Here is a 57,671-nt window from a genome sequence, read left to right as displayed (position 1 = left end):
ACGAGGTGGCGGAGCTTCCCGGCTCGGCGCGGGCCGAGGGGGGCTTCGGGTCCACCGGCGGTCATGCCGCCGTGGACGGCACAACGGGTGGGAATCGATACGCTTCGGTCGTATCCGACCGGGAAGGACAGTGACGTGTTCGGACGTCGCAAGAAGAGCGGTGCCGCAGAGGACGCGGCGGGCGAGGCCGAGCAGGTCGTCGACGCGGTGGACGGCGAGGACGCGGACGACGCGGCCCCGCGCCGTGTGAACCTTCCGCCGGCGCCCCGGCCCGACGGACCCTGGGACATCTCCGAGGTCACCAAGCCCGAAGACGGCCGTGTCGACCTGGGCGGCGTGTTCGTCCCCGGTGTCGAGGGCATGGAGCTGCGGGTGGAGGTGGCGGGCGACGCGATCGTCGCGGCCACCGTCGTCCTGCGCGACAGCGCCGTGCAGCTGCAGGCCTTCGCCGCGCCCAAGAACGAGGGCATCTGGGGTGAGGTCCGCGACGAGATCGCCACGGGCATCACCCAGCAGGGTGGGGTCATCGACGAGGTCGAGGGCCCGCTGGGCTGGGAGCTGCGGGCGCAGGTCCCCGTACAGCTGCCGGACGGCAACCGCGGTGTGCAACTGGTCCGCTTCGTGGGTGTCGACGGACCTCGCTGGTTCCTGCGCGGAGTGATCTCCGGGCAGGGCGCGGTCCAGCCCGAGGCGGCCGGTCTCCTGGAGCAGATCGTCCGGGACACCGTGGTCGTCCGCGGCGAGGGCCCGATGGCCCCGCGCGACCCGATCGTCCTCAAGCTGCCGAACGACGCGCAGATGGTGCCGGACGGCGTGCAGCAGGAGGAGCAGGAGAACTCCCGCTTCTCCGGCGGCATGGGCCAGCTCCAGCGCGGTCCGGAGATCTCCGAGATCCGCTGACCGATCGCCTGAACCGATGGGCCGCTTTCCGTACCTCTCGTACGGGAAGCGGCCCATCGGCCGTTTTCCACAGGTTCCGACCTCCGGCTCTGGCCCTCGGACCGGGCAGCGGACCATACTGGCGGGCACATGTTCGAGGAGGGGGAGCACAGGGTGAGTGAGAGCAGCACGCGGTCCGCGACGGCCGTCGCCGAGGACCCGGCCGGCCTGCCGATGGTCCGTGTGGAGAACCTGCGCCGTTCGTACGGCACCGGGGAAGCAGCCGTCCACGCCCTGCGCGGGGTCTCCTTCGACATCCCGCGCGGCGAGCTCGTCGCGCTCAAGGGCCGCTCGGGCTCCGGCAAGACGACGCTGCTCAACCTCGTGGGCGGCCTCGACAGCGCCGACGGCGGCTCGATCGTCATCGACGGCACCGACCTCGCCACCCTCGGCGAGAACGGGCTCCTGGAGCTGCGCCGCGACCGGATCGGCTTCATCTTCCAGTCCTTCGGACTGCTCCCGATCCTCTCCGCCGCCGAGAACGTCGGCGTACCCATGCGGCTGCGCAAGGCCGACCCGAAGGAGCGCGAGGAGCGGGTGGCCCTGCTCCTCGGCCTGGTGGGCCTCGCCGACCACGCGAACCAGCGGCCCGGTGAGCTCTCCGGCGGCCAGCAGCAGCGCGTCGCCATCGCCCGCGCCCTCGCCAACAAGCCGGCGCTGCTCATAGCCGACGAGCCCACCGGCCAGCTGGACCAGGAGACCGGGCTCGCCGTCATGCAGCTGCTGCGCGCGGTGGTGCGCAGCGAGGGCTGCACCGCCCTCGTCGCCACCCACGACCCGCAGCTCCTGGGCCTGGCGGACCGGGTCCTGGAGCTGAGCGACGGCGAGATCATCGAGCACTGAGGCGTGGCGTCCCGGGGCTCCGGCCGAGCCCCGGGGCCGCCCCATCAGAAACGCGTCAAGACCGCCGCGGCCCACTCTCCGCGTACGGAATGTCCGATTGGCTGGACGTATGGTCGTCCCATGGGACGCGGCAAGCTTCGGATATACCTCGGCGCTGCGCCGGGCGTCGGCAAGACCTACGCGATGCTCTCCGAGGGGCACCGCCGGGTGGAGCGCGGCACGGACTGCGTCGTGGCGTTCGTGGAGCACCACGGACGGCCGCGCACCGAGGTCATGCTGCACGGCCTGGAGCAGGTGCCGCGCCGCACCCTGGAGTACCGGGGGTCGGCGTTCACCGAGATGGACATCGACGCCGTCCTGGAGCGGCGCCCCGCCGTCGCGCTCGTCGACGAGCTCGCCCACACGAACGTGCCCGGCTCCCGCAACCCCAAGCGGTGGCAGGACGTCGCCGAACTGCTCGCGGCCGGCATCGACGTCGTCTCGACCGTCAACATCCAGCACCTGGAGTCGCTGGGCGACGTGGTCGAGGCGATCACCGGCGTACGGCAGCGGGAGACCGTCCCCGACGAGGTGGTGCGCCGGGCCGACCAGATCGAGCTGGTCGACATGTCCCCGGAGGCCCTGCGCCGCCGGATGGCCCACGGCAACGTCTACACCTCGGACAAGGTCGACGCGGCCCTCTCCAACTACTTCCGCCCCGGCAACCTCACCGCGCTGCGCGAGCTGGCCCTGCTCTGGACCGCCGACCGGGTCGACGAGTACCTCCAGCAGTACCGGGGCGAGCACAACATCCGCTCCACCTGGCAGGCCCGCGAGCGCATCGTCGTCGGTCTGACCGGCGGTCCCGAGGGCCGCACCCTCATACGCCGCGCGACCCGGCTCGCCGAGAAGGGCGCCGGAGGCGAGGTCCTCGCCGTCTACATCGCCCGCAGCGACGGCCTCACCGCGGCCTCGCCCAAGGAGCTGGCCGTCCAGCGCACCCTGGTCGAGGACCTGGGCGGAACGTTCCACCATGTCATCGGCGACGACATCCCCTCGGCACTCCTGGAGTTCGCCCGGGGAGTCAACGCCACCCAGATCGTCCTCGGCTCCAGCCGACGCCGCACCTGGCAGTACATGCTCGGCCCCGGCGTCGGCCAGACCGTGGCCAGGGAATCCGGACCCGACCTCGACGTCCACATCGTCACCCACGGCGAGGTCGCCAAGGGACGCGGACTCCCGGTCGCCCGGGGCGCCCGCCTCGGCCGCTCCCGGATCATCGGCGGCTGGGGCGTCGGCGTCGCCGGCCCCGTCCTCCTCGCCCTGCTCCTCACCCATGTCGACGCCGACCTCGGTCTGGCCAACGACATGCTTCTCTTCCTCGCCCTCACCGTCGCGGCGGCCCTGCTCGGCGGATTCCTGCCGGCGCTCGCCTCCGCCGCGGTCGGCTCCCTCCTCCTCAACTGGTTCTTCACCCCGCCCGTCCACCGGCTCACCATCGCCGACCCCAAGAACATCGTGGCGATCGCCGTCTTCCTCGGCGTCGCCATGTCGGTCGCCTCCGTGGTCGACCTGGCCGCCCGGCGCACCCACCAGGCCGCCCGGCTGCGCGCCGAGTCCGAAGTGCTCTCCTACCTCGCCGGCAGCGTGCTGCGCGGCGAGACCAGCCTCGACGCCCTCCTCGAACGGGTCCGCGAGACCTTCTCCATGGAGTCCGTCGCCCTCCTCGAACGGGTGGACGACGTCGAGCCGTGGACGTGTGCGGCCGGCGTGGGCCCCCACCCGGCGGCCCGGCCCGAGGACGCGGACGTGGACATGCCGGTCGGTGACCATCTGGCCCTCGCCCTGTCCGGCCGGGTGCTGCCCGCCGAGGACCGGCGCGTCCTCGGCGCCTTCGCCGCCCAGGCCGCGGTCGTCCTCGACCGGCAGCGGCTCGTCGGCGAGGCCGAGGAGGCCCGCAAACAGGCCGAGGGCAACAAGATCCGCACCTCCCTGCTCGCCGCCGTCAGCCACGACCTGCGGACCCCGCTCGCGAGCATCAAGGCCTCCGTCTCCTCCCTCCGCTCCGACGACGTCGAATGGTCCGAGCGGGACCGCGCCGAGCTCCTGGAAGGCATCGAGGCCGGCGCCGACCGCCTCGACCACCTCGTCGGCAACCTCCTCGACATGTCCCGCCTCCAGACCGGCACCGTCACCCCGCTGATCCGTTCCGTCGACCTCGACGAGGTCGTCCCCATGGCCCTCGGGGGAGTGCCCGACGGCAGCGCCGAGCTCGACATCCCCGAGACGCTGCCCATGGTCGAGGTCGACAAGGGCCTCCTGGAGCGCGCCGTCGCCAACATCGTCGAGAACGCCGTCAAGTACAGCCCCGAGGGCCTGCCCGTGGCGGTCGCCGCCAGCGCCCTGGGGGACCGCGTCGAGCTCAGGGTCGTGGACCGCGGCCCCGGCGTGCCCGACGAGGCCAAGGAGGGCATCTTCGCGCCCTTCCAGCGCTTCGGCGACGCCCCCCGCGGCGCCGGTGTCGGACTCGGCCTCGCGGTGGCCCGCGGCTTCGTCGAGGCCATGGGCGGGACGCTCGGCGCCGAGGACACCCCGGGCGGCGGTCTGACGATGGTCCTCACCCTGCGTGCCGCCCGGGGCGGGCCTCCGGCACCGGCCCCCGACCTCCCGGCGCACGCCGTGACCTGAACCCGCCGCGACCCGGACCCCCCGGTCCCGGAGCGTGCCACCCGCCTCCGTCCCGAAGCGCGCCTCCGAGGCGCACCGGCCGACTCCGCTCCGAAGCGCACCTGCGAGGCGCACCACCCGCCCCCGTCCGAAGCGCGCCCCGTTCGTTCCCGTACTCCCCGCACCACCCCCTCCGCTCCCGTACTCTCTTGCTCCCGCCCGCACGGGCGACCGAAGAAGGAAGGCCCCCTCCATGACCCGGGTCCTCGTGGTCGACGACGAGCCGCAGATCGTCCGCGCCCTGGTGATCAACCTCAAGGCGCGGAAGTACGAGGTCGACGCCGCGCCCGACGGTGCCACCGCCCTCCGCCTCGCCGCCGAACGCCATCCCGACGTCGTCGTCCTCGACCTCGGCCTGCCCGACATGGACGGCGTCGAGGTCATCAAGGGCCTGCGCGGCTGGACCCGGGTGCCGATCCTGGTCCTCTCGGCCCGGCAGACCTCCGACGAGAAGGTCGAGGCGCTCGACGCCGGCGCCGACGACTACGTCACCAAGCCCTTCGGCATGGACGAGCTGCTCGCCCGGCTGCGCGCGGCCGTCCGCCGCGCCGAGCCGGTCGGCGGCGCCGAGGACGGCGTCGTGGTCGTCGAGACCGCGGGCTTCACCGTCGACCTCGCGGCGAAGAAGGTCCACCGCGACGGTCGGGACGTCCGGCTCACCCCCACCGAGTGGCACCTCCTCGAAGTCCTGGTCCGCAACAGCGGCCGCCTCGTCAGCCAGAAGCAGCTGCTCCAGGAGGTCTGGGGACCCTCGTACGGCACGGAGACCAACTACCTGCGGGTGTACATGGCGCAGCTGCGCCGCAAGCTGGAGAGCGACCCGTCCCACCCCCGCCACTTCGTCACCGAACCGGGCATGGGCTACCGCTTCGAACGCTGAACCAGCACCCGTTCGGGGGCAGGTCCCGGTGACGGCGGTGGCCGGTACGCTTTCTGTATGAGTGCTGCACCACGTACAGAGAAGCCGGCCGGTAGGTTCCGCCGGATGCTCGACCGGCTCTCCTCCTCCCCGGAGGACCTGGAGTCGGAGGAGCTCCAGGAGGACGCCGAAGCGTCGGGGTGCACGCGTATCTGCGACTGCTCCGACCGCCAGATAGTCAAGGTGACTGGTACCTTGCGCACGGTCACGCTGCGTCCCCGGGCCGGTGTGCCCGCGCTGGAGGCCGAGCTCTTCGACGGCACGGCACCGCTCGACGTCGTGTGGCTCGGTCGGCGCTCCATCGTGGGCATCGAGCCGGGCCGCAAGCTGATCGCCTCCGGCCGCATCTCCATGAGCCACGGCCGGCGGGTCCTCTTCAACCCCAAATACGAGCTCCGACCGCTCGGACAGGAGTAGCCGGTGACGTCCCTCGACAAGCCGACCACCACGGACCAGGACGCCCAGGCATCGAAGGAGGTCACCGAGGCCGCGCTGTTCGAGGCCTTCGGCGGCCTGCGGGGCATGGTCGAGACGGTCGTGCCGGGCCTGTTGTTCGTGACGATCTTCACGATCAACAAGAACCTGCAGATCTCGGCGATCGCCGCCCTCGCGGTGTCGCTGGTCCTGGTCGCCGTCCGGCTCATCCGTCGGGACACCGTCAAGCACGCGTTCAGCGGCGTCTTCGGTGTCGCCTTCGGTGTCGTCTTCGCGATGATGACGGGCAACGCCAAGGACTTCTACCTGCCGGGCATGCTGTACACGCTGGGCCTCGCCCTCGCGTACATCGTCACCGCGATCGCCGGAGTCCCGCTGATCGGCCTGATCCTGGGCCCGGTCTTCAAGGAGAACCTCTCCTGGCGGACCCGTAACCCCGGCCGGAAGAAGGCGTACACGAAGGCCAGCTGGGCCTGGGGCCTGATCCTGCTCGGCAAGTGCGCCATCCTCTTCCCGATGTACTGGTGGGCCGACACGACCAAGTTCGGCTGGGTGCTCGTGGCGCTCAAGATCCCGCCGTTCCTGCTCGCGGTCTACCTCACATGGGTGTTCCTCGCGAAGGCTCCGCCGCCGATCGACGTCTTCGCCGAGATGGAGGCCGAGGAGCTCGCCGAGAAGGAGCGCAAGGCGGCCGCCGCCGCGGCGCAGAGCCACCCGGAGGCCTGAGAAGGCACGAGAGAGGGCCCGGACCTGACGAACAGGTCCGGGCCCTTCCTCGTACACCAGGTGCTCAGGACTCCGTCGGCTCCCGGCGGACCTGCAGCAGGTCCTCCAGCTGCTCCTCGCGGGCCTGCGCGGCCACGAACAGCAGCTCGTCGCCCGCCTCCAGGGTCTCCTCGGGGCTCGGCGTCAGCACCCGCGAACCGCGGATGATCGTCACGAGCGAGGTGTCCTGCGGCCAGGCCACGTCCCCGACGGCGGTGCCGGCGACCGCCGACTCCGGCGGCAGCGTCAGCTCGACCAGGTTCGCGTCGCCGTGGCTGAAGCGCAGCAGCCGGACGAGGTCGCCGACGCTCACCGCCTCCTCCACCAGGGCCGACATGAGGCGCGGGGTCGAGACGGCCACGTCCACGCCCCAGGCCTCGTTGAACAGCCACTCGTTCTTCGGGTTGTTCACCCGGGCGACGACCCGCGGCACGCCGTACTCGGTCTTGGCGAGCAGCGAGACGACCAGGTTCACCTTGTCGTCGCCGGTCGCCGCGATCACCACGTTGCAGCGCTGGAGCGCCGCCTCGTCGAGCGAGGTGATCTCACAGGCGTCGGCCAGCAACCACTCCGCCTGCGGCACCCGCTCCACCGAGATGGCGGTGGGCGCCTTGTCGATGAGCAGGACCTCGTGACCGTTCTCCAGGAGCTCGCCCGCGATGGAACGGCCCACCGCACCCGCGCCCGCAATAGCGACACGCATCAGTGACCGCCCTCCTCGGGACCCTCGGCGAAGGCCTCCTCGACCTTCGCGATCTCGTCCGTACGCATCATCACGTGCACCAGATCGCCCTCCTGGAGCACCGTCTGCGAGGTCGGCAGAATCGCTTCGCCCAGCCGCGTGAGGAACGCGACGCGCACGCCGGTCTCCTCCTGGAGCCGGCTCACCTTGTGGCCGATCCAGGCGGGGGAGGTGTGCACCTCCGCGAGCTGCACGCCACCGCTCGGGTCCCGCCACAGCGGCTCCGCGCCCGAGGGCAGCAGCCGGCGCAGCATCTGGTCGGCGGTCCAGCGGACCGTCGCGACCGTCGGGATGCCGAGGCGCTGGTAGACCTCGGCGCGTCGCGGGTCGTAGATCCGCGCCGCCACGTTCTCGATGCCGAACATCTCGCGGGCGACCCGCGCCGCGATGATGTTCGAGTTGTCGCCGCTGCTCACCGCGGCGAAGGCGCCCGCGTCCTCGATGCCGGCCTCACGCAGCGTGTCCTGGTCGAAGCCCACGCCCGTCACACGCCGACCGCCGAAACCCGACCCCAGACGACGGAAAGCCGTCGGGTCCTGGTCCACGACCGCGACGGTGTGCCCCTGCTGCTCCAGGGTCTGCGCGAGAGCGGCTCCCACTCGCCCGCAGCCCATGATGACGATGTGCACGTCCCCTTACCCCGCACTCCTGATCGTCTTACTGACCTGCGAAAACACCCTGCTCACAACTTTCCTCACCCGATGCGCCCGGGTCGGGGCGGGCAACACCCTGCCGGGTCACCCGGTCCGAGCTTAAGCGGCAACGCTGGCGGGGACCGCATCCGAGGTGGTACTCAGGGAGATTCGGTGCCGATCGGGGGTGCCGGTGCGCGTGGCTGTTTTCGAACGCTTACGATCCTCTCCGTGTCCAAACTGACCGACCTTCCCAAACGGATCCTGATCGGGCGGGCCCTGCGCAGCGACAAGCTCGGAGAGACTCTCCTCTCCAAGCGGATCGCGCTCCCCGTCTTCGCCTCCGACCCGCTGTCCTCGGTGGCGTACGCACCGGGCGAGGTGCTCCTCGTTCTGTCCGTGGCCGGTCTGTCGGCCTACCACTTCAGCCCGTGGATCGCCCTCGCGGTCGTCGTCCTGATGTTCACGGTCGTCGCCTCGTACCGGCAGAACGTCCACGCGTACCCGAGCGGCGGCGGCGACTACGAGGTCGCCAACACCAACCTCGGGCCCAAGGCCGGACTGACGGTCGCGAGCGCCCTGCTCGTCGACTACGTCCTGACCGTCGCCGTGTCGATCTCCTCGGGCATCGAGAACCTCGGCTCGGCGATCCCCTTCGTGGTCGAGCACAAGGTGGCCTGCGCGGTCGGCGTGATCGTGCTGCTGACCGTGATGAACCTGCGCGGCGTGAAGGAGTCGGGCTCGCTCTTCGCGATCCCGACGTACGTCTTCGTCGCCGGCGTCTTCATCATGATCGCCTGGGGCGCGTACAAGGGGATCGTCCTCGACGAGACCATGAAGGCGCCCACCGCCGACTTCGAGATCAAGGCCGAGCACGAGGGTCTGGCGGGCTTCGCGCTCGTCTTCCTGCTGCTGCGCGCCTTCTCCTCCGGCTGTGCGGCGCTCACCGGTGTCGAGGCCATCTCCAACGGCGTCCCCGCCTTCCGCAAGCCGAAGTCGAGGAACGCCGCCACCACGCTCGCCCTCATGGGCGGCCTGGCCGTCACCATGTTCTGCGGCATCATCTTCCTCGCCATGGCCACCGACGTACGGATGGCCGAGAAGCCCACCGAGGACCTGCTCGTCAACGGCGTGCCGGTCGGCGAGGGCTACGTCCAGGACCCGGTCATCTCCCAGGTCGCGGCCGCCGTCTTCGGCGACGGAACGTTCTTCTTCATCGTGCTCGCCGCCGCCACCGCGCTCGTCCTCTTCCTGGCCGCCAACACGGCGTACAACGGCTTCCCGCTCCTCGGCTCGATCCTCGCCCAGGACCGTTACCTGCCGCGCCAGCTGCACACCCGCGGCGACCGCCTCACCTTCTCCAACGGCATCGTGCTCCTCGCCGGCGCCGCGGCCCTGCTCGTCTGGGTCTACGGAGCCGACTCGACCAAGCTGATCCAGCTGTACATCGTCGGCGTCTTCGTCTCCTTCACGCTCAGCCAGACCGGCATGGTCCGGCACTGGAACCGGCACCTGAGGACCGAGAGGGACCCGGCCAAGCGCCGCCACATGATCCGCTCCCGCGCGATCAACGCCTTCGGCGCCTTCTTCACCGGCCTCGTCCTCGTCGTCGTCCTCGCCACCAAGTTCACCCACGGCGCCTGGGTCGCCCTGCTCGGCATGGTGATCTTCTACGGGACGATGTCCGCGATCCGCAGGCACTACGACTCGGTCGCGGCCGAGATCGCCGCCGCCGAGGAACGCCCCGACGAGTACGTACGCCCGTCCCGGGTCCGCTCCGTCGTCCTGGTCTCCAAGCTCCACAAGCCCACCCTCCGCGCCCTGGCCTACGCCAAGCTCATGCACGCGCACGAGCTGGAGGCGCTGACCGTCAACGTCGACCCGGTCGAGACGAAGGCGCTCAGGGAGGAGTGGGAGCGGCGCGGCATCAACGTCCCGCTCAAGATCCTCGACTCCCCGTACCGCGAGATCACCCGCCCGGTGATCGAGTACGTCAAGAACATCCGCCGTGAGAGCCCGCGCGACGCCGTCTCCGTCTACATCCCGGAGTACGTCGTCGGGCACTGGTACGAGCACCTGCTCCACAACCAGTCCGCACTCCGCCTCAAGGGCAGGCTGCTCTTCACCCCCGGCGTCATGGTCACCTCGGTCCCGTACCAGCTCCAGTCCTCCGAGGCCGCGAAGAAGCGGGCCCGCAAGCGCCAGGACTGGAACGCGCCCGGCTCGGTCCGCCGCGGCCCGGTGGAGAAGCGCCAGAAGGAACCGACCGCAAAGAGCAACTAGACTGGTGGGCTGCCGTCCGAACGGCAGCCCGCAGTCGCTTCCCCTGTTCCTCCCCCTTGGAGTCTCCCCGCCATGCAGAACACCCCTGTTTCGTCGTTGGTCGGGGAAGAGTACGAGGTCGAGGTCGGTCCGGTGGCCCACGGCGGCCACTGCATCGCCCGCACAGAGGCGGGCCGCGTCCTCTTCGTCCGCCACGCACTGCCCGGCGAGAAGGTCATCGCCCGCGTGACCGAGGGCGAGGAGACCTCCCGCTTCCTGCGCGCGGACGCGGTGTCCGTGCTCGAGGCGTCGAAGGACCGCGTCGAGGCCCCCTGCCCGTTCGCCGGCCCGGGCAAGTGCGGCGGCTGCGACTGGCAGCACGCCAAGCCGGGCGCCCAGCGCCGCCTCAAGGGCGAGGTCATCGCCGAGCAGCTCATGCGGCTCGCCGGCCTCACCCCCGAGGAAGCCGGCTGGGACGGCACCGTCATGCCGGCCGAGGGCGACAAGCTTCCGCAGGGCGAGGTCCCGCAGTGGCGCACCCGCGTCCAGTACACGATCGACGCGGAAGGCCACGCGGGCCTGCGCAAGCACCGCTCGCACGAGGTCGAGGTCGTCGACCACTGCATGATCGCGGCGCAGGGCGTCTCGGAACTCGGCATCGAGAAGCGCACCTGGGAGGGCATGGCCTCGGTCGAGGCCATCGCCGCCTCCGGCTCGGGCGACCGCCAGGTGATCCTGACCCCCAAGCCCGGCGGCCGCCTCCCCCTGGTCGAACTGGACAAGCCGGTCTCCGTCCTCCGCGTCGACGAGAACGACGGCGGCGTCCACCGCGTCCACGGCCGAGCCTTCGTCCGCGAGCGCGCCGACGACCGCACCTACCGCGTCGGCAACGGCGGCTTCTGGCAGGTCCACCCGAAGGCCGCCCAGACCCTCATGCTCGCCGTCATGCAGGGCCTGACCCCCCGCAAGGGCGAAACCGCCCTCGACCTCTACTGCGGCGTCGGCCTCTTCGCGGGCGCCCTCGCCGACCGCGTCGGCGACCAGGGCGCGGTCCTCGGCATCGAGTCCGGCAAGCGCGCCGTCGAAGACGCCCGCCACAACCTGGCCGCCTTCCCGCGCGTCCGCATCGAACAGGGCAAGGTCGAATCGGTCCTCCCGCGCACCGGCATCACCGAAGTGGACCTGATCGTCCTCGACCCCCCGCGCGCCGGCGCCGGCAAGCAAACGGTCAACCACCTCGCCGCCCTCGGCGCCCGCCGCATCGCCTACGTAGCCTGCGACCCGGCAGCCCTGGCCCGAGACATCGCCTACTTCGCGGACCGCGGCTACAAGGTCCGCACGCTGCGGGCGTTCGACCTGTTCCCGATGACGCACCACGTGGAGTGCGTCGCCATCCTGGAGCCGGTGAAGAAGGACGCCTGACCTGCGGATTTGCGGGTGCGCAGTAGGTGCGGTGTGAGCGTTACGGGCGACGTCTTGACGCTGAAATGACGCGCGTGACGCTCACTGACACTCGTTCTGATGGGGCGTCACCTGGCTGATTGTGCAGGTCTGCTGGGTGGGAGGCGCGCTTCCCTAGGGCTGGCTTTCCGGGAACTTGAGGAAAATCATTCGGGTTCCCTCGCCGCTGATTGCTGCGGCAGGCGTGCTGCCGCAGCAATCCGGCGGGCCGAACATCTGGCGCAGTGGGCCCTCACCGGCTCAGCTCCCAGCGGGCTTCCATGCCCCGTCGCGCAGGTGGGCGAGGAAGAGCCCCTTTCTGGTGCTCGCCGGCAGCGGGGTCGCGGTCGTGACGATCGCCTCTCTCCTGGCCGATGCGTGACGCCACTGCCGCAGCATCGCGGACACTGCGGACCCCGCCACTGACAGTCCCCGCTGACCTGCGCGGACGGCGTGCCGTGATCGCTCACCCGCCCGTCAGTCCACCCGCGGCGGGCGTATCACCACCGCACCGGCAGCGTCCGCCTCCCCCGGATCAGCATGCCCGGGAGCCACTCGCCCGGCTCCCCGTCCGCCGCCAGGTCCGGGCAGCGCTCCAGCAGCGTGCGCAGCGCGACCTCGCCCTCCAGGCGGGCGAGAGGGGCGCCCAGGCAGAAGTGGATTCCGTGCCCGAAGGAGAGATTGCTCCGGGCGTCGCTGCGCCGTACGTCGAAGCGTTCCGGGTCGGGGAAGCGCGCCGGGTCGTGGTCCGCGCCGGCCATGGCGATCAGCACGATGGCGCCGCGCGGCACCCGTACACCGCCGATCTCGGTGTCCTCCAGGGCGATGCGCGGCGTGGTGGTCGCCACCGGCCCGTCGTAGCGCAGCGTCTCCTCCACCAGCCCCGCCGCCAGCCCGGCCGGATCGGCCCGTACGGCCGCCAGCTGGTCGGGGTGATCGAAGAGCGCGCGCACCGCGTTGCCGATGGTGTTGACCGTCGTCTCGTGCCCGGCGACGAGCAGCAGGAAGGCCAACGAGATCAGCTCGTCCTCGGTGAGCCGGTCGCCGCCCTCGTCGACCGTGTGGACGAGGGCGCTGAGCAGGTCCTCCCCGGGGCTCTCGCGCTTCGCGGCGATGAGGCCGGCGAGATACGGCATGACATGCTCGTACGCCTCCTTCTCCGCCTCGGGGCTGGTGGGCGCGAGGGTCTCGTTGGACCAGGCGTGGAAGGAGGCGCGGTCCAGGCCCGGGACGCCGAGCAGTTCGGCGATGACGATCATGGGGAGCGGGGAGGCGAAGGCCTCGATGATGTCGGCGCCGCGCGCTCCGTCCGCCGTCATGCCGTCCAGCAGCTCGTCGGTGATCTCCTGGACGCGCTGCCGCATCCCCTCGACCCGCCGGGCCGTGAACTCCTGGGACACCAGCTTCCGTAACCGGGTGTGGTGGGGCGGGTCGCTCATCAGCATGTTGGAGTTGCCGAGCATGTTCAGGGCGTACGGCGGCTCCCAGCCGGGCTGCCGGTAGTCGCGCTGCCAGTCCCGGCTGAGGTGCGGGGAGCCGAAGGCCTCGCGCGCGGCCTCGTACCCGACCACGAGCCATACCACCCCCCTGTCGGGCCCCACCACCTGGTGCACCGGACCGCGCTCGCGCAGCCGGCGGAAGGCGGTGTACGGGTCGGCGGTGAAGTCGGGGCTGAGCGAGGCGAGAACCTCGATCCCGCCGAGGCTGTCGGGCTGGTCTGTTCTGTCGGGTATCGCGGGATCGGCTGCGGATTTCACGGTCTCGGTCACGACGGAATTCCCTTCCCTCAGGCCCGGGTTACCGGCCCCCGCCGGCCACTCCGAGCACGGCCGCTGACTCTAATCCCGCACCTCCACCCACACAACTACCCACTAGCCCCGCATTTACCAAACTGACAAAGAACATCAAAAGAATTCGCTTACCGGAGCCACATATGCGAATGCGTCGGCAACGCGCCTGTGCGGACACGTCAACTCCGTCCCTGTGCTTCGACGTGGGGTTCCGCCGCATCGGCCGCCCTGTCCGCAGGGGGACAGGGCAACTGCGCCGCTCCTGGCCGGATTCAAGCGTCGATAATTTCCTTCTGCACCAATTTTTGCAGACGTGGTCTCGGTTCTGCCGCTGTCAAGGTCATCCATGGGGCTGAACTCTGCCTGGTTTCAAGCCAATTGAAACTCCGTCACACCCTCCGCTCTGAGCGAACGACTTCTCAACTCCCCCTGGATGGGGGCGGAGTGCGTGTTAGCTTCGTTAAGCGGGAGGGGGTGAGTGGAATGCTGCTTCCGGCTCCAATTGGTCGCCGCCGTTGACGAAGGCGTGAGGGCCCTTGCCTGGGATGTGCGGCAGCCGACGGCAGGCGAGGCGGAATGGGCCTTTCCGGCACTGTCCTCGAAGGCTTTGCCGCCGCCGATCCGGCGAACGAAAGCTGGACCGGGCCATTGTCGTGCCAGACGGAAGCCCGTGAGGTCTGACGTCGTCGAGCCCCAGAATGGCGACGTCTATGCCGTCCCGTGTTCGCCGCGTCTCCTCGGGGTCCCAGCGCAACTTGTTCATCATGTCCTGATGCAGTTGCGGGGAAAGTATCCGCAGCCGGTTGCCCGCCCCAGGACCCGGCCCATCTCGTCCAACCGATCGCGGCCGGTGACGAGGTGGAGTCAGGCACCGCTCTCGGTGGCGCTCGACAGCGGGCGCGCGCGGGCACCGGCAGGGCTGGGCGTCGCCGAGGACCCAGGTGCGGCCACGAGTGCCGGGCAGGGCACAGCCGTCGGCGCGGTCAGCGCCGACCGTACCGGCGCTGATCCCCGTTACGCCCATCTGGCGCTCGTTCTGATGGGGAGTCAGGACGGTCGGGGCCATGCGTGCGACACGCGGGAGGGAAGACGCGTCATCGGCGTGCGCGGACGCCCGACGGGCACGGGAGGCGGTAAAGGCTTCTTCCCGCGCCCGTTCACGTCGCCCCTACGGGTTTCAGGACGAATCGGGTGGTCGCATCCCTACGTCGGCCTGAGCGTGCGTGGCAGTCAGGAGTCGAGGGGCGGTGTGAGCCCCGGCTCGAACGTCGAGCGGAGGTAGATGCGCGTCGTGCCCGGGGTGTACTCGTGCGAGAACACCTTCACGCAGTACGCGAGGTGCTCGGTGTCGGGCGAATCCACGTTGTCGGGGCAGAACCCTCCCATCAGCAGCCCGTCGACGAGCGTTTCGGGTTCCGGAAGCTTGAGGTGCGTGAATCCGGCCGCCGGACGGTAGTCCGACGGTTCGGGCTCCAGGTTGCGGATCATGCGGGCACCCTTGGGCGTCAGTGGAGCCAGGTACGCCTTCGCTTCGGGGGTCGGCAGTGTGAAACTGAGCAGCCCCGTGTCGTACCGCTCGCCGACCTTGTATCCGGCCCGCCGGTCCGCGGCGTTGTCGGGGACGCGCAGGCCGATCTGCTCACTCATCCACGCGGGTGTGGCTCCGGTCTCCCAGCAGCACACCTTCTCCTTCCGGGCCGAGTCCGAGTGCCATGCGTCCGCGAGCAGGTAGAACGCGCCGAGTGCCACGACGACGACTCCCACGAGCCCCGCGGCTGCGGCAAGCAGCCGACGCCTCAGGCGTGAGTCACCTGGCCGCATGCTGTTCACGTCACTCACCTGCCCGTACCTGCCCGTCCCTCGCGTGTCTCCCGACCGTTGTCCGTACGGCCTCCCTCGCGGCCCGGCTCGTCGGGTTCTGGCAGCGGACCGTCGTTCGGTGTCGAGGAGCCGAGATCGTAGTGCTTGACGGAGCTGCTTCCTGACATGTCGAACTCCTGCGCGAGGCCTGTTGTGTGCAGTCGTGCCATCTGACCGTCGGGAATGTCCATCACACCGAAGATGTCGACGCCCTTGTTCTCGTCCCAGTTGTAGCGGTCCCAAGCGTTGGCCTGGTAGTCGAGGCCGACCTTGGGGTTGCCGTCGGCATCCGGGACGACCGTGACGACGCCGGTGACGTTCGCCCTCGTGGAGCCGACCGCGTAGAACCAGTTCGGGTTGCTGTCCCGGGTGAAGCTGTAGTCGTTGATGTTGGGCGTCTCCACCGGGATCGACACCGGCTTCCCGCCATTGGCCTTGAACTCGGCGAGAGCCATCTCCCGCCATCCGTCCTGGTACATCCTGATGTGCCCGTCGATGTGCTTCCTGAAGCCGTCGTCGTCGGCCATCATCTTGTCGACGGGCAGGTTCATGGGCGTGCCGTCATTGTCGAGGTAGTGATCCATGTGGCGGCCCGCGTCGACCAAGTCCATCGCGTCCCCGCCTTCCGTGATTCCCCGCATCTTTGCGAGCGTGGCCCACTCCTGGAAGCCCGGCTTCTCCACGTCGTACGGACCCGATCCCTTGTCCGGGGCGATCTGCTTCATGGCCGGGCTGAGCAGCCCGGCCGCAACCAGGTTGTCTTCTTGTTTCGCCCACAGGTCCGCTCTGGCTTCCGGACTCAGGGAACGCCACAGGCGTACCAGCTCAGCACGTTGTTCGTCGTTCGCACCCTTGCCGAGCGACGCGAGCCTGGTCGCGCGGGGCAGCTGGTCCTCGTCGAGCGAGGTGTACTTGGCATGGCCGGCATTGTGCACATCGCCGCCGTGGCTGCGCTTCAGGGCCCGGGTGGCGGCGGCGTCGATCTCAGCGGCATGGGAGAGGAGGCCGGTGAGGGTGTCTGCGTACCACTGCATCAGGTCCTTGGTCCGCTGCGTCGTCCCCTCCGGGGTGCACATCGCCTCCATGACGCGGACGGTGCCGTTGCCGCCGTCCGTCACCAGCAGACCGGGGTCCTTCTCCGAGCCCTTGGCGGCTTCCTCGGTGAGCGCCTTCGCCCGCTTCTGGATGCTGACGAGCTCCGTGTGGGCGTCCGCGAGAACGGCGTGGATGCTGGTGGCCTCGGACTTGAGATCCGTGATCTCCTTCGCGGTACCGGCCACGAACTCCCTGGTGACGTCGGCATCGACGCCTTTCCACCGGGCCTGTTCCGACGTGCGGAGCAAGCCGTCCCTGGCGGCGGTCTCCAGCGCGGCGAGCTTGCCGGCCATGGCCTTCCAGTCACCGACGGCGGTATCGAGCTTGCCGAGGTCCATGCCTATGAGGTCGGTATATGTGAGCGTCATCGGTCCACCGTCCTTCAGCGCACGTACGTGGAGATCTCCGACACCGAGACGGCGGTGCCGTCGCGGTGCCGCAGCGAGTCCTCGATGCGCTTGTCGTTCTCCGCGTACGACCTCTTCGAGTAGTCGAGGTGGTTCGAGATGTGCGCGCACATTTGCAGGACCGTCTTCACCTGTGAATCCCACACGGAGAGTGTGGTCAGCAGCTCATTGCCCATCGTCATGTGCCGCGAGGACAACTCGTCGGCGGCCTGCGCCGTCGCCCCCTCGCCGCTCTTGTCGCCGCCGACGCCCGCGACGTCGGGCTCTTCGCGTAACTGCTCGTGCAACAGATACGCCTCGTGCCCCACGGCGCCCAGGTCGTCCTGTGCGACGACCAGATTCATCGACCCCGAACCCGCACCTCCGGGACCGGCCGAGTTGAGCCGAGTACTCGCCGACTGTCCATCCCGTGACGCGGACACGACCGCGGCCCACTCGTCATCGAATCCCATGACTTCCCCCGCTCTACGTCAATGGAGTGCCGAAAGGCCCATGGTAGGCAGGGTGTTGGCGTCATTGCACATGCTATGAGGTGACCACGCCTGTACGAGGGGGCCCGATGGCCGAATGGGGATGTCGGTTCACATCCGCACAGCACTGGACACCCCTTCCCTTCGGAGTTGTCGTCACCATCCACGCCCGCGCGAAGTCCCGGGCGATGCCGGCCTGCTCGTCCATGAACGCCTTCTTCTGCGCCGCGGTGAGCGAGCGCCACCAGCGGTCGCCCTTCTCGTACGCGTCGCGGACGTGGCGTACGAGGAGAAGAGCAGGACCCTTCGTGGTCCGGAGGCGAGTTCCTCGTCTCCGCCGGATCGGGTGTGCCCTGTCAGACCAGCCCACCATGATGGGTGACGCAAGGGGCATCAAGAGGAGGCCGAGTTGGAGAAGCTGACCGCCACACAGCTCAAGGAGGTGTTCGGGTTGTCGGAGGAGGCTTGGTCGCGTCTCGCGGACGGCATCATCGCGCCCCTCGACGACGGAGCCTTCGCTGATGGCCCGAAGAGATGGTCCGGAGACGCGTTTGCGCGGTGGCTGGCCTCTTCCCACCCTGAACTGGCGGGCTCGGGGCCTCTCCTGCTGCGTCCTGCACCCTTGGTCGAGTCCCGGTATCTGGGGGGCGAGTACCGCGACGCGGACGACGGAACGGACGTCGGTGCCGAGTACTTCGCCGGGCGTTGGGACACCCCGGAGGGTGTCATCGCCATCGTCTTTCCGTGTGACGGCATGCCCGACGCGAGGAGCCTTCTCGACGTGCACACGGACACCGCCGTCCTCGTCGTCGTCGAGCACTTCTACGCCTTCGACGGGCCTCAACTGCAGGCGGTGGACCGAGAGCGGCCCGAGCTCGTGTACCACCCGTGGTGGAGCGACCTGGCCGCGCACGTGGGCGGCCCCGTCCCGTGGTGGCCCAGCGCGTTGCGTCGCCGTGCCCACCTCACCGCATGGGCCCCCGGAGCCGCTCCTGTCCCTGTCGATGTGGCCACCTATCCCTCCTGGGAGCCGCTCTACGAGCTGGCGCGACAGGAACCCGAGGGTTCCCCGGTGCGACGCGCCTGCTTCACGATCGGCCACCGCATCGCGACCAGTGAGGCGGAGCACGCGTCGTGGGAGATGGAGAACCTTCGTTCCTGGTCGCAAGGGCCGGGCGACTCGATGGTGCATCCGGCCGTTCCGAACGTGTCCGACCCCGGAGCCGGAGAACTCACGACGGACGCTGTCGTCGGCGCCGGACTCGCCGAACTCTGCGGGCGCACGGATGACCTGGCCGTGGAGTGCCTGGAGAATGTCAGTGCCTGGAGCAGCGAAGACCTTCCTTACGGTGGCACGTTCCAGGTGACGCGATCGGACGTCACCCGAGTCGCGGCGGAGTGGATCAACCGGCTGCGTGACGTCCCGCCGACCGCTCTGCACCGGGTGTGGGCCGAGACCTACGACACCGTGGGCACCTTCGTCGATCCGGTGACCGGCAGCCCGGTGGTCGCGGTGAAGGGGAGGTTCGCCTTCCGTCGTGTCAGTGAGATCACCTACATAGGCCGGGCGCCCAAGCGCCTGCCCGAGGGGACGGTCCTCAAGGAGGTCATCCTCGACGATCCGATCTGGGTGCGCACCGACGACGGAGTGCTCTACCCGGCTCCTGTCATGGACGCCCCGGGGCTGTCCTGGGGGTACGACGGTTCGGGACCCCTCACGCTCGCCCAGTGCGTAGGGCGGCTCCTCGATGACGGAGGCGCCCACGCGGTCACCTATGGCGACGGTGGGAAGGACGAGCCAGGGCTCGGGGAGTACTTCCGGATCAAGCACAAGCGCGGGACACGTCTGACGCGGCATGACCTCGTCCGTGCCCGCAGCGGCGGATGACCCGGCGCCGCACCCCTTCACGACTTCACGGCTCGTGAGCGCGTCCCGGCCCCCACGCTCCACCCCTTCCGAAAGGCTCTTCGTTCATGTCCCGACGCCGCCCGCGCCCCGCCTGGCAGGTCGCCGACTTCTTCGCTCTGGAGCGGGAGGCGGAGGTGTACCTTGCGGCGATCGATGCCTGCCTGGCCGTGCCGGCCGTCGCACGGCGTCTCGGTGTGCGGCCCCAGGCCACGGCCGAGAACGCCCGTGCGGCCATGCTCACCGAGGCCAACGTCGAACGGGCTGTCGCGCCTTGCCGGGCCACCCAGGAGCGCTTCCGCGTGCTGCTGGAGCGAAGCGAGCGGCAGCGTCGACGGCTCGACTACCTCCGTGACCGCACGCATCCGCTGACTGTGGTCCTCTGCGGAATCACCGTGCTCGCCCTGCTGGTAGTGGTCTTCTCCTCCTGGCCGACAGCCCTCGCCGCAGCGTCGGCTCCGCCGCTGACCGCGGCGGTGATCTGGCGGCACCAGGTGTGGCGCATGCACGTCCTGCTCAACCTGCGGGAGTGGGTTCTGCGTCCGCGCGTCGCCCTGCTGGACAGAAGGACCACGTGGGCGGCAGTCGCCTGGAGCCGGGACCTCCAGGGAAATGGCGTCCGTCCGCTGATCGACCGGGTGGTCGAGGCACTGCTCGGCGAGGACCACGACTCACTGCTCCTCGCGGACAACTTCCACGGCCTGCGCTCGCCGCGCAATCCGCGGTACGTGGTCGAGAGCCTGGCCGCCCGGAGTCTGACCCGCAAGATCGCCCAGCTGGAGAGCGGCGGGACGATCGCGGTCAGCGGCTCCCGGGGCGCGGGCAAGTCGACCCTCCTGGAGACCTGCGCAGGCGAGGCCGGCTTCGCGGTCGTCGTGCAGGCCCCGGCCACCTACTCGCCACACGACTTCCTGCTGTCCCTCTACGTTCGAACCTGCGAGAGCTATCTCGCACACATGGGTCACGAGGCCCCCGCGTTCCTCCGGCTCTCGCCTTTCCGTAGAGCGGCGCGCCGACTGTTGCCGGCCATGTGGAGGGGGCTCACGGTGCTGGCCTTCGGGCTGGCGGCGGGCTCACTTGTCGTGCTTGGTCTGGCCGCAGTCGTGCGTTCCCTCATGGTCCGGCAGTGGCCGACCGTGCGCGCTTGGGCGAGGGACATCTGGAGCCAGGCGCTGGATGTGGTGTTCGACATCTGGGAGGGCGAGCGGATCGGCGCGGCGGTCCTCGTCGTGGTCGCCGGCGTCCTGTTGTGGAGCCTGCGGCGGTGGAAGCGGTGGCGAGCCGTTCGCCGAGGCGCCCGGGTCACCCTCGTCTTCGCGGGGGCGGGGCTGGTCGTCGCCGCCTTCGGCTCGCTGTTCGGCGATGACGACGTGCGCACCCTCCTGGGAGAGGCCGTCGGCAAGGCCGATGGAAGGGGCTTGCTCCTGCTGCTCGTCCCGCTCGTCGGCCTTCTCAACGTTCTCACCGAACGGCCGTGGGAGATCCGTGGGCGCGTCCTCCTCACCCAGCGCCGGCGGCGCCTGGCCGGATGGGCCCTCTTCCTCGCAGGTGTCGCGCTGCTCTTCACCGTGCCCCTGACACAGGCTCTGGCGGCCGACCGCGAGAACCCGCTTCGCCTCGCCGTCGCTCTCACGGGCCTGGTGCTGATCAAGATGGCCACGTGGAGCCCGGCGAGCCCGATCCCGCCGCTCGTCACCGCCTGCCGCGACGAGCTGTATCGGCTGCAGACCGTGCAGACGGCCTCCTCCGCCGTGACGGCCGGACCGCCACAACTGCTCACCGCGCAGACGACGTCGCTGTCGACCATGCCGCCGAACTTCCCGGAGCTGGTCTCCGACTTCCGTGCACTGCTGACGGAGATCGCCGCCGAGCAGCACCGGCTGGAGCAGCGGGTCGTGATCGCGATCGACGAGGTGGACCGCCTGGGCTCCGACACCGCGGCGCTCGCCTTTCTCGGCGAGATCAAGGCCATCCTCGGCGTGCCCCATGTCCACTACCTGATCTCGGTCGCCGAGGACGTCGGCGCGTCCTTCGTGCGTCGTGGGCTACCCCATCGTGGGGTCACCGACAGCTCGCTGGACGACATCGTGCACGTTCTGCCCTGCACGCTGGAGGAGTCCAAGGAGATTCTGGAGCGTCGGGCGTCCGGTCTCTCCGAGCCCTACAAGGCACTCACGCACGCCCTCTCGGGCGGCGTACCCAGGGACCTCATCCGCTACGGCCTGCGTCTGGACGAGATCGAGGCCAAGACACGGTTCGTCGAGCTCACCGACATCGCGGGGCAGTTGATCCTCGAGGAGCTCAGCGACACGCTCGCCGGGTTCCGTACCCTCCTGGGCAAGCAGCGGTGGACGGCGCGGACCGGCACGATCCTCGTCGCCTTCCGGAACGCGATGGACCATCTGCGTCCGGCCTGTCCCTGTGGCTCGGCCGAGCTCCGGTGGGCCCTCGAACACGTGGCCTTCCACGACCTCCGCCGGCATCTGGGCGAGGAGGCGGCCGCAGAGGTCTCGGACGAGGCCCGGGAACTCCTCGACGAAGCGTCGGCCTACGCCTTGTTCTCCCTGACCCTGCTCGACGTCTTCGGCAGGGGGGACTTCGCCCGCCGCCGGGATGAGGCAGCGGCCCGCGGCCCCGCCGGGGCTCTGGAGCTGCTCGGCCGCGCCCGTCAGGAGCTGGAGGTGTCCCCTTACAGCGCACGGCACTTGATCGGATCGATCCGTACGGCGTGGCGGCTGCCGGAGGGGCCGACCGCCGGCCCCTCGGCCACGATTCCGGCGCCCCGCGGCGCCGACTGCCCGCGCCATCCGAGGGTGTCGGCCTGATGCTGTCCGCACAGCGTCGTTCGGCTGCCCGTGTTGCTGGTGGAGAGTCAGGAGAATGTGGCGGATCGGAAGGTGGTGCGGACTTCTGTCAGCGGTTCACGGTCACTGGTGACGACATCGCCTGTCCGCACACGTCGCACTTCACGAGAGACTCGGCGACGAAGCGCGGTTGAGGTCGCGCCAGTCCCGTGGAGTGAGGCCGTACTCCTGCTTGAACACCTTGCTGAAGTGAGTCGCGTCCACGAAGCCCCAACCACGCCCGATCGCGGCGATCGTTCGGTGCCGGGCGTTCGGCGCGGCCAGTTCCCGATGGCAGCCTGCCAGACGCTGGGAGCGGATCCAGTCGCCCAAGGTGATACCCGACCGGGCGAGCAGCGTGTAGAGGTGCCGGACCGAGACGCCGTGGACGGACGCGATGCGCGTAGCCGACAGGTCGCGATCACGTAAGTGCTCCCGCATGTATCTCATGATGCGAAGGTTCAGTGTCGTCTCCATCGATTCCCGGGCCAGCTGCGAGTCGCCGAGCCGGGAGGCGACGGCCGCGCGGATCAGTTCGACGCTCGGCTCAGTGATCACCTGGGCGTGACGTTCGTGGCGGAGTCCGTCCGTGACGGCCAACTGGGAGAAGTACGCGAAGGTAAGGGCGACCACGGGGTTGTCGGCGCCGAACGTGACCGCGGTCATCTCTCGTAGCGACCGCTCGGGTAGCGCGAGCGCGCTGCGGGGAAAGCGCAGAAAGTGATGGTCGACACCGGCCTCGAAGGAGAGCGCGTACGGAACGGATGTGTCGTAGAGGGCGAACTCTCCCGCTCTCAGTACTGCCTGCCGGTCGTTCTGTTGGACCAGACTGGTTCCCGTTGCCTGGAGGCCGAGAAAGACGTACGGCTCGGTGTCCTCGCGCGCCAGCTGTTGCGTCCGCCGTATTGTCAGGCTGGTTGCCTCTCCTGAACAGATGACGATGCAACCGACCGTATTGAGACTGACCTTGACCGAGATATCCTGCGGCGGATGATGGTGGTCGATGTCGATTTTCACGACCGACTCCCAGATGGCATGCCGGACCGCTTCCGCTCGCTCCTGTGGGGAAAGAGGAGCGGTGTCCAGGGTCGCACTCACCTAGCGGACCATCCTCTTCTTCAGCCGGGCTGTGCGCCGCAGGTGGCCGACACCCGCGACCTTCGCCCCGGACCGTGCTGCTCGCCCACCGAGTCATCCTCCCCCGCGTAGCCCTGCGACCAGAGTGCCAGGGCCGGGCAGGGCGGGCAACAGGGCCCGGTGAGGCCAAGTTCCCTGGACCCAGGGCTTGTTGGTCAGGGTGTGGGTGACGGGCGGCGGGGCCTGGTCCCGACGTGGAGCGCCTGTGCACAGCTGACCAACTTCTCTGCAGGCACAGCACAGTCGGCGTGACTCGGGGGACCTAGTTTGAAGAGGAAGCAACCGCGGAGAGCCGCGGAGCCGCTTCTCAAGGAACCGCGTTCGATGTGCACCTCGGCGTGATCCGGAGCGTGATCCACGAAATTCTCCACCAGCACTCGGATGCGCGATCTCGTTCGCCGCTCGGAGTCAGTCCTGAAGGAGAGAGATGAAGAGAAGTATCAAGGCTGTCACCACATCGCTGATCGCAAGCGGTGTGCTGCTGATGGCGCTGCCCGCAGCAGCATCCGCAGCCGAGATCCCGTCGTATCCCGGAAAGGCTCAGGCGGCCGCCGGATACAACGGTGCCTGCGGCAGCGGGTACACGGTGATCGACAGCCTACGGCTGGAGTCGGGCGCCAACGTCTTCCTGACCTATTCGGCCAGTGGCTACAACTGTGTCGTGACAGTCGCCGAATACCCCGGGTCTCCCAGGCCCATGTCAGCGTGGATCCAGCGGACCGACGACGAAGCCTCCCGTGACTCCGACAGTGCCGAATACACCGCCTACGCCGGCCCGGTCTACGTCTACGCCAAGGGAAGCTGTGTCGACTGGGGAGGCTCGTACGCATACGGGAAGTACCAGCAATACGGCGCGCACTGCGATTGATGTCGTACCGCGGCACTTTCCGATTCTCCGTGTCCCCGGGCATTCCGGCCCGGGCCACCCGCCTCACTCGCTCGACCGATCGAACGAAGGAGCCTCTGTGAGGAAGATCCGGTCACTCTGTCTCCGCGCGGGAGTCATCCTGTCCGTAGCGGCGGGCCCGTTCGTCCTTCCGGCCGCGGCCGAAGCTGCCCCGGTCAACGGGACCTACAACGGATCGTGCGGGTCCGGATACGGCGTGGTCGATTCCCTCGACATCAGCGGTTACGGACGCGCGTTTCTGACCTGGAACAAGTCCAATGGCCACAACTGCGTCGTCACGCAGAGGTACGGGGCGAACGACGGTCCCGTCGAGCTCTACTTCATGACGGCCTGGATCCAGCGGACCGCGGACGGCTTCGAGGAGGAGGACAAGGGTCTGTACCGCCACTACGCCGGTCCGGTCTACGCGGACGGGCGGGCCACCTGTATCGACTGGGGCGGCTATGTGGACGACGCACCCACCGGGTCGTACCAGTTCGAGTCGCACTGCGGTTAGCAGGCGGAACGGGGAACGTTCATGAGCGTCGACGCATGCGGCTCCCGGCGGCTCCGGGGTCTCCGGATCTCCGCTTCCATGGTCACCGCAGGGGCGATGACGGCAGGACTGATGGTCCTTGCCGCTCCCGCCGCCGAGGCAGCCGGGTACGGGCTCTGCGGGAGCGGCCACAAGCTCATCGATTCCGCACCGATCGGGAACCTCGGAACGGCATACCTGACCTGGAACGCGGAATCGGGCCGGAACTGCCTGGTCGTCGTGCGCGGCGATCCGGGCGCCCCTCTGCGGATGAGTGCGGTGATCGGGCGGGACGACGGCGTCCAGGACTCCGACTCCGGCTCCTACAGCTCATACGCGGGCCCGGTCTACGTGGACGGCCGCGGCAGCTGCATCGACTGGGGCGGTGTGATCCACGACCAGGAGATCAACCGCTGGCACTCTCACTGCGGCTAGGCCGTGTCCGGAACGTCCCGCCCGTTCCGGAGCCTCCCGGTGAGACGCGCACTTCACCTGACGAGAAAGGGAGAGATCTGATGATCGGCACTCGCAGAAGGATCGGCACGCTCGCAGGCGGCCTCGCTGTCGCGTTGGCCGCCGTGGCGCTGACTCCGGGAGTGGCCAACGCGGCCTCCAACCCCTACAACGGAATCTGTGGCGCCAACTACACCGTCATCGACCATCTCAAGATGACCAGCGGTGGAACGCACCTGGGGGACGCCTACCTCACCTACAACTCCTCCAACGGCTACAACTGTTCGATCATGCAGATCGTGCCAGGGTCGGGAACCATCTTCGCGGAGACCACCCTCCAGCTCACCGGTGGCGGCGACGGGGACTCGGATTCCGGCTATTTCTCCTCGTATGCGGGGCCCGTCTACCTTTCCGCGAAGAACAGGTGCATCGACTGGATAGGCAGCATCGGGGGAAACAGCTCCGAGAGGCTCGCGAGTCACTTCATCGGCAACTCCCACTGCGGGTGACCTTCGTACGATCCGACCCCGGGTGCTGTTCGCAGCACCCGGGTAGCCGAGGGGGCGTCGAGGACATCCTCCGCCTCCTCGACGACGTCGGCATGGCAGGCCGGGGAGACGGTCGGGACGATGAGGCCGAGCGCATGAGCTACTGCCGGCGGCGAGCGAGCGTCCGACGAGGCGGGGGGACGTGGCCGGGTCCGGCGAGGGCGGGCGCGCGCCCGGGTCTCCGTGGCGGGCCGTACGGCGACCCGGCCGGACAGCACGTCGGAGACGGTCTGCTCGGTGGCGCCCGTGCGCTCCGCCCCGTCCAGCGTCGGCGCCGTGAATGTCTCGATCGTGCCGGTCGAGAGGGTGGCGTGCATGGCCGCCACGGGGAGCGACGGCCGACGTGCTCCGCTCGGTGATCGCCTGCGTCGGCTCGTGACGGAAAGTCCAAGCGCCGTGGCGATTCATCCCTAGGCGTCATGACGCGGGTGCGAGCAGTCTGAGTGCCGCCAAGCACATCCTTACCGACGGGTGGACAGCGGATGAAGGTCCTGCCTCGTGCCGCCCCCAATAAGCGCCACCGCGCCGAACAGCGGTCCGCTGAAGCCTCGAAGTGCTCGGAAGGTCAGCGGCGGTCGAGACCCGATCTGCCGCTGACGATCCCGACTCATCGCGTGGCGGACCGGGGCACCGGGCTCGTGACAGTGGTCGCCCGACCGGTCGGCCGGCACAGAGCCACCCGGCAGGGATCCGGTCCGCGTTCCGCACCGCCCGGGGCGGGTCTGTTCAGCCGCTGATGGGGAGCCGGCCGCACGGGCCGTGGCGCCGTCGCCCGAGCACGACCGCCGTCCCCCGGACGCCGGACCATCCACGGAGCCGTCCCCTCTCGGCTCCTCCGACCAAGGAGAACCATGCGCACTCCTCGAAGCAGACTCGCCGGGGCGCTCGTCGCCGCCGCGCTGGTCGCGGCCGGCGGCGGCACGCTGGCGACGACCACGGCCTCCGCGGCACCGGACGCCGCCACCTACACCGTCACCATCGGCGCCAAGGGCTCCTGGACGCACCCCGATGACACGCCCGCCGGCACGTACATCGACAAGGACGGCACCTTCTACTTCCAGCAGGCCCACGCGCTGTACGGCGCGAGCGATCCCCGTAAGTGGACCTTCTTCACCGGAACGAACCTCGACACCGCCACCCGGTCCGGCGCCATCAGCGACGCGGTGAACCCGGCGAACTCCAACGACCGCAACAACGACACCACATGGCGCTGCAACAACAGCCCGACAGGTGTGGAGTCCACCCAGGCGCCCTCCACGGCTTCCTACGCGCACCGCAACTACTGCGACCTCGCCGGTGTCTGGGTCGACCCGGACACCGGCGACTGGTACGGCCTCGTGCACAACGAGTTCACCCCGCAGCCCTTCGGTGACGGCCTCCACTACGACGGCATCGACTACGCCGTGTCCAAGGACCAGGGACGTACGTGGGCCATCAAGGACCACGTCATCACCTCGCAGTACAGCACCGAGCGCGGCGACACCGCTGCCTTCCCGCAGCAGACCTACCACTACGGCACCGGTGACCAGCGCCTGTTCGTCGACACGGCGTCCGGCTACTTCTACGCCTTCTACGGCTCCCGGATCGTGAACAAGGGCGGCGGCTGGGCCGCGTTCTACGGGCACGTCGCCCGAGCTCCGATCTCATCGAAGATGGCGCCCGGTTCCTGGCAGAAGTGGTACAACGGCGCCTGGTCCCAGCCAGGCGTCGGAGGCCGCGAGAGCAACATGGTCCCGGTCGGCCCCGGCAGCACGACGGGCTACACCCCGCCGTCGAAGGAGTACAACCCCGCCAACAGCGGTGACGTGAACCAGCAGGTGGCAGCCGGTCTGATGCCTCCGACGTCCCCGATGTTCGTCATGGACATCACCTACAACGCCCATCTCGGCCTGTACATCGGCCAGCCCCAGGGGGTCGACCAGAGCGGCAACGCCTCCCAGGAGATCTACGCCACCGACAACCTGGCCACGCAGAAGTGGTTCCGCCTGGGTGACACCGGCAGCTACCGGAACGCGTCCTGGTACCGCTGGTTCCTCGACAGCTCGAACAAGACCAGCTCCGGGATCGTCGGCAAGGACTTCCGCTCGTACTGCTCCTTCGGCTGCTCCAACGGAGCGAGCAGCGAGTACGTCAACCTGACGATCGGCACCACCCAGCCCGCGACCCCGGTCGACACCTCCCAGGCGTACCGCATCGCCGGCGCCGGCGGCCGCGTCCTGGCCCAGGTCTCCGGCAGTTCGGCCACCACCTCGCTTGCCGCCGCCACCGGCTCCGGCCTGGAGTCGTGGATCTTCACCTCGAACGGCGACGGCTCGTACCGCATCGCCAACTCCGCCTCCGGCCGGCTCCTCGGCGTGGGCTCCACCTCCACCGCCACCCGGGCCTGGGGCACCAAGCCCACCGTCACGGACGCCGCACCCAGCGGTCCCACCGTCGGACAGCAGTGGTTCGTCCTCCGTGGCACCTCGCCGACCGACGGCTCCGCCACCGGCACGTACAAGATCGTCAATCGCTACAGCGGCCTCGTCATCGGCCTCTCCGCCGACTCCGGTCGCCTCGCCGAGACCACGCCCACCCGTAGCTGGAACAACACCACCGGCAACGCGGTCGGCGGCACCCGGACGGCCGGTGAGCAGGTCCTGACCCTGACGCCCACCGCCCAGGTCCCCGAGACGGTGACGGTCGGCAATCCGGGCAACCGGACGGCCACCCTCAACAAGGCCGTCTCCCTCCAGCTTGTAGCGACCGACTCCGCCGGAAAGCCCCTGACCTTCACTGCCACCGGCCTTCCCGCCGGTCTGAGCATCAGCACCGGCGGACTGGTCACCGGCACCCCCACCGCGGCGGGCGTCTCCACGGTCACCGTCACCGCGTCCTCCGGCAGCGCCGGCGGCACGACCACGTTCACCTGGACGGTCTCGGCCCCTCTCGACGGAGTCCACACCCTCACCGCCGCGGGCAAGGCGCTCGACAATCCCGACCACGGCACCACCGCCGGTACGCAGCTCATCACCTGGGCACCGACCGGTGGCCTCAACCAGAACTGGCGCTTCACCCAGCAGGCCGACGGCTCCTACGAACTCAAGAACAGTCAGTCCGGGATGTGCGCCGACGTCGAGGGCGGCTCCACCAGCGCCGGCGCGAAGATCATCCAGTGGACCTGCACCCAGGGCGCCAACCAGCGCTGGAACATCGTCCGTCAGGCCGGCGGCACGTACACCGTGGCTTCCGCGGGAAGCGGACTGCTCGTGACCACGGCCTCCTCCGCCGACGGGTCCCTCGTCACCCAGCAGCCCGACACGGGCTCGACGCGCCAGCAGTGGACCATCAACTGATGCCGCCGCGGCCGTAACCGGCCTGCCGGGTCCCTGCGCAGCACGCAGGGGCCCGGCAGGCTCTCGAAGGCCGGGCCCGCCCCGCCCGGTGTGCCGCCTGCTTCCTTCGCGCCCGTCCCCGGCCTCAGTCGCCGGAGGCGGGCGTTCGGCGGTTGGGGCGGGCGCGGACGTGCATGCGCTCGCCCTGGCGGCCGAAGAGGCTCAGTACTTCGACCGGGCCCTGCCCCGTGCTGCCGAACCAGTGCGGTAGTCGTGTGTCGAACTCCGCCACTTCGCCCGGGTCGAGGACGATGTCGTGGTCGGCGAGCACGATCCGGAGCCGCCCGGAGAGCACGTACAGCCACTCGTATCCCTCATGGGTGCACAGTTCCGGGGTGTCGCGGCTCGCCGGCAGCACCATCTTGTAGCTCTGCAGCGGGCCGGGCTGTCGGGTCAGCGGCAGCACGGTGTTGCCGTTCACCGCGTGCGGTTTGAGCCGGACCCTCGGGTCGCCCACATCGGGGGCGCCGACCAGTTCGTCGATCGGTACCTGGTGGGCCTGCGCGATGGGCAGCAGCAGCTCCAGGCTGGGGCGGCGCCGGCCGGCCTCCAGGCGGGAGAGGGTGCTCTTGGAGATGCCGGTGACCTCCGACAGTGCGGCGAGGGTGACACCGCGAGCGGTGCGCAGCCGCTTGAGCCGGGGGCCTACGGCGGACAGGGCCTGGGCGATGGACGAGGGCTGCTCCACACCGTCATTACATGCAGTCGCGGTGGAGTGTGCAACGAGAGGCGCTGTTTTCGGACTCGTCAGGGTCATGACGCCGGGTCAGTCGTCCGTCGGTCCGGGGATCGGCTTAGCCCGGTTGCGGGTCATCGTCCGGTCGGCCAGGACTGCCGGGACGGTGAGGACGGCCAGGGCCGCGCCCAGCCAGGGGATCGACGTGAGGCCGGCACCGGCGCCGAGCGCGACGCCCGCGAGGACGGGGACCACGCTGATGCCGAGCTGGAACATGGAGACGGCGGTGGCCCCGGCGAGCGTGGGCGCGCCTGCCGCCACGGTGAACACCCGTCCGTAGACGGCCGGGTTGAGGACGAAGCCCGCGACGCCCAGGACCAGGACCAGAGGGACGACGGCCAGGGCGTGATCTGCCAGGAGTGCGAGCAGCACGGAGCAGACCAGGATCCCGCCGGCCCCGATGAGGAGGGCGTGGTGGGGGCGCCCGTCGGCGATCCGGCCCCCGACGGAAAGGCCGATGAAGGCCCCGACGCCGAAGAGGACGAGGATGCCGGGCACCCACACGGAGTCGATGCCCGTGATGTCCGTGAGGAAGGCCGCGAGGTAGTTGTACGAGATCATGTACGCGGCGGTGCTGAGCAGCGTCGCGGCGTACACCACCCACAGCTGCGGCTGCCGCATCGTCCGCAACTCGCGCTTCACGCTGGGCTCTTGAGCCGCCTTGGTGGCGGGAACGGCGACGGTCGTGGCGATCGCGCTCAGCGCGGTGAGCGCGACCACCGCCCAGAAGCCGCCCTTCCAGCCGGTGAAGTGGCTGAGGAAGGCACCCGCCGGACCGCCGGCGACCATGGCGATGCTGAGACCGCTGACCACCACGCCGGAGGCCCGGGCGGTGCGGTCGGGTGGGACGAGGGAGATCGCGGTGACCGCGGCGACCGCCCAGAACCCGGCGTACGCCAGGCCGATCAGGAAGCGGGTGACGAGCAGCACGGTGAAGTCGTCGGTCAGCAGGCCGACGGCCACCCCCGCGGCGAACACGGCCTGCGAGATCACCAGGGTCGTGCGGCGCGGCCAGCGCAGGGTCAGCACCGCGAGCGGCGGACCGCCGATCACCACGCCGATGGCGAAGGCCGAGATGAGGGCGCCCGCGGAGGACAGCGAGATGTCGAGGTCGTCGGCGATGTCCGGGAGGACACCGGCGAGCAGGAACTCGGCGCTCCCCATCGCGAACAGGCTGAACGCGAGCAGGTAGACGGGGAGCGGTAGCCTCCCGCCGCCCTTGGGCGCGGTGGCATCCGGTGGTGCGGTGGTCTCCTGCGGTTCGGTCGGCTCGATCGGTTCCGTCCGGACGCTCATCGGAGGCCACCTCCCGCCCGCCGTGTGTGGTGCGCGACGGGTCGCGCGGTGACGCTTCGCACTGGCCCAGGGGTGGTCGAACGCATGGGCGGGCTCCTCGTTCTCGCGGTCGGGCATACGGATCAGGGCGGATGCGCGCCGATATGCCGGCCTCGTCGGTCTGCCGGATCGTGGTGATCACCGGTGCCCTCATGCTCGAACCGGGCGTCCCGTGGGGACAACATTTGTTGCCGAAACCGGGACGCGGAAGGCAGGACGCAGGGTGCGGGACGTGGGACGCGGCACCCAGGGCGCTGGGCGCGGGACGAAGGACGCGGGACGCAGGGCGATGGACGAAGGGCGCGGGACGTGGGTACGGAGGTCGAGCCCGGCTACGGCTCGATCAGCCCCACCCGGATCGCGTAGCGCGTGAGCTCCAGGCGGTCTCGCATGCCCAGCTTCTGGAGGAGGTTGGCGCGGTGGCGTTCCACCGTCTTCGGGCTGATGACGAGGAGGTCGCCGATCTCCTTGGAGCTGTGGCCCTCCGCCACCAGTTTGAGGATCTCCTCCTCGCGTTCCGTGACGGCCTTGTCCGGGAGGGGCCTGCCCTGTTCCGCTCGGTCGAGGTACGTGCGGATCAGGGCCGTTTCCGCGCCGGGGTAGATGAAGGGCTCGTCGCGTACCGCCGCCCGGCATGCTTCCACCAGGTCGCGGTCGGCCACCGACTTCAGGACGTAGCCGCTCGCGCCGGCCTTCAGCGCCTCGAAGAAGTACTGCTCGTTGTCGTACATCGTGAGGATCAGGATCCTCAGCTCCGGCCGGAGGCGGCTGAGTTCGCGGGCCGCCTGGAGGCCGGTCCTGCGGGGCATCGAGATGTCCAGGACCGCCAGGTCGATCTGTTCCGAGCGGGCCAGCGCCACCGCTTCCGCGCCGTCCGACGCCTCCGCCACCACCGTCAGGTCCGGTTCCGCGTCCAGGATGAGGCGTACTCCTCCCCGTACGAGCGCGTGGTCGTCCGCCAGCAGGATGCGCGTGGGAGTGCTCGGTTCGGTGGTCGGGCCCGTCATGACATCGCCTTGTCGCGCTTGGTGTTCAGGTGGACTTCCGTGCCGCCGCCTTCGCCTTCGCGGATCGTCAGTTCCGCGCCGATCAGCAGCGCGCGCTCCCTCATTCCGCTCAGGCCCGCGCCGTCCGGCGCCCGGCCGATTCCCCGGCCGTCGTCCTTGACCAGGAGGCCGATCCCACCGTGGGGGAGTCGGCGGAGACGTAGATCCACGTGTGTCGCCGCCGCGTGCCGGGCCGTGTTGGTGAGGCCCTCCTGCGCCACCCGGTAGAGCACCAGCTCCGTCTCGTGGTCGAGTCTCGGGAGCCCGGACTCGATGTGGGGCCGTACGGTCAGGCCCCGCGTCGAGAACTCCGAGGCCAGCGACCTGAGCGCGCTGTGCAGGCCCAGCTCCTCCAGGACTCCCGGGCGCAGCCGGCGTGCGATGCGGCGGATCTCGTCCAGGCTCGTCCGGGTCGTCTCCTGCGCCTGGTGGAGTTCCGTCCGCAGGTCGTCCGGAGCGTGGTTCGCGGCGTGCTTCAGCTGGAGGAGTACCGCCGTGAGGGTCTGCCCGACCTCGTCGTGCAGCTCCTGCGCGATCCGCTGCCGCTCCTCCTCCTGCGCCGAGAGGACCCGGGCGGTGCTCACGGCCCGTTCGGCTTCGAGCCGGTCCAGCATCGTGTTGAACGTACGCGTCAGGTCCGCGATCTCGCCGCGCCCCGCCACCTCCGCCCGGCGGCCCGGCCTCAGCAGGTCCGCCGTCCGCATCGCCCGGGTGAGGCGCTGGAGCGGTGCCAGGCCGAGCCGCAGCAGGAGCGCGTTCGCGAGGAGCATCGCGACCAGACCGGCCACGAGCACGATCGCCTCGCCGAGGAGTACGGGGGTGGAGACCGTCACCGGGCCGAAGAGGAGGAGGACGGCGACGATCAGCACCGAGGCGTTGAGAAGGAAGATGCGCCAGTACAGCGACACTGTTGCGGCTCTCTCCCTCTTGTTCGCCCCCGGCTCCCACTACCTGGCTCCGGGCCTCTGACCTGCGGCGGGATCCATGTCCCCGCCTCATCCTGACCAGTTTCCGGTGGCTTGTCCATCCGTGCCGACACCCATGTTCCGGGGCTCCTCGCGGGTGGCACCATGGCCCCCGACCACCGACCTGATCACCCTTTGACATGACAACAGGAGGGACGGGCCCTTGCCTGCTCCGCGGATGAGAACGACACCCCTGCCCGGTATCGGAGTCCAGTACGACTTCACCACCCGGGAGCACCGCCAGCTGTCGGTCATCGCGCACCGCGACGGGACCCGGACCGTGAACGTGTACCGGGGCGACGACCCCGACGCGTGCGCGCAGTCGCTGCACCTCACCGAGGCCGAGACCGCCTCGCTGATCGACGCGCTGCTCCCCGCCCACCACAGCCCCAACGTCCTGCACACCACCGACCTGGGGCTCGTCGCCGAACGCATCGAACTGTCGGCCCACTCGCACTGGAACGGGCGCCTGCTCGGCGAGACGCGGATGCGCACCGACGCCGGAGCCTCCATCGTCGCCGTACTGCGCCGCTCCGGGGCGATACCGTCCCCGACGCCGGCCTTCCGGCTCGCCGGCGGCGACACGCTCATCGTCATCGGCACCCGCGAGGGCGTCGACGCGGCCGCCGCGATCCTCGGTCGGGAGTGAGGGCGGCGTGCACTCCGCGGTCTTCCTGATCGAATTCGGCGCCATCATCCTCGGACTCGGCCTGCTCGGACGCCTCGCCGGCCGGTTCAGCTTCTCCCCGATACCCCTCTACCTCCTCGCCGGCCTCGCCTTCGGCAAGGGCGGCCTGCTGCCGCTCGGCACCAGCGAGGAGTTCGTCGCCATCGGCGCCGAGATCGGGGTGATACTCCTGCTCCTCATGCTCGGTCTCGAGTACACCGCGAGCGATCTCGTCTCCAACCTCAAGACCCAGTACCCCGCCGGACTCGTCGACTTCGCCCTCAACGCCCTGCCCGGCGCCGCCGCCGCGCTGCTCCTCGGCTGGGGACCCGTCGCCGCCGTCGTCCTGGCGGGCGTCACCTGGATCTCCTCCTCAGGTGTCATCGCCAAGGTCCTCGGCGATCTCGGGCGCCTCGGCAACCGTGAGACGCCGGTCATCCTCAGCATCCTGGTCCTCGAAGACCTCGCCATGGCCGTCTACCTGCCCATCATCACGGCCCTGCTCGCCGGGGTCGGCCTCGCAGCGGGCAGCGCCACCCTCGCCATCGCCCTGGGCGTGGCCGGCGCCGTCCTCTTCGTCGCCGTCCGCTACGGACGGCTCATCTCACGGTTCGTCTCCAGCGACGACCCCGAGAAGCTGCTCCTCGTCGTCCTCGGTCTGACGCTGCTCGTCGCCGGTGTCGCCCAGCAGCTCCAGGTCTCCGCGGCCGTCGGCGCGTTCCTCGTCGGCATCGCCCTCTCCGGGGAGGTCGCCGACGGAGCCCACGCCCTGCTGAGCCCCCTGCGCGACCTCTTCGCCGCGGTGTTCTTCGTCTTCTTCGGACTGCACACCGACCCCGCGAGCATCCCGCCGGTGCTCCTCCCGGCCTTCGCCCTGGCCGTCGTCACCGCGCTGACCAAGATCGCCACCGGTCACTGGGCCGCGCGCCGCGCCGGGATCGGGGTCAAGGGTCGCTGGCGGGCGGGCGGCACCCTGGTGGCGCGCGGCGAGTTCTCCATCGTCATCGCCGGGCTCGCCGTCACCGCCGGGGTGCAGCCCCAGCTCGGGCCCTTCGCCACCGCCTATGTGCTCATCCTCGTGGTGATCGGGCCGCTCACGGCTCGCTACACCGAGCCGATCGCCACCTACCTCACCCGTCGGCGGGCCACTGTGCCCCCGGGTGGGGGAGGAGCCGCCGTACCCGGGCCCGAGGCCGTACCCGGGCCCGAGGCCGTGCCCGTACGTGTGCCGGAGATCGGTACCGGGTCGGCGTCCGCCCGTGTGTCCGAGCCCGGTACCGGGTCGGCGTCCGCCCGTGTGTCCGAGCCCGGAAACGAATCGGCGTCCGACCGTGTGTGAGTGACGCGGTCCTTCTCAGTCCGCTATCTCGACCGACTCCCGCTGCGGCTCCCTCTGCTGCGGCTTCCCCTTCTGCGTGATGCCCTGGAGGAGCTGGGCGAGGTCCACCCCGGTCGTGGACGACAGGAGTTCCATGCCCTGGGCGACGTTGTCCGTGACGGTACGGGTCAACCGGCTCGCCCCGTCCGTCGAGATGACCGTCATCTTCTCGACGGCCGACAGCGGCTCGGACGCCTTGGCCACGACCTGGGGCAGGACTTCGACGAGCATCTGGAGGACGGCCGCGTCCCCGTACTGGGCGAAGGCGTCGGCCTTCTTCTGCATGGCCTCGGCTTCGGCGGAGCCCTTCGCGGCGATCGCCGCGGCCTGGGCCTCGCCCTCGATGCGTACGGCGTCGGCCAGGGCCGCGCGGTGGGCCTTCTCGCCCTCACCGGTGAGCCTGGCCCGCTGCGCGTCCGCCTCGGCCTCCTTGACCAGGGCGATACGGCGGGCCTCGGCCTCCTGCTCGGCCTGGTAGCGGGCGGCGTCGGCGGGCTTGCGGACCTGGGTGTCGAGCTGGCGGTCGGTCAGCTCGGCCTGGCGCGCGGCGACCTTCTCCTGCTCCGTCAGGATGTCCTGCTGGCGGGCGGCCTCGGCGAGCGGGCCTGCGGCGTTCGCCTGGGCGGCGGCCTCGTCCGTCTGCGCCTTGATCTCGGCCTGCTTCAGGTAGAGGGTCCGCTGGGCGATCGCGATCTCCTCCTCCGCCTTCAGCCGCGCCTGCTCGGCGGCACGCCGTGCGACGGCCTCGGCGATGTCCGCCTCCTGCTTGGCGCGGGCGGCCTCGGGACGGCCGAGGTCTTCGAGGTACGAGCCCTCGGTGGTGATGTCCTGGATCTGGAAGGCGTCCAGGACCAGGCCCTGGCCGGAGAGACTGGCCTCCGCCTCCTCGGCGACCTGCCCGGCGAACGCCGCCCGGTCCCGGATGATGTCCTCGACGGACATCCGTCCCACGATGGAACGCAGCGCGCCCGACAGCACCTCCTGGGTGAAGCCGACGATGCCGTTCTGCTGCATCAGGAATCGCTGCGCGGCCGCCCGGATCGAGTCCTCGGTGCCGCCGACCTTGACGATCGCGACGCCCTCCAGGTTGGCCTTCACACCGCGCAGGGTGACCGCGCCGCGCACCGCGACCGGGATGTGACGGCTCGACAGGTCGAGCGTGAACTTCTGCTGCACGAACGGGACGACGAACACACCGCCACCGACCACGACCTTCTGGCCGCTGTTGTCGGTGAACACCCGCCCCGTGGCCGGGTCGGTGGCCTTCTTGCCGCGCCGGCCGGTGATGATGAAGGCCTCGCTGGGGCCGGCCACCTTGTAGCGCGTGACGACGACGAGGCCGAGCAGGACGACGAGGACGACTATTCCCACGACAGCGGTGAGGACAGGGCTCATGCAGAAATCCCTCGAATTGAGTGAACGGATCGATGAACGGATCAATGAACAGATCAGCGAATGAAGAGAATTGGTCGAGCGGTCGAGCGGTCGAGCGGTCGAGCGGTCGAGCGGTGCGAAGGTCAGCGTTCTACGGGGCGGACCGTGACCGACGTCGGTGACAGCACCGACTCCACCCACACCTCGGCACCCCGCTCGACCGGAGCGGCCGCCTTCGCCGCGTATTTCACCGGCTGTCCGGCCAGATACAGCAGGACCTCGCCATAGCCCCCGGCGGGAATCGCCGTGACGACCGCGCCCGATGTGCCCGTCAGGTCCTCGCCCCGCGGTGCGGGCGCGCTTCCCTCCCGGAGCAGCGCCCGGCTGAACCGCCAGGTCAGCCAGCCCACCAGGACGCCTGCGGCGATGCCCGCGAGGGTCGCGACGATCGCCCCGGCACCTGCCGCGCCCGTCGCGATCGCGCCCGTGAATCCGAGCGCCGACACGAATCCGGCGATCACGGGGAGCGAGATGAATCCGTCGAGGCCGCCGCCGATGCTTTCCGGGATGCCGTCCAGAACGCCGTCCAAGAAGCCGTCGAGGACGAGGGAGAGCGCCAGGACGACAAGTCCCGCGATGCCGAATCCCAAAAACCATTCCATGCGCCGATCCCCCTTGCTCGCCTGCTCCCCCTCGATCCCCCTCTTTTTCTGAATTGTTCCATGTAAGCAGCGTGTAGGACATGGGTGTCAGCACCCATTGGCCATCGATGGGGCTCCCGCCGTTCAGTACGATGGGCTGCTGTTCCTACGTGGAGGAGGGCGACGTGACGGACCGGAGCGAGGTCGGGGCGGAGCCCTCCCCGCGCAGGCGTGGCCAGGGCGAACTGGAGTCCCAGGTGCTCGCCGTGCTGCGCGAGGCGTCCGAGCCCGTGCCCGTGGCGTGGGTACGGGAACGCCTCGGCGGCGCCCTCGCCTACACCACCGTCATCACCATCCTCACCCGCCTCCGGGCGAAGGGCGCCGTCGAGCGCGAGCGCGCCGGCCGCTCCTTCCGGTGGACGGCGGTCGCCGACGAGGCCGGGCTCGCCGCCCTGCGGATGCGGAAGGTGCTGGACGCGGAGGCGGACCGCCAGGCGGTCCTCGCCAGTTTCGTCACCGGGCTCTCGCCGAACGAAGAGCGACTCCTTCGTGAACTGCTCTCCAAGGCCGCCGAGGAGGAGGAAGGCTAGCCGCCATGGGAGTCTTCGTCTTCCTTCCCCTCGTCCTTCCGCTCACCGCCTGGCCGGTCGCCCGCCTCGCGGAACAGCGGCTCCACCCCCGTACCGCGACGCGCCTGCTCGCCGCCGTCGCCGGTGTCTCCGCCGTCTGCAGCACCCTGTGCCTCGGCCTGCTCATGATCGTGGGCACCGCGCAACTGCCGGGCAACCCGCTCCCCGACAGCTGGTCGGACCCCGACGTGCGCGCGGCCCTCCCGTACGACGAGATCGCCGGCCGTGCGGCCATCCCGGTGCTGCTCGCCGTCCTCGTCTCGTGCGGCGCGGCGGCCTGGCGTCAGCTGCGGGTACGCCGACGGGTCGCGGGCGCGCTCGGCGGGCTGCCGCCGACGTCCGTCGCGGTGCTGCCGGACCGCACCCCGTACGCGTACGCACTGCCCGGTGGGCGGGGGCGCGGGCGGGCGCCGGGGCGGGTCGTCGTCAGTACCGGGATGCTGACCGGCCTCACCTCGGCCGAGCGCCGGGCCCTCTTCGCCCACGAGCGGGCCCACCTGGCCGGACGTCACCACCGCCATCTCCTGACGGTCCATCTCGCGGCGCGCGCGAACCCGTTCCTGCGCCCGCTGCGTACCGCCGTCTCGTACACCGCCGAACGCTGGGCCGACGAGGAGGCGGCCGCCGAGGTCGGCAGCCGTCGCTCCGTCGCCCGCGCGATCGGCAAGGCGGCCCTGCTCGCGCCGCGCGCCCCGGCCGCCACGCTCCCCGCCCTGACGGGCGCGGGCGCCGGCCCCGTGCCCCGGCGGGTCGCGGCCCTGATGCGCCCGGCCCCGGTGGGTCGCGCATGGCCGCCGGTCGGCACCGCCGTCGGACTCGCCGCCTGGGGCGCCGCCTTCGGTACGACGGTGTCGGCACTGTCCTCGGCCAACTCGGCGGTCACGCTGTTCCTGGTACTGCGCGGGGTCGCCGCACCCGTGTAGCCGTGCGCGGGGTCGCCGCACCGGTGGAGCCAGGCGGCGTTCGCCCAGGACGAGTCCTGGATGCGTCCCACGCGACTCCTACCTATGCGACTCCTGGACGAGACCTCGACGAGTCCTGGGCGGGTTCTAGAGGTCGAACTCGTGGGGCGGCAGGTCGAGGGTGAAGCACGCCTCGCGGACCACGGCCTGCTCCGTCTTGTCGAAGTCGCCGTCGGCGCCGCCGATGACGATGCCGATCTGGATGACGGCGCGCGCCTCGGCCGGCTTCTTCTTCGCCTTGGCGATCTCCTGCAGCACGCTGACCTTGCCGAAGTCGAAGTCGGCGGTCAGCTTGTTCAGGTTGTCGTCGAAGCGGCGCTGCAGATCGGTCGCGTCGAAGTTCTGCAGCACTTCGTTGGTCGAGATGAGCTGGGCGACCCGGCGGCGCTCGGCGGGGTCGATCGTCCCGTCGGCGGCGGCGACCAGCGCGCACATGGCCATGCTCGCGTCCCGGAACGCGCCGCTCTTCAGGTCGTTCTTCTTCGCCATCAGCTGGGTCTGCATCGTCGATGCGGATTCCTTGAAGCGGTCCCACAGGGCCATGAGCTCTCCAGACGTCGATTACTTCTACGGTCTTGTAGAACGTAGCAGTGGGGCGTGGAGTTCCCGGGACGTGAGAGGCGACCGCGCCGTCAGATGCCGAGCAGGTGGAGCGAGGCCCACAGGGCCACCGTCGAGGCGGCGAGGGTGGCCGGGACCGTCAGGAGTCCGAGGCGGGTGAACTCCCCGAGGGCGACGGGGTGGTCGTGGTCCTGGGCGATGCGGCGCCAGAGGAGGGTGGCGAGGGACCCGGCGTACGTGAGGTTGGGGCCGATGTTCACCCCGAGCAGTACGGCGAGCACCGCGCCCGGGCCCGAGGCTGCCGCGAGGGGGACCAGGGCCAGGGTCGCGGGGAGGTTGTTGATGAGGTTGGCCAGGACCGCCGCCACGGCGGCGATGCCGAGCAGGGCCGGGAGAGAGGTGCCGTCGGGGAGGACGAGGGCGAGGGCGTCGCCGAGGCCGTTGTCGACGACGGCCCGGACGACGACCCCGAGGGCCAGCACGAACGCGAGGAACGGCAGCGACGCCGAACGCACGAGCGCGCGTGGGGTGGTGCGGCGGCCGGCCAGGGCCCGTACGGCGAGGACGGTGGCGCCTGCCGCGGCCGCCCATGCGGGGTCCACGCCGGTCGCGGAGGCGAGGGCGAAGCCGCCGAGCGTCGCGGCCACGGTGAGCAGGGCGAAGAGGGGGAGCGCGACGGGCGCCGACGGTTCGGTGGGGGTCGCCGGGGCGGCGAGGTCGCGTGCGAAGAAGCGGCGGAAGACGGCGTACTCGACGGCGATCGCGGTCAGCCAGGGGAGCAGCATCAGCAGCGCGAACCGGGTGAAGCCGAGCCCGGTGGCCGTGAAAGCGAGCAGGTTCGTCAGGTTCGAGACCGGCAGGAGCAGCGAGGCCGTGTTGGAGAGATGGGCGCTCGCGTAGGCGTGGGGTCCGGGGCGGGCTCCCATCCGGGTGGCGGTCGCGAAGACCACCGGGGTGAGCAGGACGACCGTCGCGTCCAGGCTCAGGGCGGCGGTGATCAGCGAGGCGAGGGCGAAGACGGCGCCGAGCAGTCGCTGCGGGCGGCGGCGGGACCAGCGGGCCATCCAGGTGCCGCAGGCGTGGAAGAGCCCTTCGTCGTCGCAGAGCTTGGCGAGGACGAGGACGGCCGCGAGGAAGCCGATCACCGGTCCCAGTCGTTCCGCCTCCTCGCGCACGGCCGCGGGGGTGATCGCACCCACGGCCAGGACGGCGCCGGCGGCCGGTACGGCGAAGACCGCCTCGGGCAGGCGGAACGGGCGGACGACGGCGCAGATCAGCACCACGGCCAGGGCGAGCAGGGACACGGACGCAACGAGCATGTGTTCGATGATCCGGGTCGCCTGGAGCGGCCCCTCCAGGGGGTGCCTCTGCCGGGCCCTCGGCGTCCGCCGGGCCCGGTCCCACCACCACGCGTTGAGCCGTACACCGAGGACCACGCGCAGACCCGGGGGAGCAACGTGACATTGTACGATGCTCCCCCGTGACTTCTCGGAGGGCGCACGATGGGTGACCTGAAGCAGTACGGCCTCGTCAGAGCGCAGGAGCGGCTCCGCGACCAGGTCGGGCACGCCCTCCGCGCGGCCCTGATCGCCGGTGAGCTGCGGCCCGGCCAGGTCTACTCGGCCCCCGGCCTCGCGAGCGACCTCGGCGTCTCCGCGACCCCGGTCCGTGAGGCCATGCTCGATCTGGCCCGGGAGGGACTGGTCGAACCTGTCCGAAACAAGGGCTTCCGCATCACCGAGGTCAGCGAACGGGACCTCGACCAGTTCACCGAGCTGCGCACCCTCATCGAGGTGCCCACCATCGGCCGCATCACGAGGAAGGCCGACCGGGAGCAGCTGGAGGCGCTGCGGCCGGTCGCCGAGGAGATCGTCTCGTGCGCCCGGGAGCACGACCTCATCGGCTATCTGGAGGCGGACCGCCGCTTCCACCTCGCGCTGCTCGCCCTCTCCGGCAACGACCGCCTGGTCGAGACGGTCGGGGAGCTGCGCAAGCGCTCCCGTCTCTACGGTCTGACCGGCCTGGACGAGGCGGGCAGGCTCGTCTCCTCCGCCGAGGAACACCTGGAACTCCTCGACCTGATGATCGCCGGCGACGCGCGGGGCGCCGAGGCGTGCATGGTGCGTCACCTCGGCCACGTACGGTCGCTGTGGGCCGACGCCCACGACGAACCCGTCGGCCGCGCGTAGGACCGAAGGGCCGGGCGGGTGCCTCGAAAGGGATCAACTGGGCGCGCTTGCACCGGGGTTAGAGCACCTGGACAGCGTCTTGAACCGCTATATGCTGACACCCATGCCCTCTGCCGCCTCCGTGCCCGCGAACGCCGCAGCCTCCGCCTCCTCCGCGCCCACGCCGGCCACCGCGTCCCGGCTGGCCAGTGTCGGTTCGTCGCCGGTACGGGAGATCCTGGCGCTGACCGCACGGCCCGAGGTGATCTCCTTCGCCGGCGGCCTGCCCGCTCCCGAGCTGTTCGACGTCGCGGGCATCCGGGCGGCGTACGACGGCGTCCTGGCGGACAACCCGCAGTACGCGCTCCAGTACTCGACGACCGAGGGCGACCCGGAGCTGCGCACCGCCGTCGCGGCCCGGCTGACAGCACGCGAACTGCCCACCGACGCAGACGACGTGCTCATCACGACGGGCTCGCAGCAGGCCCTCACGCTCCTCACCACCGCGCTCGTCGAACCGGGCGCCGTCGTCCTCGTCGAGGACCCCTGCTACCTCGCGGCCCTCCAGACCTTCGGCTTCGCCGGCGCGCGAGTCGTCCCCGTGCCCACCGACGACCAGGGCGTCATCCCGGAGGCCCTCGACGAGATCGCGGCGCGCGAGAAGCCGACCCTGCTCTACCTCGTGCCCACCTTCCAGAACCCCACGGGCCGCACCCTTCCCGCCGAGCGCCGCACCGCCGTCGCCGAGTCCGCCGCGCGGCTCGGATTCTGGATCGTCGAGGACGACCCGTACGGCGAGCTGCGGTACGACGGCGAGCGCGTCCCCTGGATCGCCGCCGACCCCGCGGCCGCCGACCGCACCGTGCTGCTCGGCTCCTTCTCCAAGGTGATGGCCCCCGGCCTCCGGCTGGGCTACCTGCGCGCGCCCGCCGGGCTGCGCCGCGCCTGCGTGATCGCCAAGCAGGCCGCCGACCTGCACACTTCGACCATCGACCAGGCCGCGGCCGCGCGGTATCTGCGCGACAGCGACCTCGACGCGCACGTCGCGGTGATGCGGGCGGCGTACCACGAGCGCCGGGACGCGATGCTCGAAGGCCTGCCCGCCGCGCTGCCCGGAGGCAGCCGCTGGAACCGGCCGGAGGGCGGCATGTTCATCTGGGTGACCCTGCCCGCCGGCCATGACGCGACGGCCCTCCTGAAGACCGCGGTCGGCCACGAGGTGGCGTACGTGCCGGGGGCGCCGTTCTTCTGCGGCGAGCCGGACCCGGGTGCGATGCGGCTCTCGTTCACCACGCACTCGGCCGACGAGATCAGGGAAGGGCTGCGCAGGCTGGCCAAGAGCTTCGCCTGAGGCCGCACGGAAGGGGCGGGCCGCAGGCCGTGGGACAGCGGAAGGCGGCGTCGTGATCATGCACCCGCCGAGCGCTGCCGGTACGAGCACCACGACGGTGAAACGCGCCCTGGCCGGTCGAGCCCTGGTCGGCCGGGCTCTGGCAGGTCAGTCCTGGCAGGTCGAGCCCCGGCCGGTTCACGTCCGGCCGGGGAAGAAGTCGGCGCTCTGGACGTACTCCATCGCCTTGGTGAACTCCGGGTCGCCGAGGCGGTGTTCCATCTCCTCCGGGCTCAGGTCCTCCACACGGGTCTGGATCCAGTACAGATTGCCCAGCGGGTCGCGCACCCGCCCGACCCGGTCGCCGAAGAACAGGTGGGTGACCTCGGTGACCGAGGTGCCGCCGGCCGCGACGGCCTGCCGGTGCGTGGCGTCGGCGTCCTCGACGTAGAGCCGGAGGAAGCCGGGGGTCGGCGGCCACTCCGGCCGCGCGTCGAACATCATCACCACCGAGTCGCCGATGCGGACCTCCGCGTGCTGGACGGTTCCTTCCTCGTCGGCCATGCACGCGAGCTCCTCCGCGCCGAAGGCCCTCTTGAGGAAGTCGATGAGCGCCACGGTGTCGCGGGAGATGATCCACGGCGTCACCGTGTGATAGCCCTGGGGGACGGGATTCACGGACATCTGGCTGCCTCCTGGGGTGCGAGTGCCTTTGGGGCGCCTCGTCGGGCGCCTCGGCGGGTGCCTCAAGGTGATGACGACGCTAGTCCCGATCTAGGACGATTCGTGTCCTAGACGGGTCTCGTTCGGCGTTCGAACCGTCCTGGACCCCGCACCGGCCCATCACCTCGTGTCGTTGTTGGGCCGAACGGGTGAGGAGCGGGAGGATGTGCCCATGAGTAGGTACGAGAGGTACGACGTCACCGACGAGCAGTGGGAGGGCCTCGCCCAGGTCGTGCCCCTGCGCGGCCGTGACGAATGGCCGTCCAGGGTCGACCACCGCACGATCCCCGAGCAGTACGAATCCGCCGAGCAGCGCCGTATGGTCGTGCTCCGCGTGCAGGTGTTCGCCGACGCCCGTGAGGTCGCCGAGTACCTGATCGCCCAGATCCCGGTGCTCCTCGATCTGACGAGCGCCGACACCGAGGTCGCCAAGCGCATCCTCGACTTCAGCAGTGGTGTGGTCTTCGGTCTCGGCAGCGGGATGCACCGCGTCGACCGGAACGTTTTTCTTCTCGCGCCGGCCGGTACGGAGGTCGAGGGTGCGGAGGGCGAGGACGAGGAGGGTGTCGTGGGCGGCCGGACCGCCGGCGTCCCCCGATCGTAGGAAGGTCATCTAGCCGTAACGGTTCGTCAGGGAATGACCTGCGTACGGTCCGATCATGGATCTCACCGGCGGCTTCACGCTCGACCATTCCTCCTCCACGGCTGCTCCTTCCTCCGGCGCTCCTCGCATCGGGGCTCCGTCCACCCGCGCTCCGTCCCCCCGGGTTCCTTCCAGCGGGGCTCCTTCCACCGCAGCCACTTCCGGAGCCGCCTCGGCGGGGGCCGCGCCCCGGCTGCCGTCGCAGGGTGGGGCCGGGCGTCGGGCGGAAGGCGGATCCGCGCGGCTCTCCGAAGGCGGATCCGCCGGTGGGGGAGGGGGTGGGGGACTCCGGACGCGGCCCGCCGTCACCGAACTGCGGCTCTCCGCCTTCGCCGGTCACCGCTCCGCCGCGCACGCGCTCGGGCCCGTCACCCTCTTCGCCGGGCCCAGCGGCAGCGGCAAGTCCACCACCCTGCGGGCGTACGAGGCGCTGGCCCGGCTCGGCGCCGGTGACACGCTCGACGAGGTGTTTCCCGATGCCGTCGACTGCGTCCCCGAGCGGGCCCGGCCCGACGCCCAGGGCAGGCGGGGGTTCCGCATCGGGTGCACGGTCGACGGACCCGAAGGCCCCGTCCACCTGGACCTCGCCGTGCAGGCCGAACCCCGGCTCCGTATCGTCGGCGAGCGGCTCACCGGGCGCGGGCGCACCCTGCTCGCCACCGCGCTGCGCGATCCGGGCCGCACCACCGTCCAGGCCGAGTGGCACACGGCCGGCACCACCCCCGTCACACGGGCACCGTTCCCCGACGATCTGCTCGGTACGGCCCTGCTGCCGCTGCGGGTCGCGGGCAAGACGCCCGGACAGCTGGAGGTCCTGGCCGCCGCCGAGCAGGTCGTGATCGGACTGCGGTCCGCCTTCGCCTGCGACCCCCGGCCCGAGCGCATGCGGGCTCCCGTACCGCCGGGCGAGGGGCGGCTGCGGCGCGGCTGCGGCAACCTCGCCGAAGTCCTGCACCGCACCCATACGGACTGCCCGCGCCGTCACCACCGCCTCGCGGCCGTCGCGGGAGCGGGCTGCGCGGGACCCGTCACCGGGGTCGGCGTGCAGGAACTCCGGGACGGCGCGGTCCGGGCTGTCCTCGAACGGGGCGGCAGGCCCGCGACGCCGCTCGGGCGGCTCGGGGACGGGGAGCTGCGCTACCTGGCGCTAGCGCTCACCCTGCTCACGGGCCCCGGCGTCCTGGAGATGGACCGGATCGCCGAGGTGCCCGACGCCATGCAGTCCCTGACGCTGCTCGCCGACGGCCTCGACCGCGATCTCGACGCGCGGCAGGTGGGCGAACTGCTCGGTCTCGCCACGGGCATCGCCGCCGACGGACACATCCGGGTCGCCGGCGCGGTCGGCGACCGGACGGCGGCGCAGGCGCGACGGATGCCCGGGGTGACGGTGGTAGACCTGGGCACGTGACGGACAACGACGTAGCGGGACTGCAGCGCAGGCTGGCCGAATTCGCGGCCGCCCGCGACTGGCAGCCTTACCACACGCCCAAGAACCTGGCGGCGGCACTCAGCGTGGAGGCGGCCGAACTCCTGGAGATTTTCCAGTGGTTGACTCCCGAGCAGGCGGAGCGGGTGATGGACGACCCCGAGTCGGCGCACCGGGTCGCCGACGAGGTGGCGGATGTGCTCGCCTATCTCCTCCAGTTCTGCGAGGTGCTCGGGGTCGATCCGCTGGCGGCGCTCGCGGCCAAGATCGACCGGAACGAGGTCCGATTTCCCGCTCGGGGGCGCGGCGGAGACCGCGGCGGAGAGGGGGAAGAAGAGGATTCGATCAAGGATCGTCACTCTTCGGAGTGATCGACTTTTCCCCGTCGAGCCTCCTGTCCACAGATTTCCGAATTCCCCTGCCGTTGGGGCTCAGGTCGCCTCACTCTGGGTAGTGGACTGAGTGGGCAGATAAGTCGTACGAACGGGGGCGGCGTTGATGGAAGCGGAGCGGCTCATCGCGCTTGGCCGGCACGGGCTGGCCGAGAGCGGAACGGCGCAGGACATCGTGGCGGAGGCCTGGCAGGCGCAGGCGCTCGCCCAGGCGATAGGGAACCAGCTGGCGCTCTGCGGACCGCAGGAGTTGCGCGGCGAGGCGCGGGGGCTGAGCGAGATCGGGGAGTACCCGGCGTGGGGCGCCGGTGGGCCGCGTGCGGCCCAGCTGACCGAAGTGGCGGACCCACGGGGGGCGTTGACCGCGCTCGGGGAGCTGCTCGGGGAGGTCGGCATCGCGCTGGTCGGCGTGGCCTGTGCCACGGATGACGAGGGGCTCTACTGGCAGTGCATCGAGGCCATCGACGCCGCCGACGAGTCGAGCGACCGGGTCCGCGGGATGTTGCGGCGCCTGGCCGTGCGGGACGGGGAGCGGGCCCGCCCGCCCGACCCCGCCCGAGGCCGCGCGGGCCCCGGCCGGGGCCGCTGGTGAACGGCGTGGGGCGCTCGGTGCGTCCCGAAGCCCTCCGCCGGATGGCCCGCCCGTGGATCGGCGGCCTGCGCAACCCCCGCCTGCGAGACCCCCGTCGGAACTCTCCCGTCCGGGTGCGGGGGCGTTCTAGCGTGGTTGTCATGACCTCGTACAGGTTTTGGCGGGCGCCCTTGCTCGCCCTCGCGGCCGCCCTGTTGCTCGTTCCCCAGGCAGCCGTGGCGCAGGACCCCGTGGAACCCGCGGACTCGGCGCCCCCTGTGCGGGTGGCGACACCGGACCGGCCCTCGTACGACGTGGTGCTGCGTGCCGACGACGACGGCTCGCGCTGGACCGGTCGCCAGACGGTCTCCTTCCGTAACGCCTCCCGCACTCCGCTGAGTTCGGTCGACGTACGGCTGTGGGGCAACGGCACCGAGGGCTGCGGAGCCCCCGACAGCCCGTCCCCGGTCCGGGTGAGCGGGGTCGCCGGAGGCACCCCACGACCGCTCGACGTGGACTGCACCGCGCTGCGGATCGACCTTCCCGCGCCGCTGCCGTACGGGGCGCGGGCGAGCGTCTCCTTCGACGTCGCGATCAGCGTCCCGGACCGGATCCACCGCTTCGGCAAGGACGGCGCGTACCGCTACCTGGGCAACGCGCTGCCCCTGCTCGCCGTGCGCGACGCGCAGGGCCGGCACCTCGATCCGGACGTCGGCTTCGGCGAGAGCTTCCACACCCTGACCGGTGACTTCCGGGTCGTCCTCGACCATCCCAGCGAGCTCGTCGTGCCCGCGACCGGCACCACCACCCGACGCGCGGGCGCACCCGGCCGCGCGATCAGCACCAGTGTCGCGCGGGGTGTACGGGACTTCGCGTGGGCGGCGGGTCCCTTCGGTTCGAAGACGGTGACCAGTCCCGGCGGGATCCGGCTGAACGCGTACTGGACCGCCACCACGCCCCCCGAAGGCGTCGCGAAAGCTCTGCGGGAAGGCGCCGGCTCCGTCGACGAGTTCGGGAAGCGGTTCGGGCGCTACCCGTACGGAGAGCTCGACCTCGTCATGAGCGACCACCTCGACGACTTCGGCAGCATGGAGTTCCCGGGACTCGTCCTGCTGTGGACCGAAGCGGAGGAGTCGGGCGCCGTCCACGAGATAGCCCACCAGTGGTTCTACGGCATCGTCGGCAACGACCAGTTCGCCGCGCCCTGGCTGGACGAGTCCTTCGCCCAGTACGCGACGCTGCTGTACTACCGGGAGGACACCGCCACCTGCTGGGAGGACCAGGGGCAGTGGCCCGGCGACGAGGCCGCCCTCACCCGGTCCATGGCCTACTACGCGGACGGCCACCGTTCGGAGTACGGGGCGGTCGTCTACAGACGTGGCTCCTGCGCCCTGCACGATCTGGAACGTGCCCTGGGCGGCCCCGCGATGGCGCGCATGCTGCGCGGCTACGTACGGGACCACTGGCTGGGGGTCGCCACCACCGCGGACTTCAAGCGCGCGGCACAGGCGGCGACGGCGAAGGACCTCGGCCCGTTCTGGACGGAGCACAGGATCCACTGAGCGCCCGGCCGGGGCCGGACAGCCCTTAGAACCGGTGGGGCTCGTGCCCGTCACGGTCGGCACGGTCCGGACCGGCACGGTCCGGGTCGAGGCGGTCGGGGTCGAGGCGGTCAGACGTGGACTGGAGGTCGGCGTCCAGCTGGGTCAGGTCGGCGGAGAGCGCCGCCATCAGTTCCTCCATCTGCTGGAGCAGGCCCTTGGGGGCGCCGGCGCCCTTCTGCTCGGGCACGGACTGCGGCACCGGCTGCTGGGGGACGGCCTGCTCCGGCGCGGCTTCCTGGGACATGGGGGCCTCCTCGGCCCGGACCCCGCCGCCGAGGACGGGGCCGCGAGAGAGAGCGACGCACCGGCAGCGGCCGCCGGCGCGCGGGCCGGGCGGTCCGGCTCCGCCCGAGCCAACGACGGGTGCCGGGCCCCGGTCACTGGCCGGGGCGGACGCGGCCCGCCAGGGGGCGGGATATTCACCCGACCGGGCCGGGGCGCACAAGGAGCTGACGGAGAGGTTGACGCGCACCCGACGGTGCAGGATGGAGGTATGGATCTCCGCATCTTCACCGAACCCCAGCAGGGGGCCGACTACGACACCCTCCTCGCGGTGGCACGGGCCACCGAGGAGCTCGGATTCGACGCCTTCTTCCGGTCCGACCACTACCTCAGCATGGGTTCCGCCGACGGGCTGCCCGGGCCGACGGACGCCTGGATCACCCTGGCCGGGCTCGCCCGGGAGACCAAGCGGATCCGCCTCGGCACCCTGATGACGGCCGGGACCTTCCGGCTCCCGGGTGTCCTCGCGATCCAGGTCGCCCAGGTGGACCGGATGTCCGGCGGGCGGGTCGAACTCGGGCTCGGCGCGGGCTGGTTCGAGGAGGAGCACAAGGCCTACGGCATTCCGTTCCCGAAGGAGCGGTTCGGCCGCCTGGAGGAGCAGCTGGCGATCGTCACCGGTCTGTGGGAGACCGGGATCGGCAAGACCTTCACCTTCGAGGGGGAGTTCTATCAGCTCAGCGACTCCCCGGCGCTGCCCAAGCCCGCCCAGGACAGGATCCCGGTGCTGATCGGCGGGCACGGCGCGAGCCGTACGCCCCGCCTGGCCGCGCGGTACGCGGACGAGTTCAACATCCCGTTCGCCTCCGTGGAGGACAGCGAGCGCCAGTTCGGCCGGGTCCGGGCCGCGGCGGAGGAGGCCGGGCGGGCGCCCGACGACCTGGTGTACTCCAACGCGCTGGTCGTCTGCGTCGGCAAGGACGACGCAGAGGTGGCCCGCCGGGCCGCCGCCATCGGGCGGGACGTGGACGAGCTGAAGGCGAACGGTCTCGCGGGTTCGCCCGCCGAGGTCGTCGACAAGATCGGGCGGTACGCGGCGATCGGTGCCTCCCGGGTCTACCTCCAGGTCCTCGACCTGGACGACCTGGACCACCTGGAGCTGATCTCCGCGCAGGTCCAGTCGCAGCTGGGATGAGCGGGGTGATCCGATGAAGCCGGTCCGTACGCTCGCCGAGGCCCTCGGCGCGGGGGTGCTCGTGCTCGACGGCGGGCTCTCCAACCAGCTGGAGGCCCAGGGCTGCGACCTCTCGGACGCGCTCTGGTCCGCGCGGCTCCTGGCCGACGGCCCCGAGCAGATCGAGGCGGCGCACGCGGCGTACGTACGGGCAGGTGCCCGGGTCCTCATCACCTCCAGCTACCAGGCCACCTTCGAGGGCTTCGCCCGGCGGGGCGTGGACCGGGAGGAGGCGGCGCGGCTCCTCGCGCGGAGCGTGGAGCTCGCCCGGACCGCTGCGGCGGTCGTGCGGGAGGAGGTGTGGGTCGCCGGGTCCGTGGGGCCGTACGGCGCGATGCTCGCGGACGGCAGCGAGTACCGGGGGCGGTACGGGCTGTCCGTACGGGAACTGGAGGCGTTCCACCGGCCCCGGATCGAGGTGCTCGCGGCGGCGGAGCCGGACGTCCTGGCCCTTGAGACCGTTCCGGACGTCGAGGAGGCGGAGGCGCTGCTGCGGGCGGCGGACCGGTGCGGGGTGCCCGTGTGGCTGTCCTACACGGTCGAGGGCGGGCGGACCCGGGCCGGGCAGGACCTGGCGGAGGCTTTCGCGGTGGCCGCGGGGAACGACCGGGTCGTCGCCGTCGGGGTCAACTGCTGCGATCCGGCGGATGCGGGGCCCGCGGTGGAGCTGGCCGCCGCCGTGACCGGGAAACCGGCCGTGGTCTACCCCAACAGCGGCGAGCGCTGGGACGCCCGCGCGAGGGGCTGGCGCGGCGACATCGCCTTCGACCCGTCCCTCGCCGGCGGCTGGGCCGCGTCCGGCGCCCGGCTCATCGGCGGCTGCTGCCGGGTCGGCCCGGAGAGGATCACCGCCCTTGCCGCCACCCTTGACGCCCCCTGGTCCGGCGACCCGGCCCGGCACGCCGACCGGCAGGACTGAGCCCCGTCCGAGTGGGCCCGGCCTCGCGGAAAATGCCTGGTCGGGAGGGCAGCGGCGAACCATACTCGGAAGTGTGTTCCTGACGATCAGTACGACCGGCAACCCGGAGCGTCCCGCGACCGATCTCGGCTTTCTGCTGCACAAGCATCCCGAGCGGGCGCAGGCGTTCTCGACTTCGCACGGCACGGCGCACGTCCTCTACCCCGAGGCGAGCGCCGAGCGGTGCACGGCGGCACTTCTCCTGGAGGTGGACCCCGTGGCGCTGGTGCGCCGCGGCAAGGGCAAGGGCCGGGGCGGTGCCCCGGACTCCGCGCTCGCGCAGTACGTGAACGACCGGCCCTACGCGGCGTCCTCGCTGCTCGCCGTCGCGCTCGCCACGGTCTTCAAGACGGCGCTGCACGGCGACTGCAAGGCGATGCCCGAGCGGGCCGCGGCGCCGCTGCCGCTGCGTGTCGAGGTCCCCGTGCTGCCCGCCAGGGGCGGTGCCGAGCTGGTGCGCAAGCTGTTCGGGCCGCTGGGCTGGGACACGGTGGACGCCGAGCCGGTGGCACTGGACGGGCGGTTCCCCGAGTGGGGTGACTCCCGCTACGTACGCCTGGTTCTGGAGGGCGAGCTGCGGCTCGCCGACGCCCTCAACCACCTCTACGTACTGCTGCCCGTGCTCGACGACGCCAAGCACTACTGGGTCGCGCCCGACGAGGTCGACAAGCTGCTGCGCGCCGGCGACGGCTGGCTCGCCGGTCACCCCGAGCGGAAGCTGATCACGGCACGCTACCTCTCCCGCCGCTGGGGCCTGGCCCGTGAGGCGACGGAGCGGCTCGAACTCGTACGGCTCGCCGAGGCCGAGGGCCTGGACGTCGACGCCGTCGACAACGCGGTCGACGAGTCGACCGACACCGAGGAGCGGCCCGTGCCGCTCGCCGAGCAGCGCCGGGAGGCGATCCTCGCAGCCCTGGCCGCGGCCGAGGCGAGCCGGGTCCTCGATCTGGGCTGTGGCCAGGGCCAGTTGGTACAGGCGCTGCTCAAGGACACCCGATACACGGAGATCGTCGGTGTCGACGTGTCCGTCCGAGCCCTGACCGTCGCCGCGCGCAGGCTGCGGCTGGATCGGATGGGGGAGCGGCAGGCGGCCCGGGTGAAACTGCTGCAGGGCTCGCTCGCGTACACCGACAAGCGGCTGACCGGCTACGACGCGGCCGTGCTCAGCGAGGTCATCGAGCACCTGGACCTGCCGAGGCTGCCGGCCCTGGAGTACGCGGTGTTCGGCTCGGCCCGGCCGCGTACGGTCCTCGTGACCACGCCGAACGTCGAGTACAACGTGCGCTGGGAATCGCTGCCCGCCGGTCACGTCCGGCACGGCGACCACCGCTTCGAATGGACCCGCGAGGAGTTCCGGAGCTGGGCGGCCTCGGTCGCCGAGCGGTACGGGTACGACGTCGGGTTCACCCCTGTCGGCCCGGACGACCCGGAGGTCGGCCCGCCCACCCAGTTGGCCGTCTTCAGCCGCACCCCGGACCCGGCCACGGAGAAGACCCGCACCCCCGCCCTGACGGCCGAGAAGACCCGCACCCCCGCCGCGGCCACCGAGAAGACCCGCACCCCCGCCGCGGCCACCGAGAAGACCCGCACCCCCGACCTGACCACGGAGAAGGAGGAACAGGCATGACCACCGAAACCGTGTCCCCGGCCACCACCACCCCGGCCCGCCGGCTGCCCGTCACCGACCTGTCCCTCGTGGTGCTCGTCGGCGCCACCGGCTCCGGCAAGTCCACCTTCGCCCGGCGCCACTTCAAGCCGACCGAGATCGTGTCCTCCGACTTCTGCCGGGGGCTCGTCGCCGACGACGAGAACGACCAGTCCGCGAGCAAGGACGCCTTCGACGTCCTCCACTACATCGTGGGCAAGCGCCTCGCGGCGGGTCGCCTCGCCGTCGTCGACGCCACCAACGTGCAGCAGGAGGCGCGCCGTCAGCTCGTCCAGCTCGCCCGGTCGTACGACGTGCTGCCCATCGCGATCGTCCTCGACCTGCCCGAGGAGGTGTGCCGCAGCCGGAACGCCACGCGTCCCGACCGCGCGGACATGCCCGCGCACGTCATCCAGCGGCACCGCCGCGAGCTGCGCCGTTCGCTGCGCGGTCTGGAGCGCGAGGGCTTCCGCAAGGTCCACGTGCTGAAGTCCGTCGAGGAGGTCGACGCGGCCGAGGTCGTCCTGGAGCGCCGGTTCAACGACCTGCGCCACCTCACCGGACCCTTCGACATCATCGGTGACATCCACGGCTGCCGCTCCGAGCTGGAGACCCTGCTCGCGAAGCTCGGCTACGTCGACGGGCACCACCCCGAAGGGCGCACGGCGGTCTTCGTCGGCGACCTCGTCGACCGGGGCCCCGACTCGCCGGGCGTCCTGCGCCGGGTGATGGCGATGGTCGCCTCGGGCGACGCCCTGTGCGTGCCCGGGAACCACGAGAACAAGCTGGGCCGCTGGCTCAAGGGCCGGAAGGTGCAGGAGACCCACGGACTGGCCGAGACCATCGAACAGTTGGGGCACGAGAGCGAGGAGTTCCGGGCCGAGGTCGGGACGTTCATCGAGGGCCTCGTCAGCCATTACGTCCTCGACGGCGGCAACCTCGTCGTCTGCCACGCCGGTCTGCCGGAGAAGTACCACGGCCGGACGTCGGGGCGGGTGCGCTCGCACGCGCTGTACGGGGACACCACCGGCGAGACCGACGAGTTCGGGCTGCCGGTGCGCTACCCGTGGGCGGAGGAGTACCGGGGGCGGGCCACCGTCGTCTACGGCCACACCCCCGTGCCCAGCACCTCCTGGATCAACAACACCCTCTGCCTCGACACCGGCGCCGTCTTCGGCGGCAAGATGACCGCGCTGCGCTGGCCCGAGCGCGAACTCGTCGACGTACCGGCCGAGCGCGTCTGGTACGAGCCGGCCCGGCCGCTCGCGACCGAGGCTCCCGGCGGGCACCAGGGTCGTCCCCTGGACCTGGCGGACGTGCACGGACGCCGGATCGTGGAGACCCGGCACCTCGGCAACGTCGCCGTGCGCGAGGAGAACGCGGCGGCGGCCCTGGAAGTGATGAGCCGGTTCGCGGTCGACCCGCGGCTGCTCGCCTACCTCCCGCCGACGATGGCGCCCACGGCGACATCGAAGGAGGACGGCTACCTGGAGCACCCGGCCGAGGCCTTCGCCCACTACCGGGCCGACGGGGTCGAACGGGTCGTGTGCGAGGAGAAGCACATGGGATCCCGGGCGGTGGCCCTGGTCTGCCGGGACGCCCGGGCCGCCCGCGAACGCTTCGGCATCGAGGGCGAGGGGGTGACGGGCGCGCTGCACACCCGTACCGGGCGGCCCTTCTTCGACGACGTGGCCGTCACCGAGCAGGTCCTCGACCGGCTGCGCACCGCGATCGGCGCCGCCGGGCTCTGGGACGAGCTCGACACGGACTGGCTGCTCCTCGACGGCGAGCTGATGCCGTGGTCGCTCAAGTCGGCCGGGCTGCTCCGCGCGCAGTACGCGGCGGTCGGAGCGGCCTCGGGCGCCGTCTTCCCCGCAGCGATCTCCGCGCTCGAACAGGCGGTGGCGCGCGGGGTCGAGGGGATCGACGGGCTGCTCGGGAAGCAGCGGGAGCGGGCGGTGGACGCGGAGGCGTTCACCGAGGCGTACCGCAGGTACTGCTGGCCGACCGAGGGCCTGGAGGGGGTGCGGTTCGCGCCCTTCCAGCTCCTGGGCGCGCGCGGACGGTCGCTTGCGGCCGTACCGCACGACGAACAGCTCGCCTGGCTCGACCGGCTCGTGGAGCACGACCCGACCGGGCTGCTCCAGGTCACCCGCCGGCTCGTCGTCGACACCGGCGACGAGGCCTCGGTCCGGGCCGGCGTCGACTGGTGGCTGGACATGACCGGCGCGGGCGGCGAGGGCATGGTCGTCAAGCCGCTGGCCGCGCTCGTCCGTGACGCCAAGGGCCGACTCGGCCAGCCCGGCGTCAAGGTGCGTGGTCGGGAGTACCTCCGGATCATCTACGGCCCCGAGTACACCCGGCCGGAGAACCTGGAGCGGCTGCGGCAGCGCTTCCTCGGCCACAAGCGGTCGCTGGCACTGCGCGAGTACGCCCTCGGCCTCGAAGCCCTCGACCGTCTCGCGGAGGGGGAGCCGCTGTGGCGGGTCCACGAGGCCGTGTTCGCGGTCCTGGCACTGGAATCGGAGCCGGTGGACCCGCGACTGTGAGGTGCTGAGGTGCTGAGGTGCTGAGGTGCTGAGGTGCTGAGGCCGTGATGCCCTGAGTGCCGGAGCCCAGAGGGCAGTGATGCCCCGAAGGCCCGACGCCTGAGGTCGCGATGCCTTGATGCCCTGAGGCCCTCGCGGAGACTCTGCCCGGGACCGGGTGGGGCCTTCGCGGGGGCCTCGCGCGTGCGCGCGGCCCGGCCCCTGCCTGTGCCCTGCCTGTCCGAGGCCTCTGTGAGCCTTCCGGGCGCCTCCGGGGCCTTCGCGGGGTCTCCCCGGCACCTCGCGTCGGCTTCGCCCCGCGTTCGCCCCGCTTCCGTGAAGGCTTTGCGTGGTCTTCGGGAGGTTTTCGCGTGGACTTCGCACCGCCTTGACGGGGGCGCAGAGGCGCCGGGTCCGGCGCTCCCCTGCGCCCCCCGTGCCCGTTGTCGCGTTTCTTCCGCACCCTCTAGCGTTCTTCACCCCATGACGTGACACAGCGTCAACAGTGTGACGTGGCAGGTCACATGGGGTGGGAACACACACGCGAATGCGCCGGTCGATCACCGGCGAGCGGTCTTCCCCGGACGGCCCGGGGACGGTACGGGGGTGAGCGGGCGGTGAGTCTCTTCGGCCAGGACCGCTCCTTCCTCCACGCCCTCCCGGCGGCCGACCGGAGGTTCCTGCTCGCCGAGGGGGCCCGGCGCGTCTACGAACCGGGGGAGGTGATGATCCGCGAACGCGACACCACCGCCTTCGTCCTCGCGCTCCTCTCCGGCTGGGCCGTCGTCTCCGTCGGCACCGAGCGCGGATCGCGACTCATCCTCGCCCTCAGGGGCGCCGGCGAGGTCGTCGGCGACCTCGCCGCCGTCGACCGGCGCCCGCGCAGCGCCAGTGTCACCGCGCTCGGCAGGGTCGAGGCGGTGGCCATCTCGGGTGACCGGTTCCGGCGTTTCCTCGCCGCCCGGCCGCACGCCACCTCGCTGATCATGCGCCAGCTCGCCACCCGGCTGCGCAGCGCCGACGTCGAGCGCCGCGCGCTCGCCTCGGAGACCGTCCTCCAGCGCCTCGCGGCCCGCCTCGTCGAACTCGCCGAGCGCGCCGGACGGCGGGCCGACGCCGGGACCGTACTCGAACTTCCGCTGCCCCAGCACGACCTGGCGGCGGCCATCGGAGCGACCCGGGAGGCGGTCGCCAAGGCGCTGCGCCTGCTGCGGGAGCAGGACGTGGTCCGCACCGCGAACCGCACCGTCATCGTGATCGACATGCGGGTCCTGGTGCTGCTCGCGGAGGGGCGCGCGCGCCCCGGCGGAGAACCGGCGGACGAATCTCCGCCGGATGTGTAAACGGCTACATCGCAGGTCGCGGAACGCGGCCAGTCTGGACACGCACCACCACGGCACCAACGGCACCAGGGCGACACACAGGGAGTCCGAGAGTGAGCAGTGCGGGAGTGAACGGGGAAGTGGGCGGAGAAGTGGGCGGCATCCACCGGTTCGTCGTCTTCGGCGACATCTGCGGCTCCGGGACGCTCGAACTGGCCGAGAAGAAACACCAGCGGGCGGCGATGTACGCAGCCTTCGACGACGCGTACAGCTCCGTCGGCGTCGAGCCCGGGACCTACCACCAGGAGGACCGGGGGGACGGCATCCTCGCCGCCCTGCGCCCGGACGTGCCGCCGACCCTCATGGTCGGACGGTGGATCGACACCCTGTACGAGAGCCTGCGCACCCACAACCAGGGTCGGACCCGGCCGCTGCGGCTGCGGATCGGAATGAACGCGGGGCTCGTGGTCCAGGACCGGCACGGGCTCGTCGGACGGGCGGTGGACCTGGCTGCCCGGCTCTGCGACAGCCCCCCGGCCAAGCGGATCATGAACGAGACCCCGGAGATCGCCCTCCTGGTCGTCGTCTCCGACTGGCTGTTCGTGAACGTGGTCGCCGAGGGCGGGCGGTACGTCGAGCCGGACCACTACCGGTCGGCACGCATCCGGTCCAAGGAGACCGACGAGGCCGCCTGGTTCCACGTACCGCGCAGGCCCGAGCCGCCGCTGATCGGGCCCGACGGGGAGCTGCCGCCCGAGGGGGAGGGGGAGCCGGCGGCCGCGGGGGAGCGGCCGCCGGTGGCGGCGGCACGGACCGGCGTTGGGCCGTCGCGGGGGGACGGCCCAACGCCCCGGCCCGTGGGCGGGAGCCGTACGTACCACGTCGGGGGTGACCTTCTCGACGTCCACGGCAACACCATCCACGGGGGCTTCACCGGAATCCGCAAGGACTCCGGATCCAGGACGGATTCCGGATCCAGGACCGATTCCGGTTCGGACTCGGGTTCGGGTTCCAGCTCCGGCTCCGGCTCCAGCTCCGGCTCCGGTTCGGGGGCGGGTGAGTCGAAGTGAGCGACCAGGACGACGCCTCGCCGCAGAACGACGGTCCGGACGCCGGGCAGGGACACGGCGGCGACCGGGCGGACGCACACGACCGGGGCTCCGACCGCGGTTCCGACCGGGGTTCGGATCGTGGCTCGGATCGCGGCTCCGATCGTGGATCGGATCGTGGTTCCGACCGAGGCGACCGGGAAGGCGACCGGGCCGGCGGGTCCGAGCGTGCCGACGGCGCCGAGCAGCCCCGCGAGCCGAGCGTCTTCGCGGCCGCCGACCGGGGGCCCCTCGGCGGCGAGAGCGACACCGGCGGCGCCGCCACCGCCCGCCGAGCCGTCCGCACCTGGGCGGGCGCCGCGGCCGACCGCCTCACCACCATCCACGGCGACGGCACCGTCTTCGAGGGCAACCAGATCTTCGCCCTGTACGGCTCCGACCGCACGTCGCACTTCGTCCAGGGACCCGTCCCGCCCGAGACGCTCGACCACCTCGGCCGGGTGTACTGCGCGACCGCCGGCTACCGCCGGATGCGGGACCGGCTCCGCGACCACCGGGTCCTCGTCCTGTGCGGC

At 70.9% G+C, this 57,671-nt stretch carries 52 protein-coding genes (2 of these 52 running past the window's edge); 34 read left to right on the top strand and 18 right to left on the bottom strand.

All coding sequences use genetic code 11. The features are described from left to right. From dut to OG259_RS10980, 7 genes are all read left to right on the top strand, one after another. Positions 1-134 carry the end of a dUTP diphosphatase gene (dut, locus tag OG259_RS11010; protein WP_266897674.1) on the top strand. It extends 379 nt beyond the left edge of the window, so the window shows 134 of its 513 coding nt (coding positions 380-513); its start codon lies beyond the left edge, outside the window; the stop codon is at positions 132-134. A 1-nt stretch (position 135) separates the two neighbouring features. Further along, positions 136-900, top strand: a complete 765-nt coding sequence (locus OG259_RS11005; protein ID WP_328942115.1) for a DUF3710 domain-containing protein — start codon at positions 136-138, stop codon at positions 898-900. 213 nt (positions 901-1,113) lie between these two features. Then, a complete protein-coding gene (locus OG259_RS11000; protein WP_328947049.1) occupies positions 1,114-1,782 on the top strand; it encodes an ABC transporter ATP-binding protein in 669 nt (222 codons plus the stop codon). Positions 1,783-1,902: 120 nt separating this feature from the next. Further along, complete coding sequence (locus OG259_RS10995) at positions 1,903-4,449, top strand: sensor histidine kinase KdpD (protein WP_328942114.1); 2,547 nt, start codon at positions 1,903-1,905, stop codon at positions 4,447-4,449. 232 nt (positions 4,450-4,681) lie between these two features. Then, positions 4,682-5,368: a response regulator gene (locus OG259_RS10990; protein ID WP_250760457.1), complete on the top strand. Its 687-nt coding sequence runs from the start codon at positions 4,682-4,684 to the stop codon at positions 5,366-5,368. Positions 5,369-5,425: 57 nt separating this feature from the next. Beyond that, positions 5,426-5,824: an OB-fold nucleic acid binding domain-containing protein gene (locus OG259_RS10985; protein WP_073906407.1), complete on the top strand. Its 399-nt coding sequence runs from the start codon at positions 5,426-5,428 to the stop codon at positions 5,822-5,824. A 3-nt stretch (positions 5,825-5,827) separates the two neighbouring features. Further along, complete coding sequence (locus OG259_RS10980) at positions 5,828-6,568, top strand: DUF3159 domain-containing protein (RefSeq protein WP_266897688.1); 741 nt, start codon at positions 5,828-5,830, stop codon at positions 6,566-6,568. Between the two features lie 64 nt (positions 6,569-6,632). Here the strand turns inward: OG259_RS10980 and OG259_RS10975 are convergent, their stop codons facing one another. Both OG259_RS10975 and OG259_RS10970 read right to left on the bottom strand, forming a co-directional pair. After that, entirely contained in the window at positions 6,633-7,310 is a 678-nt protein-coding gene (locus OG259_RS10975; protein WP_073906411.1) for a potassium channel family protein, read from the bottom strand. Beyond that, positions 7,310-7,978 carry a potassium channel family protein gene (locus OG259_RS10970; protein WP_030321520.1) on the bottom strand — a complete coding sequence of 223 codons (669 nt, stop codon included), beginning with the start codon at positions 7,976-7,978 and terminating at the stop codon, positions 7,310-7,312. The genes OG259_RS10975 and OG259_RS10970 overlap by 1 nt, the downstream gene beginning before the upstream one ends. Before the next feature lie 234 nt (positions 7,979-8,212). On the opposite strand from OG259_RS10970, the gene OG259_RS10965 reads away from it, so the two are divergent. Beyond that, complete coding sequence (locus OG259_RS10965; protein ID WP_328942113.1) at positions 8,213-10,264, top strand: APC family permease; 2,052 nt, start codon at positions 8,213-8,215, stop codon at positions 10,262-10,264. Between the two features lie 72 nt (positions 10,265-10,336). After that, complete coding sequence (locus OG259_RS10960; RefSeq protein ID WP_328942112.1) at positions 10,337-11,665, top strand: class I SAM-dependent RNA methyltransferase; 1,329 nt, start codon at positions 10,337-10,339, stop codon at positions 11,663-11,665. Positions 11,666-12,183: 518 nt separating this feature from the next. Here OG259_RS10960 and OG259_RS10955 read toward each other — a convergent pair. The 4 genes from OG259_RS10955 to OG259_RS10940 all read right to left on the bottom strand — a co-directional run bounded on the left by OG259_RS10955 (position 12,184) and on the right by OG259_RS10940 (position 17,179). Then, on the bottom strand, positions 12,184-13,452 hold the full coding sequence (locus tag OG259_RS10955) for a cytochrome P450 family protein (RefSeq protein WP_328942111.1): 1,269 nt from the start codon (positions 13,450-13,452) through the stop codon (positions 12,184-12,186). Between the two features lie 1,251 nt (positions 13,453-14,703). Then, complete coding sequence (locus OG259_RS10950) at positions 14,704-15,222, bottom strand: hypothetical protein (protein WP_328942110.1); 519 nt, start codon at positions 15,220-15,222, stop codon at positions 14,704-14,706. An 86-nt stretch (positions 15,223-15,308) separates the two neighbouring features. Further along, positions 15,309-16,796, bottom strand: coding sequence for a hypothetical protein (locus OG259_RS10945; RefSeq protein WP_328942109.1), 1,488 nt, complete (start codon positions 16,794-16,796; stop codon positions 15,309-15,311). Between the two features lie 14 nt (positions 16,797-16,810). Then, positions 16,811-17,179: a hypothetical protein gene (locus OG259_RS10940; RefSeq protein ID WP_328942108.1), complete on the bottom strand. Its 369-nt coding sequence runs from the start codon at positions 17,177-17,179 to the stop codon at positions 16,811-16,813. A 748-nt stretch (positions 17,180-17,927) separates the two neighbouring features. Here OG259_RS10940 and OG259_RS10930 point away from each other — a divergent pair. Next, the gene (locus OG259_RS10930) at positions 17,928-19,193 is read left to right on the top strand and encodes a hypothetical protein (RefSeq protein WP_328947332.1); all 1,266 of its coding nucleotides are present in this window, start codon (positions 17,928-17,930) and stop codon (positions 19,191-19,193) included. Positions 19,194-19,279: 86 nt separating this feature from the next. After that, on the top strand, positions 19,280-22,036 hold the full coding sequence (locus OG259_RS10925) for a P-loop NTPase fold protein (protein ID WP_328942107.1): 2,757 nt from the start codon (positions 19,280-19,282) through the stop codon (positions 22,034-22,036). A 141-nt stretch (positions 22,037-22,177) separates the two neighbouring features. Here the strand turns inward: OG259_RS10925 and OG259_RS10920 are convergent, their stop codons facing one another. Beyond that, positions 22,178-23,152, bottom strand: coding sequence for a helix-turn-helix domain-containing protein (locus tag OG259_RS10920; protein ID WP_328942106.1), 975 nt, complete (start codon positions 23,150-23,152; stop codon positions 22,178-22,180). A gap of 466 nt (positions 23,153-23,618) precedes the next feature. On the opposite strand from OG259_RS10920, the gene OG259_RS10915 reads away from it, so the two are divergent. From OG259_RS10915 to OG259_RS10900, 4 genes are all read left to right on the top strand, one after another. Then, positions 23,619-24,059, top strand: coding sequence for a spore-associated protein A (locus OG259_RS10915; RefSeq protein ID WP_328942105.1), 441 nt, complete (start codon positions 23,619-23,621; stop codon positions 24,057-24,059). 97 nt (positions 24,060-24,156) lie between these two features. Beyond that, entirely contained in the window at positions 24,157-24,594 is a 438-nt protein-coding gene (locus OG259_RS10910) for a spore-associated protein A (RefSeq protein WP_328942104.1), read from the top strand. Positions 24,595-24,615: 21 nt separating this feature from the next. After that, positions 24,616-25,047: a spore-associated protein A gene (locus tag OG259_RS10905; protein WP_328942103.1), complete on the top strand. Its 432-nt coding sequence runs from the start codon at positions 24,616-24,618 to the stop codon at positions 25,045-25,047. 80 nt (positions 25,048-25,127) lie between these two features. Beyond that, positions 25,128-25,574 (top strand): spore-associated protein A, encoded by a 447-nt coding sequence (locus OG259_RS10900; RefSeq protein WP_266897762.1) that lies wholly within the window; start codon positions 25,128-25,130, stop codon positions 25,572-25,574. Here the strand turns inward: OG259_RS10900 and OG259_RS10895 are convergent. Next, positions 25,544-25,930 carry a hypothetical protein gene (locus OG259_RS10895; protein WP_328942102.1) on the bottom strand — a complete coding sequence of 129 codons (387 nt, stop codon included), beginning with the start codon at positions 25,928-25,930 and terminating at the stop codon, positions 25,544-25,546. The two genes, OG259_RS10900 and OG259_RS10895, sit on opposite strands and share 31 nt — an antisense overlap. A gap of 534 nt (positions 25,931-26,464) precedes the next feature. Between OG259_RS10895 and OG259_RS10890 the strand changes: the two genes are divergently transcribed. After that, complete coding sequence (locus OG259_RS10890) at positions 26,465-28,948, top strand: RICIN domain-containing protein (protein ID WP_328942101.1); 2,484 nt, start codon at positions 26,465-26,467, stop codon at positions 28,946-28,948. Between the two features lie 124 nt (positions 28,949-29,072). On the opposite strand, the gene OG259_RS10885 is transcribed toward OG259_RS10890, so the two are convergent. The 4 genes from OG259_RS10885 to OG259_RS10870 form a co-directional block, all read right to left on the bottom strand. Next, positions 29,073-29,675, bottom strand: coding sequence for a helix-turn-helix domain-containing protein (locus OG259_RS10885; RefSeq protein ID WP_328942100.1), 603 nt, complete (start codon positions 29,673-29,675; stop codon positions 29,073-29,075). A 78-nt stretch (positions 29,676-29,753) separates the two neighbouring features. Further along, entirely contained in the window at positions 29,754-31,019 is a 1,266-nt protein-coding gene (locus OG259_RS10880; RefSeq protein WP_328942099.1) for a Cmx/CmrA family chloramphenicol efflux MFS transporter, read from the bottom strand. 371 nt (positions 31,020-31,390) lie between these two features. Next, positions 31,391-32,065: a response regulator transcription factor gene (locus OG259_RS10875; RefSeq protein WP_328942098.1), complete on the bottom strand. Its 675-nt coding sequence runs from the start codon at positions 32,063-32,065 to the stop codon at positions 31,391-31,393. After that, positions 32,062-33,012, bottom strand: coding sequence for a HAMP domain-containing sensor histidine kinase (locus OG259_RS10870; RefSeq protein WP_328942097.1), 951 nt, complete (start codon positions 33,010-33,012; stop codon positions 32,062-32,064). Before OG259_RS10870 ends, OG259_RS10875 begins: the two co-directional genes overlap by 4 nt. A 235-nt stretch (positions 33,013-33,247) precedes the next feature. Here OG259_RS10870 and OG259_RS10865 point away from each other — a divergent pair, with 235 nt between their 5' ends. Both OG259_RS10865 and OG259_RS10860 read left to right on the top strand, forming a co-directional pair. Beyond that, entirely contained in the window at positions 33,248-33,718 is a 471-nt protein-coding gene (locus tag OG259_RS10865) for a cation:proton antiporter regulatory subunit (protein ID WP_328942096.1), read from the top strand. 7 nt (positions 33,719-33,725) lie between these two features. Next, positions 33,726-35,075 carry a cation:proton antiporter gene (locus OG259_RS10860; protein WP_328942095.1) on the top strand — a complete coding sequence of 450 codons (1,350 nt, stop codon included), beginning with the start codon at positions 33,726-33,728 and terminating at the stop codon, positions 35,073-35,075. 15 nt (positions 35,076-35,090) lie between these two features. Here the strand turns inward: OG259_RS10860 and OG259_RS10855 are convergent, their stop codons facing one another. Then, on the bottom strand, positions 35,091-36,509 hold the full coding sequence (locus OG259_RS10855) for a flotillin family protein (RefSeq protein ID WP_328942094.1): 1,419 nt from the start codon (positions 36,507-36,509) through the stop codon (positions 35,091-35,093). Between the two features lie 122 nt (positions 36,510-36,631). Next, the gene (locus OG259_RS10850; RefSeq protein WP_328942093.1) at positions 36,632-37,150 is read right to left on the bottom strand and encodes a hypothetical protein; all 519 of its coding nucleotides are present in this window, start codon (positions 37,148-37,150) and stop codon (positions 36,632-36,634) included. A 164-nt stretch (positions 37,151-37,314) separates the two neighbouring features. Here OG259_RS10850 and OG259_RS10845 point away from each other — a divergent pair, with 164 nt between their 5' ends. Next, entirely contained in the window at positions 37,315-37,719 is a 405-nt protein-coding gene (locus OG259_RS10845; RefSeq protein ID WP_328942092.1) for a BlaI/MecI/CopY family transcriptional regulator, read from the top strand. A 5-nt stretch (positions 37,720-37,724) separates the two neighbouring features. Beyond that, positions 37,725-38,681 (top strand): M56 family metallopeptidase, encoded by a 957-nt coding sequence (locus tag OG259_RS10840; RefSeq protein WP_328942091.1) that lies wholly within the window; start codon positions 37,725-37,727, stop codon positions 38,679-38,681. A gap of 126 nt (positions 38,682-38,807) precedes the next feature. Here the strand turns inward: OG259_RS10840 and OG259_RS10835 are convergent, their stop codons facing one another. Next, entirely contained in the window at positions 38,808-39,263 is a 456-nt protein-coding gene (locus OG259_RS10835; protein ID WP_328942090.1) for a tellurite resistance TerB family protein, read from the bottom strand. An 89-nt stretch (positions 39,264-39,352) separates the two neighbouring features. Next, positions 39,353-40,600: an SLC13 family permease gene (locus OG259_RS10830; RefSeq protein WP_328942089.1), complete on the bottom strand. Its 1,248-nt coding sequence runs from the start codon at positions 40,598-40,600 to the stop codon at positions 39,353-39,355. 183 nt (positions 40,601-40,783) lie between these two features. Here OG259_RS10830 and OG259_RS10825 point away from each other — a divergent pair, with 183 nt between their 5' ends. Together OG259_RS10825 and OG259_RS10820 are read left to right on the top strand one after the other, a co-directional pair. After that, positions 40,784-41,470 carry a GntR family transcriptional regulator gene (locus OG259_RS10825; RefSeq protein WP_328942088.1) on the top strand — a complete coding sequence of 229 codons (687 nt, stop codon included), beginning with the start codon at positions 40,784-40,786 and terminating at the stop codon, positions 41,468-41,470. A 103-nt stretch (positions 41,471-41,573) separates the two neighbouring features. Continuing rightward, positions 41,574-42,800 carry an aminotransferase-like domain-containing protein gene (locus OG259_RS10820; RefSeq protein WP_328942087.1) on the top strand — a complete coding sequence of 409 codons (1,227 nt, stop codon included), beginning with the start codon at positions 41,574-41,576 and terminating at the stop codon, positions 42,798-42,800. Positions 42,801-42,977: 177 nt separating this feature from the next. On the opposite strand, the gene OG259_RS10815 is transcribed toward OG259_RS10820, so the two are convergent. After that, complete coding sequence (locus tag OG259_RS10815; protein ID WP_328942086.1) at positions 42,978-43,463, bottom strand: VOC family protein; 486 nt, start codon at positions 43,461-43,463, stop codon at positions 42,978-42,980. A 211-nt stretch (positions 43,464-43,674) separates the two neighbouring features. Here OG259_RS10815 and OG259_RS10810 point away from each other — a divergent pair, with 211 nt between their 5' ends. The 5 genes from OG259_RS10810 to OG259_RS10790 all read left to right on the top strand — a co-directional run bounded on the left by OG259_RS10810 (position 43,675) and on the right by OG259_RS10790 (position 48,096). Further along, positions 43,675-44,106: a cell division protein SepF gene (locus OG259_RS10810; protein ID WP_030322791.1), complete on the top strand. Its 432-nt coding sequence runs from the start codon at positions 43,675-43,677 to the stop codon at positions 44,104-44,106. 55 nt (positions 44,107-44,161) lie between these two features. Next, a complete protein-coding gene (locus tag OG259_RS10805; protein WP_328942085.1) occupies positions 44,162-45,553 on the top strand; it encodes an ATP-binding protein in 1,392 nt (463 codons plus the stop codon). Further along, positions 45,550-45,942 (top strand): nucleotide pyrophosphohydrolase, encoded by a 393-nt coding sequence (locus tag OG259_RS10800; RefSeq protein WP_328942084.1) that lies wholly within the window; start codon positions 45,550-45,552, stop codon positions 45,940-45,942. The genes OG259_RS10805 and OG259_RS10800 overlap by 4 nt, the downstream gene beginning before the upstream one ends. A gap of 127 nt (positions 45,943-46,069) precedes the next feature. Then, complete coding sequence (locus OG259_RS10795; protein WP_328942083.1) at positions 46,070-46,555, top strand: DUF6099 family protein; 486 nt, start codon at positions 46,070-46,072, stop codon at positions 46,553-46,555. A gap of 140 nt (positions 46,556-46,695) precedes the next feature. Next, positions 46,696-48,096 (top strand): M1 family metallopeptidase, encoded by a 1,401-nt coding sequence (locus OG259_RS10790; RefSeq protein ID WP_328942082.1) that lies wholly within the window; start codon positions 46,696-46,698, stop codon positions 48,094-48,096. A 25-nt stretch (positions 48,097-48,121) separates the two neighbouring features. Here the strand turns inward: OG259_RS10790 and OG259_RS10785 are convergent, their stop codons facing one another. Next, positions 48,122-48,382: a hypothetical protein gene (locus OG259_RS10785; protein ID WP_328942081.1), complete on the bottom strand. Its 261-nt coding sequence runs from the start codon at positions 48,380-48,382 to the stop codon at positions 48,122-48,124. A 249-nt stretch (positions 48,383-48,631) separates the two neighbouring features. On the opposite strand from OG259_RS10785, the gene OG259_RS10780 reads away from it, so the two are divergent. From OG259_RS10780 to OG259_RS10750, 7 genes are all read left to right on the top strand, one after another. Further along, positions 48,632-49,555, top strand: coding sequence for an LLM class F420-dependent oxidoreductase (locus OG259_RS10780; RefSeq protein ID WP_328942080.1), 924 nt, complete (start codon positions 48,632-48,634; stop codon positions 49,553-49,555). 13 nt (positions 49,556-49,568) lie between these two features. Beyond that, positions 49,569-50,513: a homocysteine S-methyltransferase gene (gene mmuM, locus OG259_RS10775; RefSeq protein ID WP_328942079.1), complete on the top strand. Its 945-nt coding sequence runs from the start codon at positions 49,569-49,571 to the stop codon at positions 50,511-50,513. A gap of 73 nt (positions 50,514-50,586) precedes the next feature. Then, complete coding sequence (locus tag OG259_RS10770; RefSeq protein ID WP_328942078.1) at positions 50,587-52,179, top strand: 3' terminal RNA ribose 2'-O-methyltransferase Hen1; 1,593 nt, start codon at positions 50,587-50,589, stop codon at positions 52,177-52,179. Then, entirely contained in the window at positions 52,176-54,746 is a 2,571-nt protein-coding gene (locus tag OG259_RS10765) for a polynucleotide kinase-phosphatase (RefSeq protein WP_328942077.1), read from the top strand. Before OG259_RS10770 ends, OG259_RS10765 begins: the two co-directional genes overlap by 4 nt. A 596-nt stretch (positions 54,747-55,342) precedes the next feature. Continuing rightward, on the top strand, positions 55,343-56,068 hold the full coding sequence (locus OG259_RS10760) for a Crp/Fnr family transcriptional regulator (RefSeq protein ID WP_266897819.1): 726 nt from the start codon (positions 55,343-55,345) through the stop codon (positions 56,066-56,068). A 92-nt stretch (positions 56,069-56,160) separates the two neighbouring features. Further along, the gene (locus OG259_RS10755) at positions 56,161-57,117 is read left to right on the top strand and encodes a hypothetical protein (protein ID WP_328942076.1); all 957 of its coding nucleotides are present in this window, start codon (positions 56,161-56,163) and stop codon (positions 57,115-57,117) included. Beyond that, positions 57,114-57,671, top strand: partial view of a hypothetical protein gene (locus tag OG259_RS10750; RefSeq protein ID WP_328942075.1) — the 5' end (the start) only. It continues 1,884 nt past the right edge of the window; 558 of the gene's 2,442 nt are visible here — the first part of the coding sequence; the start codon lies at positions 57,114-57,116; the stop codon falls past the right edge of the window. The genes OG259_RS10755 and OG259_RS10750 overlap by 4 nt, the downstream gene beginning before the upstream one ends.

It is taken from the genome of Streptomyces sp. NBC_00250, assembly GCF_036192275.1.
Lineage (GTDB): Bacteria > Actinomycetota > Actinomycetes > Streptomycetales > Streptomycetaceae > Streptomyces.
This window is presented reverse-complemented; position numbering and strand designations above follow the sequence as displayed.

Bases quoted from the DNA above. Each gene is read 5' to 3' on its own strand.
- OG259_RS11000 (WP_328947049.1), top strand. From the start codon at position 1,114: ATGGTCCGTGTGGAGAACCTGCGCCGTTCGTACGGCACCGGGGAAGCA.
- OG259_RS10995 (WP_328942114.1), top strand. From the start codon at position 1,903: ATGGGACGCGGCAAGCTTCGGATATACCTCGGCGCTGCGCCGGGCGTC.
- OG259_RS10990 (WP_250760457.1), top strand. From the start codon at position 4,682: ATGACCCGGGTCCTCGTGGTCGACGACGAGCCGCAGATCGTCCGCGCC.
- OG259_RS10985 (WP_073906407.1), top strand. From the start codon at position 5,426: ATGAGTGCTGCACCACGTACAGAGAAGCCGGCCGGTAGGTTCCGCCGG.
- OG259_RS10975 (WP_073906411.1), bottom strand. From the start codon at position 7,310: ATGCGTGTCGCTATTGCGGGCGCGGGTGCGGTGGGCCGTTCCATCGCG.
- OG259_RS10960 (WP_328942112.1), top strand. From the start codon at position 10,337: ATGCAGAACACCCCTGTTTCGTCGTTGGTCGGGGAAGAGTACGAGGTC.
- OG259_RS10945 (WP_328942109.1), bottom strand. From the start codon at position 16,796: ATGACGCTCACATATACCGACCTCATAGGCATGGACCTCGGCAAGCTC.
- OG259_RS10940 (WP_328942108.1), bottom strand. From the start codon at position 17,179: ATGAATCTGGTCGTCGCACAGGACGACCTGGGCGCCGTGGGGCACGAG.
- OG259_RS10925 (WP_328942107.1), top strand. From the start codon at position 19,280: ATGTCCCGACGCCGCCCGCGCCCCGCCTGGCAGGTCGCCGACTTCTTC.
- OG259_RS10915 (WP_328942105.1), top strand. From the start codon at position 23,619: ATGAAGAGAAGTATCAAGGCTGTCACCACATCGCTGATCGCAAGCGGT.
- OG259_RS10905 (WP_328942103.1), top strand. From the start codon at position 24,616: ATGAGCGTCGACGCATGCGGCTCCCGGCGGCTCCGGGGTCTCCGGATC.
- OG259_RS10900 (WP_266897762.1), top strand. From the start codon at position 25,128: ATGATCGGCACTCGCAGAAGGATCGGCACGCTCGCAGGCGGCCTCGCT.
- OG259_RS10895 (WP_328942102.1), bottom strand. From the start codon at position 25,930: ATGCACGCCACCCTCTCGACCGGCACGATCGAGACATTCACGGCGCCG.
- OG259_RS10890 (WP_328942101.1), top strand. From the start codon at position 26,465: ATGCGCACTCCTCGAAGCAGACTCGCCGGGGCGCTCGTCGCCGCCGCG.
- OG259_RS10880 (WP_328942099.1), bottom strand. From the start codon at position 31,019: ATGAGCGTCCGGACGGAACCGATCGAGCCGACCGAACCGCAGGAGACC.
- OG259_RS10875 (WP_328942098.1), bottom strand. From the start codon at position 32,065: ATGACGGGCCCGACCACCGAACCGAGCACTCCCACGCGCATCCTGCTG.
- OG259_RS10865 (WP_328942096.1), top strand. From the start codon at position 33,248: ATGAGAACGACACCCCTGCCCGGTATCGGAGTCCAGTACGACTTCACC.
- OG259_RS10855 (WP_328942094.1), bottom strand. From the start codon at position 36,509: ATGAGCCCTGTCCTCACCGCTGTCGTGGGAATAGTCGTCCTCGTCGTC.
- OG259_RS10850 (WP_328942093.1), bottom strand. From the start codon at position 37,150: ATGGAATGGTTTTTGGGATTCGGCATCGCGGGACTTGTCGTCCTGGCG.
- OG259_RS10840 (WP_328942091.1), top strand. From the start codon at position 37,725: ATGGGAGTCTTCGTCTTCCTTCCCCTCGTCCTTCCGCTCACCGCCTGG.
- OG259_RS10835 (WP_328942090.1), bottom strand. From the start codon at position 39,263: ATGGCCCTGTGGGACCGCTTCAAGGAATCCGCATCGACGATGCAGACC.
- OG259_RS10830 (WP_328942089.1), bottom strand. From the start codon at position 40,600: ATGCTCGTTGCGTCCGTGTCCCTGCTCGCCCTGGCCGTGGTGCTGATC.
- OG259_RS10825 (WP_328942088.1), top strand. From the start codon at position 40,784: ATGGGTGACCTGAAGCAGTACGGCCTCGTCAGAGCGCAGGAGCGGCTC.
- OG259_RS10820 (WP_328942087.1), top strand. From the start codon at position 41,574: ATGCCCTCTGCCGCCTCCGTGCCCGCGAACGCCGCAGCCTCCGCCTCC.
- OG259_RS10815 (WP_328942086.1), bottom strand. From the start codon at position 43,463: ATGTCCGTGAATCCCGTCCCCCAGGGCTATCACACGGTGACGCCGTGG.
- OG259_RS10810 (WP_030322791.1), top strand. From the start codon at position 43,675: ATGAGTAGGTACGAGAGGTACGACGTCACCGACGAGCAGTGGGAGGGC.
- OG259_RS10805 (WP_328942085.1), top strand. From the start codon at position 44,162: ATGGATCTCACCGGCGGCTTCACGCTCGACCATTCCTCCTCCACGGCT.
- OG259_RS10795 (WP_328942083.1), top strand. From the start codon at position 46,070: ATGGAAGCGGAGCGGCTCATCGCGCTTGGCCGGCACGGGCTGGCCGAG.
- OG259_RS10790 (WP_328942082.1), top strand. From the start codon at position 46,696: ATGACCTCGTACAGGTTTTGGCGGGCGCCCTTGCTCGCCCTCGCGGCC.
- OG259_RS10785 (WP_328942081.1), bottom strand. From the start codon at position 48,382: ATGTCCCAGGAAGCCGCGCCGGAGCAGGCCGTCCCCCAGCAGCCGGTG.
- OG259_RS10780 (WP_328942080.1), top strand. From the start codon at position 48,632: ATGGATCTCCGCATCTTCACCGAACCCCAGCAGGGGGCCGACTACGAC.
- mmuM (WP_328942079.1), top strand. From the start codon at position 49,569: ATGAAGCCGGTCCGTACGCTCGCCGAGGCCCTCGGCGCGGGGGTGCTC.
- OG259_RS10765 (WP_328942077.1), top strand. From the start codon at position 52,176: ATGACCACCGAAACCGTGTCCCCGGCCACCACCACCCCGGCCCGCCGG.